We start from the raw sequence: 55,938 nt of genomic DNA on the forward strand, positions 1-55,938 counted from the left end.
GAGGCCGAGGCTTCTTCTTCCCCATGCTCTCCATGATGGACATCCTCCCGGGGCAGAACCCCTGATCTCGAATGTCCGTCAAAGCGGATCAAGCCCAGAGGGCCCGGCTGGCAGGCTGAGGCCAGCAACGTGGGGACCGAGGCAGCCAGCATCACTGTTTACACGAACTGCGTGGACGCCGCCCAGTAACACTGACATGCCGACTCCGACGCGGCGAACCGCGATGAGGTCCTGCGGGCCATCGAGCGCATCCGGTCCTCACCAATTACCTGACAGCCCAACCCACCACCTTCCCTAGCTCCCATCCCGTCCGCCGTCGACCCACACCACGGTGGAGCGGGCGTGGTCCATGGCGTCCAGGTGGAGCGCGCCACTGTACGAACGACCTGGACGCCATGGGCCGCGTCTGCTCGGCTCTGCCTGGGTCGACGGTGGACGGGATGGGAGCACCCCGCGCACGCCACTACGGACCCGCGGCCGGGAACGGCGCCCCCTCCATCCCGGTGCCGGCCGATCCCCCGCCGGAGGCATCGTCTTGACCGTGCCGCGCTATGCGGTGATCGACTCATGGCCACCCGGCCCTATCCGCATGTGGGCGCGCGTCGGCGGCAGCAGCGCCGAGCGGGCCGAAGGCAGGAGCGCGGGCGCAGCCAGAGTCGGGAAGCGCGCCCGGCGGAGCGGAGCGCAGCCGGGGCTTGAACCCGGCAGAGAAAGTCGTAACTCGCAGAAGGGTCCGGGCGCGACGGGTACAGCAAGCGGGAGGCGGCATCAGAGTCCAGGTTGACGGCAGCTCTGACGGCAACGACGGCACACAGCCGCGCATGATCGCTCACCTGAGCGAGCGAGATCCGGTGCCGTCAGCCTCTCACCTGGGGTCTTGCCCGATCCTACGGATCAGAAGGTTGCAGGTTCGAATCCTGCCGAGTGCACACAGAGCGAAGCCCCCTCGGGATCATTCCGAGGGGGCTTTGTCGTGCGTGTGGGGGCCGCGGGTCGTGTGAGTGGCGGCTTCGGCGACCGTGGCGACGAAGATCAAGACGATCGAGCCAGTCTCGGGTCTTGCACCGTGGCGCATACTGGTCGCAATGACAAAGCCAGGTGCACCGAAGCGCTATCTGCCCACCAGTCCCTTCAAGGCCCCGGTCGCCCCGCCTCCGAAGCACTTCGCGGTGGGCGACCAGGTCACACATGACATGTACGGTCTCGGCCGGGTGATCGGCATCGAGGACGGAATCGCGGCGCTCGTCGACTTCGGGTCGGCGCGGCAGCGGATCCTCAGCCCGTACAGCAAGATGAGCAAGCTCTAGGACCCACCGCGCCGCGCGCGGCCGGGACGGGGGCCCTCAGGCTCCCGCACGCCCGGCCCGTCACGCCGTTCACGTCCTGGCGTTCCCGCGTCCGTAGTCCGGGCCGCGGGTGGGCGCGTTGTCAGTGGTGCCCTCTAACGTCGTGGGGGATGGCACGCGTGTGGAGATGTACGGGACTGCGCTGGGGCGAGGGCGCGGTGCCGTCGTTGGGGTGGGCGGGCGGCCGGGGGAGTCCGCTGCCGCGGGGGAAGACGGTGGCCTTCCGGGTCGTGAGTGACCGGCGGACGTGCGTCGGCGCTCGCGGGAACCGGTGTCCGGTGCGGGCGGAGGTGCCCGGGCGGAGTACCGGGGCCCGGTGCGAGGAGTGTGCGCGGCTCGACCGGGCGCATTCCGTGGCCACCGACACGATCGCCGACGACCCGCGGCCGTATCACGTGTACCTCGCGTGGTTCGGGCCCGGCATGGTGAAGGTCGGGATCACCGCTGTCGAGCGGGGGCCGGCGCGGCTGTTGGAGCAGGGGGCCGTCTGCTTCGGATGGCTCGGGCGAGGGCCGCTGATGGCCGCGCGGCGGTCGGAGGAGACGCTGCGGGCCGCGCTCGGGGTGCCCGATCGGATCCCGTACGCCGAGAAGCGGGCCGTGCGGGCCGGTCTGCCCGCGGCCGAGGCGCGCGTGGGGGAGCTGGCGGAACTGCATGCGCGGGCCCAGGAGCTCGCGGGGTGGCCCGAGTCGTTGGAGCGTCTTCCCTTCCGAGCCGTCGACCACTTTCGGGTGTTCGAGCTGGACGGGTTGCCGGCCGCCGACGGTGCGGTGACCCAGCTGGTCGCGGGCGGAGCCGTGGGCGGGGAGATCCTCGCCGTCGCCGGACCCGATCTGCATCTGGCCACCGGGCGGGGCGTCGTCGTCCTCGACACACGACTCATGACCGGGTGGGAGCTGACCGCCCCCGTCGGCGAGGAGCCCCGCGACGTCCTCACCCTGCCCGTACGGGAGTTGAGGAGCCGGGGGGATGCGAGCGTGCAGGACGGGTTGTTCTGAGCCGAGGGCCGGAGGGGCACGCGTCGGGAGCGCAGGGCGTGGGGGCGGGCACATCATGATGGCGCTTGCATAAAAGTGGGGTCAGGGCGGGTGGGCGCATGGTCCGTTCCTGTGGTCGCGGCGCTGTGCGTCTCCGGTGAGGTCCCCCGGGGAACGCCGTGGAAACGATCAGGAACGTGCTGGTCGGCGGGGGTGGTGTCCGAGAAGTCGGGGATCTTCCCAGGGGTTCCCTGAGAGGCGCCTGTGCGTTTCTCAGAAAAATCACAGGTTCCGGAAAGGGTGTTCTCAGGGGGCCCCGACAAGGTGTCCAGCATGACCACGACCTCGCCCCAGGGGCGCACCGAACTGCTGAGGCCGGACGGGAGCCCCGTCCGCGTGCTTGTGGTGGACGACGAGCTGTCGATCACCGAACTGTTGTCCATGGCCCTGCGCTACGAGGGATGGCAGATCCGGAGCGCGGGGGACGGCACGGGTGCCATCCAGACCGCCCGCGACTTCCGGCCCGACGCCGTCGTCCTCGACATGATGCTGCCCGACATGGACGGCCTGGCCGTCCTCGGCCGGCTGCGGCGCGAGCTGCCGGACGTGCCGGTGCTGTTCCTGACCGCCAAGGACGCGGTCGAGGACCGGATCGCCGGGCTCACCGCCGGTGGCGACGACTACGTCACCAAGCCGTTCAGCCTCGAAGAGGTCGTCGCCCGGCTGCGCGGGCTCATCCGCCGCTCCGGCGCCGCCGACCGGCGTTCCGACTCCGTGCTCGTCGTCGGTGACCTCATGCTCGACGAGGACAGCCACGAGGTGTCGCGCGGCGGGGCGAACATCCACCTCACCGCCACCGAGTTCGAACTGCTGCGCTTCCTCATGCGGAACCCGCGGCGCGTGCTCAGCAAGGCGCAGATCCTCGACCGTGTGTGGTCGTACGACTTCGGCGGCCAGGCCAATGTGGTCGAGCTCTACATCTCGTACCTGCGGCGCAAGATCGACGCCGGGCGGGAGCCGATGATCCACACCCGGCGTGGGGCCGGCTATCTGATCAAGCCCGCCTCCTCATGAGCGGGCGGCGGCGGACGCGTACGCAGAGGCGGCCGAGGCCGAGGCCCACGCAGTGGCTGAGGCGAGGACAGCCGCGCACGCTGCGTACGCGGCTCGTCGTCTCCGCGGTGGCGTTGATCGCCGTGGTGTGCGCGGTCATCGGGACGGTGACCACGGTCGCGTTGCGCGAGCACCTCAACAAGCAGTTGAACGCCCAGGTGGAAGAGGTCGCCAAGCGTGCCGCCGGTCCGCCGGACGGGAAGTTCCCCGTGGGCCGCGGGAATGACGACCTCCCGCCGGACGGCCCCTTCGGGTTCGTCACCAAGGGTGGCACGGAGGAGTACACCGTCGTCGCCCAGGTAGGGACGGACGGCGGGGTCACCGCCGCCGTGGTCGCCAAGGCGAAGACGTCCGACAGCGACGTTTTCCAGGGCATGACCACCGTCGCTCTCGGCGCCGAGCAGGAGGCCGCCCTCGGCTCGGTGTCCAAGACCGGTATCTCCACCGTGGACCTCCCCGACCTCGGCGAATACCGGGTGACCTATGTCGAGGGCAGCAAGGGCAACTTCTACGTCGCCCTGCCCACCGAGACCGTCACCAAGACCCTCAGCACCCTCATCGCCGTAGAGCTGAGCGTCACCGGTGCCGGGCTCGTCGCCGCCGGGATCGCCGGGTCCGTGCTGGTCGGGGTCGCCCTGCGGCCCCTGCGGAAGGTGGCCGCCACCGCGACCCGGGTCTCCGAACTGCCCCTGCACACCGGCGAAGTCACCCTCAACGAACGGGTCCCGGCCTCCGAGACCGATCCGCACACCGAGGTCGGACAGGTCGGCGCCGCGCTCAACCGCATGCTCGACCACATCCACGGCGCCCTGCACTCTCGCCAGGAGAGCGAGACGCGCGTACGGCAGTTCGTGGCCGACGCCAGTCATGAGCTGCGGACGCCGCTCGCGTCGATCCGCGGCTACGCCGAGCTGACCCGGCGCGGCCGCGAGGAGATCGGGCCCGACACCCGGCACGCGCTCGGCCGGATCGAGTCCGAGTCCGGGCGGATGACCATGCTCGTCGAGGACCTGCTGCTGCTCGCACGGCTGGACGCGGGACGGCCGCTGCAGTTCGAACAGACCGATCTCATCCCCCTCGTCGTGGACACCGTCAGCGACGCGCGGGTCGCCGGGCGGAGCCACAGCTGGCGGCTCGACCTGCCGGACATGCCCGCCCTCGTGTCGGCGGACGCGGCCCGGCTGCAACAGGTGCTCGTCAACCTGCTCGCCAACGCGCGGACGCACACGCCGCCCGGCACCACCGTCACCGCACGCGTGCAGCGCCGTGGACCGTGGATGTGCGTCGACGTCGAGGACGACGGGCAGGGCATCCCCGAGGAGTTGCTGCCGCACGTGTTCGAGCGGTTCGCGCGAGGGGACTCGTCGCGGTCCAGGGCCTCCGGCTCGACCGGACTCGGGCTCGCCATCGTGCAGGCCGTCGCCGACGCGCACGGCGGTGCGGTGACCGTCGACAGCGTGCCCGGCAGGACCGTGTTCACCGTGCATCTGCCGGCCCTCGGCCGGGACGTGCCGCTGCTCGACGACGCCTCGAACTGGGAGCTCGACGACGCCCGGTACGACGGCGAGCAACACGGCGAGCAACACGGCGAGCACGATGGCGCGTTCGATGCCGCGCTCGATGGCGCGTTCGGCGGGAACGGCCTGGTGACCGGCGCGACACCCGGCAGTCGGACTCACAGGCGCACCACAGTGTGAGCACACGGGCGTAACAGAGCGGCTCGCGAATGTGGTTGTCATGCGAACCGACTCTTCTCCCGGCACTCTGCCGGCGCGGGAGCACCTCCCGGCCGGAAACGCCGGTACGCCTGTCCTGGACGTAGTGATCCCCGTCTACAACGAGGAGAAGGACCTCCAGCCGTGTGTGCTCAGACTCCATGAGCACCTCGCGCGCACGTTCCCGTACGCGTTCCGCATCACGATCGCGGACAACGCGTCGACGGACACCACCCCGCGGGTGGCCGCGCGGCTGGCGGAGGAACTGCCGGAGGTGGCGTCCTACCGGCTGGAGCAGAAGGGCCGCGGGCGGGCGCTGCGGACCGTGTGGTCCGCGTCCGACGCGCCGGTCCTCGCCTACATGGACGTGGACCTGTCGACGGACCTCAACGCCCTGCTCCCGCTCGTCGCCCCGCTGATCTCCGGTCACTCGGACCTCGCGATCGGCTCCCGGCTCGCCCGCTCCTCGCGGGTGGTGCGCGGCACCAAGCGGGAGTTCATCAGCCGCGCGTACAACCTGATCCTGCGCGGCTCGCTCCAGGCCCGGTTCTCGGACGCGCAGTGCGGGTTCAAGGCGATACGCCGGGACGTCGCCCAGGTGCTGCTGCCGCTCGTCGAGGACACCGGGTGGTTCTTCGACACCGAGATGCTGGTGCTCGCCGAGCGGGCCGGGCTCAGGATCCACGAGGTGCCGGTGGACTGGGTGGACGACCCGAACTCGACCGTCCACATCGTGAAGACCGCCACCGACGATCTCAAGGGTGTGTGGCGGGTCGGGAAGGCGTTGGCCACCGGGTCCCTCGCGCTCGACCGGCTCGCACGGCCGTTCGGGGACGATCCCCGTGACCGTGAGATCCAGGACGTGCCGCGCGGTCTCGCCCGCCAGCTCCTCGGTTTCTGCGTCGTGGGCGGCCTCTCCACGCTGTTCTACCTGCTCCTCTACAGCGGCTTCCGGGCCTTCTCCGGGGCGCAGTTCGCCAACGCGCTCGCCCTGCTGGTCTCGGCGGTCGCCAACACCGCCGCCAACCGGCGGCTGACCTTCGGCGTCCGTGGCCGAAGCGGTGTCGTCAAGCATCAGGCGCAGGGCCTGGTGGTGTTCGGCATCGGACTGGCCCTCACCAGCGGCTCGCTCGCCGCCCTGAACGCGGCGACCTCCGACCCCGCGCACTCCACGGAACTGGCGGTCCTCGTCGCGGCCAACCTCGCGGCGACGGTGCTGCGGTTCCTGCTCTTCCGGGCGTGGGTGTTCCCGGACCGGCGCGACGGTTCCTTCGCCGACGCCTCCTTCGCCGACGCCTCCTTCACCGGCGGTTCCAGCACCGAGGGCTCGACCGTCGTCGCCGCACACCACCCCGCCGCGCATCACGGAACACCGCACCACTCCACCCAGCAGCACACCACCCCGCACCGCAGCTCCTCGCCGGTCCACGCGACCGCCGTGACGGTACGTCCGGGACAGCCGGGGCCGTACGGCCACCAGGACCGGTTCCAGCCGACGTACACCACGACCCCGTTCCGCGCTGGTGAGGCCGCGGACCGCACCTGGGGGGAGCCGACCATGCGGATGCGGCCTCTGCGCCCGCACGATCAGGATTCGAGGAACGCACGATGACCACGCACTTCGAGACGAACTCCGAGACGAACTTCGAGACGACGAGCCGACCGGGGAGTCCCGGCCCCGAGGAGGGCCCGCCGCCCGCCCCGACCGCCGTACAGGAACCGGCCGTTCCGGGGGCGCCCGCCGAGCCCCCGGCCCCCGGCGCGGGCGAACCCAGGCCGCCCTTCGCGCGGCGCCTGTGGAGAGGCAGGCCCGAGGACAACCGCTGGGTCCGCCCCGGCCTCCTCCTCGCTCTCCTTGTCATCGGCGGCCTCTACACCTGGAACCTCACGGCCTCCGGCTACGCCAACTCCTTCTACTCGGCGGCCGTACAGGCGGGCAGCCAGTCCTGGAAGGCCTTCTTCTTCGGCTCGCTGGACTCCGGCAACGCCATCACCGTCGACAAGCCACCGGCCTCGCTCTGGCCGATGGCGCTGTCGGTGCGGGTCCTCGGGCTCAACTCCTTCGCGATCCTGTTCCCGCAGGTCCTGATGGCCGTCGCCACCGCCGGGGTGCTGTGGGCGGCCGTACGCCGTCGCTTCGATGCCACGGCCGGCTTCCTCACCATGGCGGTGTTCGCGCTCACGCCCGTCGCCGCGCTGATGTTCCGCTTCAACAACCCGGACGCGGCCCTCGCGCTGCTCATGGCCGTCGCTGTCTACTGCACACAGCGAGCCCTGGAGAAGGCGCAGACGAAGTGGCTGGTCTGGGCGGGTGTCGCCATCGGCCTCGCCTTCCTGGTCAAGACGCTCCAGGCGTTCCTGATCCTGCCGGTTCTCGCCCTCGTGTACGTCGTCTTCGCACCGGCCTCGGTGAAGAAGAGGGTCGGGCAGGTACTGCTCGCCGGGCTCGCGATGATCGTCTCCGGCGGCTGGTGGGTCGCGATCGTGGAGCTGTGGCCCGCGTCGTCCCGTCCGTACATCGGCGGCTCGCAGAACAACTCCTTCCTGGAGCTGACCTTCGGCTACAACGGCCTCGGCCGTCTGAACGGCGAGGAGACCGGCAGCGTCGGCGGCGGCGGAGGCGGCGGCGGTGGCGGCAACTGGGGCGAGACCGGCTGGGACCGGATGTTCAGCTCCTCCATCGGCGGCCAGATCTCCTGGCTGATCCCGGCCGCGCTGATCCTGCTGGCCGCCGCGCTCTGGGCCACGCGGAAGCTGAAGCGCACGGACACCACCCGCGCGGCCTTCCTCCTCTGGGGCGGCTCGCTGCTGATCACCATGGTGATCTTCAGCTTCATGCAGGGGATCTTCCACGAGTACTACACCGTGGCCCTCGCCCCGTACATCGCGCCGCTGATCGGCATGGGCGCGGCGCTGCTCTGGGAGCAGCGGGACAAGTACTGGGCGTCGATCACGCTGGCCGCCGCGACGACCGCCACGGCCGTCTGGGGGTACGTCCTCCTCAACCGCTCCTCCGACTACCTGCCCTGGCTGAAGTGGGTCGTGCTCGTCGGCGGTCTGGTCGCCGCGCTCGGCCTGGTCTTCGTGGCTCGGCTGGGCCGTCGCTTGGCCCTGGCGGTCGTCGGCCTGAGCCTCGTCACGGCGGTGGCGGGCCCGACGGCGTACACCCTCACCACGCTCAACGAGGGGCACACCGGTTCGATCGTGACGGCCGGCCCGTCGACCCGCGGTGGCATGGGCGGCGGCCCCGGCGGTGGCGGCGGCGGTATGGGCGGCGGCCCCGGTGGCGGCATGCCGGGCCAGAACAACCAGCAGAACCAACAGGGCAACGGTCAGAACCAGCAGGGCAACGGTCAGATGGGGCAGCCCCCGACCGGCGGCTTCGGCGGCGGCCAGAACCAGCAGCAGGGTCAGCAAGGCCAGGGTCAGCAGGGCCAGGGCAACGGCACGACCCAGAACGGTGACGGCGGTCGCATGGGTGACGGCGGCGGTGGTGGCGGCATGGGCGGCCTGATCAACGGCACCTCCGTCAGCGACGAGGCCAAGGAACTGCTGGAGAAGAACGCGAGTGACTACACCTGGGCGGCCGCCGCCGTCGGCGCCCAGAACGCGGCGAGCTACCAGCTCTCCACCGGTGAGCCGGTCATGGCGATCGGCGGCTTCAACGGCACCGACCCGTCCCCGACGCTCGCGGAGTTCAAGAAGTACGTGGAGGACGGCAAGATCCACTACTTCATCGCCGGCGGTTCCGGCGGCGGCAGGGGCGGCAGCAGTGACGGCACCTCCTCGCAGATCAGCTCCTGGGTCCAGGAGAACTTCGAGGCGGTGACGGTCGACGGCACGACGTTCTACGACCTGACGCAGGCGAAGTAGGCCAGGCCGCGAGACGAGCGGGGCGGTGGCCCGGGGGCGGACGAACCCCCGGGCCACCGCCCTTTTCCGCGCGCCTTCGCCCCGTTTCGCGCGCCGCCGAGCAGGGCTGCTGTCGCTCGGCGCCGGAGATCGCGGCGTACGGCGGCCGTCGTACGTCGTCGAAAACCGCGTTGTACGCCGTATAGGAACTGTTCTACGGTGTAGAACATGTCGACCCCCACCCCCACCGCCCCGGCGGCCCCCTCCGAGGCCGACCAGGGGCATCCGCAGCGCTGGCTGATCCTCGGTGTCATCTGTCTCGCGCAGCTCACCGTGCTGCTGGACAACACCGTGCTGAACGTGGCGATCCCGTCCCTCACCGAGGAGTTGGGCGCGGCCACCTCGGACATCCAGTGGATGATCAACGCGTACTCGCTGGTGCAGTCGGGCCTGCTGCTCACCGCAGGCAGCGCGGCCGACCGCTACGGCCGCAAGAAGATGCTGATCGCGGGCCTGGTCCTGTTCGGCATCGGCTCACTGGTCGCCGGACTCGCCCAGTCCACGGGGCAGTTGATCGCCGCGCGGGCCGGAATGGGCGTCGGCGGCGCGCTGCTGCTGACCACGACCCTCGCCGTCGCCATGCAGATCTTCACCCCCGCGGAGCAGCCGAAGGCGATCGGCATCTGGGCGGCGGTCAACGCGCTCGGCTTCGCGGCCGGCCCCCTTCTCGGCGGCTTCATGCTCGGCCACTTCTGGTGGGGCGCCATCTTCCTGATCAACCTGCCGGTCGCCGCGCTGGGCGTGGTGGCCGTGATCGCGCTGGTCCCCGAGTCCAAGAATCCCCAGGGGGACCGGCCGGACCTGCTGGGCGCGCTGCTGTCGACCGTCGGCATGACCGCCCTCGTCTACGCGATCATCTCGGGCCCCGAACACGGCTGGGCGTCGGGCCGGGTGCTCGCCACGGCCGCCGTCGCCGCGGTCGTCCTCGCGGCCTTCGCGTACTGGGAGAGCCGTATCCCGTACCCCATGCTCGACCCGCACTTCTTCCGTGACCGCCGCTTCACGGGCGCCGTCGCCGGGGCCGTGCTCATCACCTTCGGCATGGGCGGCGCGCTCTTCCTCCTCACCCAGCATCTGCAGTTCGTGCTCGGCTACGACGCGTTGGAGGCGGGACTGCGGACCGCGCCGCTCGCCCTGGTCGTCGTCGTCCTCAACTTCTCCGGGCTGTCGGCGAAGTGGACGGCGAGGCTCGGGATGCCTGTCTCGATCGCGCTGGGGATGGTGCTGATGTCGGGCGGGCTGGTCTCCATCGCGACGATGGCCTCCGGCGGTTACGCCGGGACCCTGCTCGGGCTGGTCCTGATCGGGGTGGGCTGCGCGATCGCCAACCCCGCGATGGCGCACGCCATCATGAGCGCGATCCCGCCGGCCAAGGCGGGGGTGGGCGCCGGGATCAACGGCACGCTCGCCGAGTTCGGCACCGGGCTGGGCGTGGCCGTGCTGGGGGCCGTGCTCAACGCGCGCTTCGCGGCGCTGATCCCGGTGGCGGCGGCGTCGTTGCCGGCGGCGCTGGCGGGGGCGGACACGGCTGTCGAGCGGGCCGGGGTGATGTCCGCGTTCTCCTCCGGGGTGGAGGCGAGTCTGCTGGTGGGGGCGGTGGCTGTGTTGCTCGGGGGGTTGGTGGCGGCGGGGTTGCTGCGCAGGGCGGAGATGGGGGAGCGGGGGTTGGGCGCCTCATAGCTCGGGGGTGCGGTCGGGTCGGCGGCTGCGGGTGCGTCGTGGTTGTTCGCGCAGTTCCCCGCGCCCCTGAACGGCGCGCTGCGCGCGGCACGTTCAGCGTCGCCGGGAGTGCGCGCCCCTCGCCGCGCATCCGGCTGCGTCGGAAAGGCGAGCCCCTCACCGCACGTCCGGCCCCGTCGGAATCGCGCGCCCTCGCGGCGCACCCAGCGTCGCCGGAAACGCGCGCCCTCGTCGCACAGCCGGTGCCCTCGGAAGTGCGCGGCGTTCGCGGCACTTCCCGGGGGCTTCGCCCGCCTAGCATCGTCAGCATCTGAAAGAAGCGTGTCTCGGAAGGTGCGTCATGGTGAAGGGAGCCGGTCGGTCCGAAGGAGCCGCGCGGGCCAGTGTCTGGCTGGAGGAGAAGGCGCGGGCCGGACGGAGTGGGCAGCCCTCGGGGCTGGACCGGGAGCGGATCACCGTGACGGCCGTGCGGTTGCTGGACGCGGAGGGGCTGGCCAAGTTCTCGATGCGGCGGCTGGCGGCCGAGCTGAACGTGACGGCGATGTCGGTCTACTGGTACGTGGACACCAAGGACGACCTGCTGGAACTCGCCCTCGACCAGGCGTTCGCCGAGATGCGGCTGCCCCCGCCCGACCCGGACCCGGACGAGGACTGGCGGGACCAACTGCGCGCCCTGGCCCGGGAGTACCGGGCGGTCCTGGTCCGGCACCCCTGGGTCTCGCCCCTCGCGGGCACCTTCCTCAACATCGGCCCGCACGCGCTGGACTTCTCCCTCGCCGTGCAGCGCGTGATCGGCCGCACCGCGCTGCCCGCCCGGGGCCAGGCCGGTGCCATCGCGGCGGTCTTCCAGTTCGTGTACGGCTTCGGCACCATCGAGGGCCACTTCGTGCAGCGCTCCGCCGCGGCCGGGATGACCCAGGACGAGTACTTCCGCAGCGCCATGAGCGCGGTGTCCGGCTCCCCTGAACCCCATGAGGTCATCCGGCACTCCACCGACCTGATGGAGGCCCGCGGCGGCGAGACCGTCGAGGAGATGCGCGAACGCGACTTCGGCTACGCCCTGGACACCCTCGTCGCCGGCATCGAGGTGATGGCGACGAGGGGCTGAACCCACGGGTCTGGAAGGCGGCGCAGCCCGGCCGCCCAGACACGGAGGCTCAGCCCGGCCTCAGACAGGTCCGCTCAGCCCTCCTGTACCAGCCGTGCCGGGAAGCCCCCGGTGGCCACCGGGCCCCACTTCACCGGCGTGATCCGGATGATCGACTTGCCCTGCTTGATCATCGCTTCGCGGTACTCGTCCCAGTCCGGGTGCTCGCCCGAGATGTTGCGGAAGTACTCCACCAGGGGCTCGACCGAGTCCGGTGAGTCGATGACCTCGGCCGTGCCGTCGATCTGGACCCAGGGGCCGTCCCAGTCGTCGCTCAGCACGACGAGGCTCACCCGCTCGTCCCGCTTGGCGTTGCGGGTCTTGGCCCGCTCGGGGTACGTGGAGACGACGATCCGCCCGGAGTCGTCTACACCGCAGGTCAGCGGGGAGGCCTGGGGGCCGCCGTCGGACCGCCGGGTGAGCAGGAGCGCCCGATGCCGGGGGCGTACGAAGTCGAGCAGTTCTTCGAGGGATACCGACGTGTTGGTCGCGATGTTCCGTGCCATGCGCTCAGCGTAGGGCCGGGGGCGCCTCATGGCTCGGGGGGTGCGGCCGGTTCGGCGGCTGCGGGTGCGTCGTGGTTGTTCGCGCCCACGCGGCGGAGCCGCATATCGGGTACAGCCCCGCGCCCCTTGCGGGAGCGCTACGCACCCCGTCCCCGCACATCCTGCACAGCCTGTACGTCCAGCTCGACCCTCAGCGTCGTCCCGATCGCCGCGATGCCCGCCTGTACCACCTGGTTGTAGTTCATGGCGAAGTCCTCCCGGCGGAGTTCGGTGGTGGCCCGGAAGGCGGCGCGGGTGCCGCCCCACGGATCCCTGCCGGTGCCCAGGTACGCCAGGTCCAGGTCGACCGGACGTACGACACCGCGCATGCCCAGCTCGCCGTGGACGGTCCAGCGGTCCGGGCCGACGGGCGTGAGGCCGGTCGAGACATAGGTGATCTCGGGGTGCCGTTCGACGTCGAGGAAGTCCGGGGAGCGCAGATGCTGGTCCCGGGTCGGGTTGCCCGTGTCGATCGAGGCGGCCCGGATCACCGCCTCCACCCGGGACTTGGTCCCCTCGTCGGGGGTCGGGGCGATCTCGACGGAGGCCGAGAAGTCGGTGAAACGGCCGTGGACGCTGGAGATGCCCAGGTGCTGGGCCACGGCGGCGACGGAGGAGTGCGCGGGGTCGACGGTCCAGAGCCCGGGCGGAGGAAGTTCCGTACCGCCGAGCCGGGCCAGGGTGACCGTGCCGATCTCCACCCGCCCTCCCCCGCTCTCGGCTTCGCCCGAGCGGGAGGTACCCCCGTCCGTCACGAGGGCGCTGGAGGCCGTCGGCATGTAACCGACCGCCGTGACGATCACCGTGTACGCGCCCGGCGCGAGCGGCGTGGGGTCGTGCACGCGCCCTTCGGCGTCCGCCTCGGCCCGCAGCACCTGCGTACCGGTCATGTCGGTCACCGTCACGACCGCGTGCGACACGGCCCAGCCGTCCCGGGTGCGGACCCGCGCGGTCAGCCCGGCCCGTCCTGCTCGTCCCGTCGTGTCCATGTCCGTCAACTCCTCAGCGTGCGACCAGCCGGTGGAGCGGGGGGAGGCTCCACCGGCCGGTGGTTCAACCGGTCGTCCGGGCGAACTACTCGCCCGGGTGCGCGAGTTCGATGTCGTGGTCGTCGACGCGGGGACCGCTGACCGTCAGGGCCGTGGCCACGGGCGGGTAGCCGGTCGCGATGACCGTGTACTCGCCGCCGTCCAGGTCGGCGAAGGCGTACGCCCCGTCCGCGCCGGTGGTGGCCGTGCCGACCACGTTGCCCGCCGCGTCGACGAGGGTCACGCGGGCGTCGGCCAGCACCCCGCCCGCCGCCCGGACCACTCCCCGCAGCCGGGCCCCGGCCTCCAGGTCGATCTCGATCCGGGTGACGCCGGTGCCGCCGACCTCGACCGGCAGTGCGCGCGGGCGGAACCCGGCGGCGTTCACCGCGACGGTCACCCCGCCGGGCACCAGCTCGCCGAAGCCGAACTCGCCCTGCTCACCGGTGACTCCGCTGGCCAGCACATCGCCGCGCACATCGGTCACCACGACCATGGCGTCCTTCACGCCCTGCCCGGCACCGGCGGCCCGCACCACACCGCTCAGCCCGCTCGTCCCGCTGAGCAGGATGTCGTACGCGACCGGCTCGTCGTGCACGACGACCGTGGACGCCTGCGGCTGGAACCCGTCGGCGGACGCGATCAGGACGTACGATCCGGCGGCGGGCACGTCCACCGCGTAGGCCCCGTCGGCGCCCGCGACCGAACGGCCCAGCTGCCGCCCGACGAGCGAGATCAGGGTCACGGCGGCCCGGGCAACGGGCGCGCCCTCGGCCCCGCGGACCTGTCCCCGTACGGCAATGCCGTTGCCGGCACCGGAACCGCTGCCGACGCCCGACATCGGGGCCGTGGCCGTGGCCGTGACCGATGCCTGGGGCTCGGCGGTGTCGGCGACGTCGGTGGCCTCGGAGACCCCGGAAACCCTGGAGACCCCGGAAACCCTGGAGACCCCGGAGGACGGGCTCGCGTCGTTCGCATTGTTCGCCTGGCTCGCCTGGGCGAGCGCCCCGGTGGTCCGCAGCGGGACCTCCTTGATGAAGAAGGAGAAGACGAGCGCGAGGACGGCGAAGGGGGCGGCGTAGAGGAAGACGTCTCCGATGCCGTGACCGTAGGCGCTCTCGATGACCGTGCGGATCGGCGTGGGCAGCGCGTCCAGGTCGGGGATCTCGCCGTGGCCCGTGGAGGAGCCGGAGACGCCGAGCTTGGCGAGGCCCTCCTCGGCGTAGTGCGTGATCCGGTGGCTCAGCACCGCGCCCAGCGCCGAGACGCCGATCGCACCGCCGAGGGAGCGGAAGAAGGTGACGACCGAGCTGGCGGCGCCGAGGTCGCCGGGGGCGACCTGGTTCTGGGTGCAGAGCACCAGGTTCTGCATCATCATGCCGACGCCCAGCCCGAGCAGCGCCATGAAGATCGCCACGTGCCAGTACTCGGTGTCGTAGCGCAGGGTGCCCAGCAGTCCGAGGCCCGAGGTCACCAGCACACCGCCGGCGAGCAGCCAGGCCTTCCAGCGGCCGGTGCGGGTGATGACCTGCCCGGAGACGGTCGACGAGACGAACAGACCGGCGATCATCGGGATGGTCAGGACGCCGGACATGGTCGGGGACTTGTCGCGGGCCAGCTGGAAGTACTGGCTGAAGAAGATGGTGCCGGCGAACATCGCGACACCGACGAAGAGCGAGGCCAGCGAGGCCAGCGCGATCGTCCGGTTGCGGAAGAGCCGCAGCGGCATGATCGGCTCGCTCGCCTTCGACTCCACCAGCAGGAACACCGCGAGCAGCGCGACCGTGCCGCCGACCATCGCGTACGTCTGCCACGACACCCAGTCGTACTTGTCACCGGCGAAGGTCACCCAGATCAGCAGCAGGCAGACGGCGGCGGTGATGAGGAACGCGCCCGCCCAGTCGACCTTCACCTTCCGCTTGACGACCGGCAGGTGCAGCGTCCGCTGGAGCACGACCAGGGCGATGACCGCGAAGGGCACGCCGACGTAGAAGCACCAGCGCCAGCCCAGCCAGCTGGTGTCGGTGATGACACCGCCGACCAGCGGGCCGCCGACCATGGCGGTCGCGAAGGTGGCGCCGAGGTAGCCGTTGTACCGGCCGCGTTCGCGCGGGGAGATCATCGCCGCGAGGCAGATCTGGGCCAGTGCGGAGAGCCCGCCCATGCCGACGCCCTGGACCGCGCGGAACCCGATCAGCATCCCGGCGTTCTGGGAGAGTCCGGCGGCGGCCGAGCCCAGCACGAAGATCACCAGCGCCAGCTGGATCAGCAGCTTCTTGGAGAACAGGTCGGCGAGCTTGCCCCACAGCGGGGTCGACGCGGTCATCGCCAGCAGCGACGCGGTCACCACCCAGGTGTACGCGCTCTGCCCGCCGCCCAGGTCCTTGATGATGTCCGGCAGCGCGTTCGACACGATCGTCGACGACAGGATCGCCACGAACATGCCGAGCAGCAGGCCTGTCAGCGCTTCCATGATCTGCCGGTGGGTCATCGGGGCGTGGTCGCCACCGCTGTGGGGGGCACCCTTGGCGGGTCCTCCACCGTGCTTGGCGTGAGCCCGCACACCGGCTGGTGTGGTCGTTGCCATGGGGCTTCCTTTTCTTACGGGTCTTTGCGGGTGTACGGGTTGTGGTGATGGTCGCCGGGGGCCCCGGGCGGGGCCGCTACGCGGACGTCCGGGTCGGTAACGCGGGCGCCCCGGTCGGTGGGACGGGCGTCCGGGGCGGTGCGGTGGTGTCGAAGCTCTCCCGCAGCCGGCCCAGGAGCCGGGCCAGTTGTCCGACCTCGTCGTCGGACCAGTCGCTCAGCCGGGCGGCCATCAGCCGACTGGTGCGCCGGTACAGCTCGGTGACCACGGCCTGGCCCTCGGGGGTCAGGCGCAAGATCCGTGAGCGTCTGTCCGCCGGGTCGGGGAGGCGTTCGATCCAGCCCCGCTCGGCGACGTGTGCGACATGTCGGCTGGTCACGGACATGTCGACGGAGAGCAGCTCGGCGAGCTTGCTCATCCGCATCTCGCCGTGCCGGCCGAGCAGCGTCAGGACTCCGGCCGAGCCGCCGGGGCACTCGTGCGGGAGCATTCGTCCGATCTCCCGCTTGACGGCCCCGACGGCACTGAGCTGACGGGCCAGCTCCTCGTAGTGCGCTTGCCCGGCCATGGAGTCCCTCCCGTGTTTGTTGCTTAGGGCAACCATAGGACTGGATGGTTGCTACAGGCAAATGAAATGAGGGTCGATGCGGCCCAAGTCTTGGCAAAGGAGAACGTTCGGGGTGTCCCCGGTGGACAACCCCGCTTGGGTGCGTCCCGCCGGATTCGCTAAGGTCTCGGGCCATGGCTGACAACCAGGGCCCCCAGGGCAACTACGACCCCGCGGGCAGCACGCAGATGTTCCGCGCCTTCGTCGACGAGACGCCGGCGGGGGGTCGGCAGGCCGCCGCGACCGGGTCCTCCGGGCCGCGGGTCGGTGTGATCGTCGGTGTGATCGCGGCGGTGGCGGTGGTGGCCGCGGTGGTGTGGCTCGCGCTGGCGTAGACACGAGCGCGTACGCGTCTGCCGGGTGCCGGGTGCCGGGTGCCGGGTGTCGGGTGCCGTGAGCAGGCGGCTGCGGGTCCGGTGGGGCTTCTCGCGCAGTTCCCCGCGCCCCTGAAAAGCAGGGGCTGCGCCCCGTGCTTTTCATCCCGCAGCCCCGTCGCCTTTCATCCCGCAGGCCGTCACCTTTCAGGCTCGCGGTCTCACGCGGCGGTCACCCTGCAACCCCGCGCGGCCGTCACCTGCCAGGCTCACGCGGTCCTGGTCTGTCAGGCCCGCAGGGGCCTGGTCTTTCAGGGGTGCGGGGAACTGCGCGAGAAGCCCCACCGGACCCGCACCCGACGACGCGCGCGTACCCACACCCCCACCCACTCGGCCCGCACGCACCCCCTCCTGCAACACGCGCACGACCACCGCCGGGCTGCCCGAACTCGGCAACCCGGCGGTGGTACGTGTCAACGTGAGGCCGATGGCCTCAGTCGGAGATCAGGCCCTCCCGGAGCTGCGCCAGCGTCCGGGTGAGGAGGCGGGAGACGTGCATCTGGGAGATGCCGACCTCCTCGCCGATCTGCGACTGCGTCATGTTCGCGAAGAACCGGAGCATGATGATCCGGCGCTCACGCGGCGGCAGCTTCGCCAGCAGCGGCTTCAGCGACTCCCGGTACTCCACGCCCTCCAGCGCCGTGTCCTCGTAGCCGAGGCGGTCCGCGAGGGAGCCCTCACCGCCGTCGTCCTCGGGGGCCGGGGAGTCGAGCGAGGACGCCGTGTAGGCGTTGCCGACGGCGAGGCCGTCGACGACGTCCTCCTCCGACACACCCAGGACCGCGGCGAGTTCGGTGACCGTCGGAGAGCGGTCGAGCTTCTGGGAGAGCTCGTCGCTGGCCTTGGTGAGGGCCAGCCGCAGCTCCTGGAGCCGGCGCGGGACGCGGACCGACCATGAGGTGTCACGGAAGAACCGCTTGATCTCGCCCACGACCGTCGGCATCGCGAACGTCGGGAACTCCACGCCCCGTTCGCAGTCGAAGCGGTCGATCGCCTTGATCAGGCCGATCGTTCCGACCTGGACGATGTCCTCCATCGGCTCGTTGCGCGACCGGAAACGGGCGGCGGCGTAACGGACCAGCGGGAGGTTGAGCTCGATCAGGGTGTCCCGGACATAGGCGCGCTCGGGGCTGTTCTCGTCCAGCGCGGCGAGCCGCAGGAACAGGGAGCGGGACAGGGTGCGGGTGTCGATGTTCGCCGAGGCCGACGAGGCCGGGAACTCAGACGCCGGCGGAGCCTGGGGACCGGGACGGTCCTCAAGCGCCTGAAGGTCCTGAGGGGCCTGGATAGCGTCGGGCGCGGTCTCGCTCTTGTCGAGCGTGAGCACCTTCGAGCTGCCCTGGTCTGCGGACATGCCACCCCCTTTGGGTCGCGGACGGTCGCGGCGGACGCTCCGTCGTAAGGAACGCAGCCTCCACCTGAATACCGGCGGCGAGGCCACGGCAAACGCGCTGGGGGAAGAATGTCACACGTCGGCAACGCGATGTAGTGACATGTCGACATGGAGAGGGTGAATAGGCCCTGGAAACAGGGGTTCTGATGGGATTTCAGCGCTGATGGACCTGAAAGAACCTCAATGAGCGATTCCCTCTCACCGGTGACATCTCGACAGCGCATTCGGTCACGCCCATGGCCTGCACACGCGTACCGCTGGCCGATTCTGTGCGCCCCGCCTGCCATCGTGCGCCCCGCGTGCCCCACGGTCCATCCGGGAAGAGGCGGGGGTCATTGCTTACCGATGGTTACTCATCTGAGGCGTGGGTTCCGCCCCCGACAGGGGCGCGGGGAACTGCGCGAGAAGCTCCACACGCCCGCACCCGCGGAACCACAGGAACCCAGCAGACGAGTGGGCCCCCGGCGGACCGGGCGGACCGGGCGGACCGGGCGGACCGGGCGGACCGGGCGGACCGGGCGGACCGGGCGGACCCGGCGGACCCGGCGGACCGGGCGGACCGGGCGGACCCGGCGGACCGAGCGGAGCGCCTACGCTTCGATCCGGTTGGCCGACCGCAACCGCGCGAAGCTCCGGGCCAGCAGCCGCGACACATGCATCTGGGAGACCCCCAGCTCCGCGCTGATCTGCGACTGCGTGAGGTTGCTGTAGTAGCGGAGCAGCAGGATGCGCTGTTCGCGTTCGGGGAGCTGGACGAGGAGATGGCGTACGAGGTCGCGGTGTTCGACGCCGTCGAGTTCGGGGTCCTCGTAGCCCAGCCGGTCGAGCAGCCCCGGCAGGCCGTCGCCCTCCTGGGCGGCCTCCAGCGAGGTCGCGTGGTACGAGCGTCCCGCCTCGATGCAGGACAGGACCTCCTCCTCGGTGATGCGCAGCCGCTCGGCGATCTCCGCGGTGGAGGGGGTGCGGCCGAAGGCGGTGGTGAGGTCCTCGGTCGCGCTGTTCACCTGGACCCACAACTCGTGCAGCCGGCGCGGGACGTGGACCGTGCGCACGTTGTCGCGGAAGTACCGCTTGATCTCCCCGACGACGGTCGGCATGGCGAAGGTCGGGAACTGCACGCCGCGGTCCGGGTCGAACCGGTCGATGGCGTTGATCAGTCCGATGGTGCCGACCTGGACCACGTCCTCCATCGGCTCGTTGCGGGAGCGGAAGCGGGCGGCCGCGTAGCGCACGAGCGGGAGGTTCGCCTCGATGAGCGCCCCGCGTACGCGGTTGTGCTCCGGGGTGCCCGGCGCCAGATGCTTCAGCTCGCCGAACAGCACCTGGGTGAGGGCCCGGGTGTCGGCGCCGCGACGTTTCTCCGGGGCGGGGGCCGTGGCCTGGCTGGTGACCTGGGCCGGCGCGGCATCGGGAGCGGGGACGTCTTCCTGGGGAGGGGCAGTACTGGCCGACACGGTCAACGCCACCTCTTCATCCATCAACTCAACCGTCAAAAGCGGTCATAGCATCACAAGACATGTGCACTGTGATCAAGCACCGCATATCGCCGTGTTGAGAAAAAAGCCCCGCGCTACGAGAGCGCGGGGCGGAGAAAAGCGATGGGGGGAGGCGAAGACGGGAGGGGTGGGGCGGCTCAGAACTCGTAGTCGGCGATGATCCAGGTCGCGAACTCGCGCCACAGCGCCACGCCCGCCTGGTGGTCCGGGTGCTCGACGTACGTACGCAGCGCGTCCGCGTCGTCGAACGCCGAGTTGATCGCGAAGTCGTAGGCGATGGGGCGGTCGCTGACGTTCCAGCCCAGCTCCCAGAAGCGGATCTCCCCGATCGTGCCGTCGAGCGCGCGGAACGCGTCCACACCCTTCACGACCCGCGGGTCGTCACGCTCGACGCCCTCGTTGAGCTTGAAGAGGACCAGGTGGCGGATCATGGGCGCTCCGGAAACGGTCGTACGAGGTACTGGGCGAGGGGCGTGCCGCTACTGGGCTCCGTCGGCGATCCAGGTGAAGAAGTCGCCGATGGACCGGGCGGCGTTCGAGACACCCTCGAAGCCTATCTGGACGTAGTCGGCGGCCTTGGCCGGGTCCGTGATGATCACGTAGAGCACGAAGACCACGAGCACGTACAGCGCGATCTTCTTCCCCTGCACCGCCACCGCGGCCTCCCCCGCCTCTTGTGCCCTGTGGGCCCCATGGGTCCCTCTTTGTCGGCGGCGAGTGTAACCCGATCATGCGTTCGTAGGAGAGGCTGCGAACCCGTGAACGCAGGAAGGGCCCCGTCTGACGACGGGGCCCTTCTTCAGCGGTAGCGGAGGGATTTGAACCCTCGGTGACTTGCGCCACACTCGCTTTCGAGGTCTGCTCCCACCTGCGGAAACAGTGTTCGAGGGTGTCCAACCCCGTTCATTCCCGTACTCGCGCCCGGCACGTGAACGGCTACGACCGGCATCGGACGGGGGTGAATGAGACGGAAACTGAGACGGAGTGCGGACCGGCTGACCTGTGCGTCTGTACCCGTCAGAGTTAGGGGCGGGAGGCTTCCAGGGCTGCGATCACGGCCGCCGGGTCGCCGTCGTACAACACGTGCGCCTCATCTCCCTGTGGAGGGACGAACCGCTTGCGGTACCGCTGTAGGTCGCTCTCAGAGAAGTAGATCGAGTTGGGATCGTTCGCGTGGAAGTCGTTGCGCTTGCTGATCCTCGCCCACAGCTCGTCATGGCTGGCGGCTAGGTAGACGAGTACAGGAGTCGCGCCGGCGTCGGTGGCAATCGCTCGCCACTTCGCCCGGTCCTCCGGGGTCCAGAAGCCGTGGTCAACGACGACATCGTGCCCGGCCTTGAGTTGCTCCCGCAGGTCGGCAGCCACGTCTTCGAGGACGGGCCGCTCAAGGGTGGGGAAGACGCCACGGGGGAAGTCCACGCCGTAGACGCCGTGCCGGCGGAACATCTCCTCGTCCGGGCACAGTCGTATGAACCCGCGGGCGGTCAGGGTGCGGGAAAGAGTCGTCTTGCCGGAGCCGGGGAGCCCGGCCATAAGGACGCAGAACGGCGGGTGTGGGTGCATCGATCTCGTCGTGGTTCGGGAGATGGCAGCCACCTCCGCTTCGGCTTCGTGCTTGATTGTGCCAGTCCTGCGGGCCGCAGACAGTGCTCCTAGGCGGTCGTCTAGCGCACTTATGAGCGGGTCGCCCACGACCGTCACGGGGAAACCTCCGATTCTGTGCGCCATGTGCGGCCGGGTCCGCCGAGGTCCACGCCGTACTCCACGATGTTGCCCTCACTGTCCACGAACTTGGCTGTCATCACGACCACCGGGTCGGTCGGCAGGTTGCCAGGGTCCAGTTCCAGGAGTCGGGCGTACTCCGGCGTCACCAGGCGCGCGGACGCAGTGTCGATGCGGTGGCTGATCGGGTGACCGGTCGCCTGAGCAATGAGCTGGAGCGACGTTCCCCCTGTCAGGCGCGCGCTCTCTGCTAGCTGGGGGATCAGCTTCCCGTACCGGGCGGGAATCCACGACGTGCTGTGAGCGACGATGCCGTGCCGGTCCCTATATACGCGGCTACGGCGCACCACATCGGATCCGGGCTGAATGTCCAGCGCTTGCGCCACTTCATCCGGCGCAGGCACCACGGCAGCCTGGTGCGAGTCGGACCGCTCGCCTGCCCCCCAGCTCGACCCGGTACGGCGTCCCCGGTCCTGTCGCTGCGCCCCTGACGACATCGGCGCCGGCTGGTCCAGTACTTCGGTACCGATGCCGTGGATGCCACGGACAAGCCCCTCGTTGCGCAGCTTGCGCAGGGCTTTCTCGGCTGTCGCCGTGCTCACCTTCCACTCTTCCGAGAGGTTCTTGATGCTCGGCAAGAGCGTTCCCGGCGGTAGCTGACCGGACGTAATCAGCTCCATGTAGTGGGCAGCAATCCTCGCGTACGGCGCCCGATTATCGGCCTGGCCTGCCATGGTGCCCGCTCCTTGTCGTCACTTCCCTGAGGTTCCCTAGCTTACCGCTTGACACCGCAGGGAACCCTAGGGAACCTTAGGGATGTGCCCGCCGGTCAGATCGGTTGAGCGGCGAGCACCTCGACACACCTGTGTCCGCCGCCCGGAGGGCTCCGTGAAACGGGCTCGAAGGAAGCGCCGGCTCTTTGACAACTGAATGGGGATCACGCCGCCTCTCCTCGGCCAAGTAGGCGGCTACGCGGACTTCCGCGTGAGGTACAGCGCGATTCGACCATTCCGCTGCTGCTGCGGCCGGTTGCCTCCGCTGCACGTCTCGTACGTGCAGCGCTGAGGGGAGCCGGACATTCCGACTTCAACGGCGCGCGGCCCCGGTGCTGGAACACCGGGACCGCTGTTCGGGCCGTTCCTGTACGAGAGGAACCACGACCCTATGAGCACCATCGTCACTGTTCAGGACGCTGTTACCGCGTTCGCCGACTTCATGGAGCCGACGAACGCCGAGCTGGACGCGATCGAGCAGGAGGCCCCGCTGATCCTGGCGGAGGTCGACCTGCTCGACGCGCAGATCATCGCGCTCCACCACGCGCCGAACGAGGTGGACGCCAAGCGGTTGCGCCGGGCTTTCGGCAAGGTGCTGCACGAGCGCCGGGTACTGGCCAACCGCACCGCCACCGACCGCACGGCCGGCGGTGCCGCATGAGCCGGGCCCTGATGTACGCCCTCGTCCTCCCGCTGTTCGCGGCGGAGGTCTTCGCTCAGTTCGTCGCCCACGACCAGCAGTGGACGACCGTGTTCGCCGTGCTCGCCCTGGGCGTGCTCGCGGTCCGCTACCTGCTCGGTCCGCAGACCGACGACGAGACGTGCCCGCCCGACTGCCCCAAGTGCCGCGAGTCGCTGGGGGAGGACCTGTGAGCGCGGAACGCAACCTGAGCGCCGCGCACGCCGAGGTCAAGGCGGAGATCGCGCGGACCGACACGAAGACCGGTCTGCTGCTGGCGTTCATCGGCGCGGTACTGGCCGGTGCCTGGACGGTCGCCAAGGACACCCCGCTCACCCTGCCCGCCTACATCGTGGGCGGGGTCGGCATGGCAGTGCTGGTCGTGGCGGCTGGTCTGCTGCTGCGGTCGGTACGGCCGAACCTCAAGGGCCGTCACGGTTTCCCGCTGTGGGCGACGCTCACCGCCGAGGAGATCACGGCCACGCTCGCCGAGGTCGACCTGAGCGCGGACATCGCCGGCCTGTCCCGGCTGGCGGTCGCGAAGTTCACCGGTCTGCGTCGCGCCATCGACCTCACCTGCGCCGGCGGGGCGTTGCTCGCCCTCGCGGTGCTGGTCGCTGTGGTGGGGGGTGCGGCATGAGGGGCAAGACCGTTCTTCCCGCTGTCGCGATGACGGCGGTGTCCATGGTCCTCACGCTCGCGGTGGTGCTGATGTGGCTGGGCACGGCTGTGCCGTGGCCGGTCGCGCTGGTCGTCGGTCTCGGCATCGACGGGGGATGGCTGGCCACCCTCGCCTATGAGCGCCGTCTCGCCGCGCAGGGCGACCACAGCCGGACCGTCACGGCGGTCGGCTGGTCGTTCGGCCTCATCGCGACCGGCGTCCTCATCGCCCACGCCCTGACCGCCGAACACTCCGTCGGTGCGTGGCTGGCCGTGGCATGGCTGCCGATCGCTGCCAAGGCTTTGTGGCTGGTGCATGGGCTTTGGGAGCGAACCGCGCTCACCCCGTCCGCGCTCGGTGCGATCCGGGGAATCCAGCAAGAGGCACGCGACGAAGCGGCCGTTGCCCGTGCCCGGTTGCGGGCGGAAGCAGCCACCGAGGAGACCCGGCTCACGGCCGTGACGGAAGCAGGCGCCCGCGTCGCACGCGTGCAGTCCAAGACCGCCGCCACCCTCGCCGGGGCGTGGTCGACGCTGGAGACGGCACGCAACGGCGAGGACACCGGCAGGGCGCTGACCAGCGTGACGGCCCGCGTCACACCCGGCGTCACACCCCGGTGGGAACTGCCCGTGTGGGGCCCCACCGAGACCCTGCCCGCGCTGGAGTCCGCCCCCGCGCTCACCGACGCTCAGCTTGACGCGCTGGTCGACGAGATCCGTCACAGCCAGAGTCCGGCCCTGTCCTACCGCGAGATGTCCGCCCGGTTCCGCGCGGCCGGCCACTCCGCTTCCGAGGTCCGTCTGCGGGCGGCGTGGAAGCGGGTCGCCTGATGGCCGCCTGCACCGTCTTTGACTCCACCGCCCGCCACACGTATCCGAGGAAGGGCTGACCTGATGGGCAACTCCGACATCCGCCGTCTGGACCGCGAGATCCAGCGGACGACGAAGAAGCTGGAAGCGGTCCGCCGGGGTGAGTGGTGGCCGCTGACCAGCCGTGAGCGCCTGTCGATGACCCGCGCCATGGCCGGTGGCGCCCGCAGCGTCCACAAGGGCCGCAGCACGGCCGGTGCCGAGGACCGCATGGACTCCATCGGGTCCGCCGTCGAGACGCGGCTGAACGCGGAGCTGACGGCGCTGCACGGGGAGCGTCAGCGGCTGATCACCGAGGCCGCCCGCGCCAAGGCCGCCAAGAAGTCGACGGGGTGGTGGTGAGCATGGCCGCGACCACGCCGCCGGGTGAGTGCCCGCAGTGCTGGCAGCACGCCCACGACCGAAGCGTCCACCGCAAGCTGCGGCCCCGCGAGGACTGCCCGCAGTGCGTGGACCACATGCGCAACGGCTGCCCGAACATCACGCCCAAGAAGAAGTCGAGTTGGTGGTGAGCGTGGACGGCCGTTGTCCCGCCGCTCACCCCGAAGACCCCACCCCGTGCGTCGGCCCGGTCGCGGTGACCGTGCTGGACGCCGTGGGCGGCGGTGCTGATGGGTGCGAGCACCATGGCGCCCGTCTGCTGGCTTCCCTCGACCGGGGCCGCGTCTACGCCCTGCCCACCGCCCCGGCTGGTGCGGCCATTCGCGTGTTCCGGGCCGCCGCCGGCATCCGCCCCTTCTGCTGGGTCGACGGCCCGCGCAACCAGCCGTCCCAGCTCAGCGCGATCGAGAACCGCGCCCGCCACGGCCGCTGACCGTGCGCCCGCCCCGCCCGCCCCGGTCTGCCGGGCGGGCGGGGCCCGCAGCCTTCCCCGTTTCTTCCGCCCCGCCACCGGGGCAGTCAGGAGTGCTCCCGTCATGGGTGACACCGTCGTCCACCTGCACAAGAACACCGACCCCACCCCCGACCCCGGCGCCGATGCGGCCCCGGTGACCACGCTGACCGTGGTCCCCGACCCCACCCCGCCCGCCCCCGTCCCGCTGTGGGTGCGCTCCGGCCGCGCGGAGAAGCGGGTGGCCACCGATGAGCGCACCAAGAACACTGGGCGCGTGGTCGTCCGTCACGGCGCCTATGTCGTGGGCGGGGCCCGGATCGTGGCCCGCCGTACCTGGGACGGCCGTACCGGCTCCCGCTACGAGCGCATGATCCGCACGGCGGAAGCCGCGGGGAACCTGGAAGCGGCCGAGGAGTGGGAGGAGCGCCTGCAGCGCTTCCGCGCCGCCCGCCACCACCGCCGCATGGACCTGCTGCACTCACCCGTGGAGGCCGCCAAGGGCCTCGCCGTCGGCACCGGCACCGGCATCGGCGTCCTGGTCGCGCTCGGGGTGGCGCACGCGATCGTCACCGAGGACATCGCCGACGTCATCACCCCGCTCATGGCCGTGATCGGCCTCATCCACACCCTCATCGTCATCGTCCAGGTCGTGTGGGGACCGGCGGTCACGATCGGCCCGTTCCTCGCCCTGCTCGCCCTGTGGGCCGTCGGCCGCCACCAGCAGGCCGCACCCCAGTGGGCGCTCCCGGCGAACGTCCGGTCGAGCGAGGGTGAGCCGATCACCCCGTCCATCGTCGTCAAGGCACTGCGCGACCTCGGCGTGCCCGCGCTGCGCAACGCCATCAAGGAGATGGGCGATGCCGGCGCGTCCATGCTCGGTCCGATCCGCATCGCCGGATGCGGCGTGGAGGTCGACGTCACCCTGCCGTCGGGGGTGTCGACGATCGAGGTTCAGCAGCGGCGCCGCAAGCTCGCCGAGAACCTGACCCGGCACGAGCACGAAGTGTTCATCACCCTGCCCGAGGCCGCCCGCACGGTGCGGCTGTGGGTGGCGGACTCGGGTGCCCTGGATGAGCCGATCGGCCCGTCGCCGCTGGTCACCGACGAGACGATGACCGCCGACTACGCCAAGGGCAAGGCCCCGTGGGGCCAGGACCTGCGCGGAGACGCCGCCGCGCTCAGCCTGTACCAGCGCCACCTTCTGATCACCGGTCTGTCGAACCAGGGCAAGACCGTGGCCCTGCGGTCGCTCGCCCTGTGGGTCGCCCTCGACAAGTCGGTGCAGTTCCTCATGGGCGACCTCAAGGGCGTGGGTGACTGGGCCATGTTCGACGGGCTTGCCACCACGCTCATCCAGGGCCCCACCGACGAACACGTCATCCAGGTCACCGAGATGGTGGAGGGGGCGGTCGAGGAGATGAACCGCCGTCTCCAGGCCCCGCCCGGAACGGTCTTTCCGGCCCTGATTGTGCTGGTGGACGAGGCACAGGTGGCGTTCATGTGCCCGGTCAAGGACGAGGACAAGCGCCCGTATGGCGGCTCGAAGTCCAACTCCCGCTACTTCATGGCCGTCCGCAAAATCCACAACCAGGGGCGTGCGGTGAACGTGCTGATGTGGCAGGGCACCCAGGACCCCACCGACCAGAACCTCCCCAAGCTGGTCCGCGAGGGCGCCCACACCCGCGCCTCCCTCGCCCTGGGCACCGAGTCCCAGGCCCGCATGGCGCTCGGGGACAAGGCCGTCGACGGCGGCGCCGCCCCCAACCTCCTGCGCCCCGGCCTCGACCAGGGAACCCTGGTCGTCGCGTCCTCCGGCATCGACGTGCCCAAGGGACAGTCGTCCATCACCGTGCGCACGCACTACATCGACGACGACGCGGCCGAAGCCATCACCGACCGCGCCAAAGCCCTCCGGGACGGCGTCACCACCCTGCACGCCATCGACCGGGGCGAGGACCGCGACCCGCTCGCCGACATCGCGAACGTGGTCGGGGACGCCTCCCGCGTCCTGACTCAGGACGTCCTCAAGCGCCTCGCCGCCCTGAACGCGGACGCCTACGGCAAGTGGTCGTTCATCGACCTCAAGCGCGTCCTGGACGGCACCGGAGCGGAGCCGTACAAGTCCGACGGCCGCATGGTCATCGGCCGCGACCGCCTCACCCGCGCCCTCACCAACCGCGACACCGACGGTTCCGCTTCCACCGACTGACAGCAGGGAGCCGACCCCCGACGGGTCAGGGAGACAGGGAGAACTCCCTCAACCCCTCCCTGACCCGCCTCCCTCCACCTGACCTGCACGAATGATCAGTCAGGGAGGCAGGGAGGCACCCCAGGTCAGACCCCTGAAACCCCCTCCACACGCCACCCCACTAGGGGTGTATCCGCCTCCCTGACCAACTGCCGGAAGGGATTCCGCATGTTCCCCGACAACGGCCACCACATGCCCACCGGGCGGGCCGTGGAAGTCCACCACCCCACCCCCATCACCCCCGCCCCGACGACGTCGACGCCCCTCGTGCCCGCCCAGCCGGGCACCGTCCCGACCGTGGCGTCCGTCGTTCTGCCGGACGGGCGGATCGTCACCGGCTACGCCATCGAGCCCGCGAAGCCCGAACCAGTCGCGGCCAAGCCGCCCGTCTCCCGCGCGGCTGTGAACGTCGCCCTCGGGGGCATCGGGTTCCTCGCCGTGTGCGGCGGACTGCTGATCCTCACCACATTCATCACCGCATTGACGGCGCTCATCACCCAGCTCATCACCCTCGCCGCCGTCATCTTCGGCGGATGGATCGCCGTCCAGGTGTTCAGCGCGGGCGGCGACAAGGGCGGCACCACGGTCAACATCCGCAAGGCCGTCATCAAGCGCAACCGCTTCTACCAGTAGCTACGCCAAGGGCGGCCCCCGTCTCACGCCAATGAATCCGGGGCCGCCCTTGTCACCCAGCACCCTTCACAGGACTGGAGACATCCAGCATGACCGAACCGACCGACATCCGGCGAGCACCAGTCGCATCCCGGCCACTCCGGGTCGTGGACGCGTTCTCGACCAAGAGCGCGACCGAAGCAGGCGGCCGCGTGATCCCCGGCGACATCGTTGAACTGTTCCGGGGACCTGGCGGCTGGGCAGAGGGCCTGCGCATGCTCGGCCTGGCCGACATCGGCCTGGAGTGGGACACAGCGGCGTGCAGGACCGCGCACGCCGCCGGCCACGCCACCATTCAGACCGACGTGGCCGCCTACCCGACCGACCCGTTCAAGGACCGCGTCGCCGGGCTCATCGCGTCCCCGCCGTGCCAGGCATGGTCCCGCGCCGGGAAGCGCGGCGGGCTCGCCGATCAGGCGCTCGTGCACCAGGCCGTTCACGACCTCGCCCATGGCCGCGACACCCGCGCCGAACTCCTCGCCCGGTGCAAGGACGAGCGGTCCCTGCTCGCCGCCGAGCCGATGCGCTGGCTGTACGACCTGCGCCCCGAATGGGTGTGCCTGGAGGAAGTCCCCGACGTCCTCCCGCTGTTCCAGCAGATCGGTGCCGTGCTGCGGACCTGGGGCTACAGCATGTGGGTGGGCGTGCTGAACGCCGCCGACTACGGAGTGCCCCAGACCCGCCGCCGCGCCATCCTCATCGCCTCCCGCACCCGCCCGGTCACCGCCCCGCCCCCGACCCACAGCCGGCACGACCACGGAGACGTCCTGTTCGGCGAACGCCTTCAACCATGGGTGTCCATGGCCCAAGCTCTCAACTGGGCGAACGGCCTCACCGTCAACACCCGCGGAGACCGCAAGACCGCCGGCGGCAACGAGTTCCCCGCCGATCGACCGTCCTGGGCACTCACCGAGAAGACCCGCTCATGGGTGCTCCACACCAACCGCAACCAGAAGCCCGACGGCAGCAGGCAGACCGCCGACCCCTACGCCGGGCCCGCCCCCACCTTCACCGTCAAGGCCGGCGGGCAATGGGTGCTGCGGCACAACAGCCAGAAGAACGCCACGGTAAGGCCAACCACCGAGCCCGCCGGGACGCTGTTCTTCGGCCACCACTGCACCAACGTGGCCTGGGAGAACGAGGAAGCGGAATCCGTCCGCATCACCGTCCAGGAAGCCGCCATTCTCCAGTCGTTCCGGCCGGACTACCCGTTCCACGGCACCAAGACCAAGCAGTTCGAGCAGGTCGGCAACGCCGTGCCGCCGCTGCTCGCCGCGCACATCGTCTCCGTGCCCACCGGCATCCCGGTCCACTCGACCTCGAAGGCGGCGGCATGAGTGAGCACCTGATGCGTGCCGCGCTGGAAGCGGCAGAGCGTGGCTGGCACGTCTTCCCGCTGCGTCCCGGCGGCAAGCCGCCCGCCCTGCACGGCGAGAAGTCCTGCACCCGCGCTGGCGAGTGCGCGCGCGGGCACCGGAAGTGGGAGCAGCGCGCGACCACCGACCCGGACCGTATCCGCGCCGCCTGGTCGAGGGCCCCGTTCAACGTCGGCATCGCCACCGGACCGTCCGGCCTGGTCGTCGTCGACCTCGACGTGCCCAAGGACAAGGGCAGTTCGGACGCGCCTGACGGTGCGGCGACCTTCGCAGCGCTCTGCGAGCGCGCCGGTCACCGCGTCCCCGACACCTACCAGACGCGGACCGCGAGCGGTGGGGAGCACCTGTACTTCACCGCCCCCGCCGGGGTGAGGTTGGCCAACACGGCAGGAACCATCGGCGCGTTGGTCGACACCCGCGCGTGGGGCGGCTACGTCGTCGCCGCCGGAAGCACCACCCCCACCGGAGACTACGAACCGCTCAGCGCCCCCGTGACGGCCCCTCTGCCCGTCTGGCTGCTGAGCATCCTGCAACCCGCCCCCAAGCCGCCTCAGGCCCCCTCAGGGCCCGTAACGGCGCAATCACGTCGATATGCGGATGTAGCACTCGCCGCAGAGACACGGAACGTCGCGGGGGCCCAAGTCGGCGGGCGGGAAACGGCGTTGTTCCGTGCGGCGCGCGCCCTAGGACGCTTCGTCGCATGGGGCGACCTCCCCCGGCACACGGTTGAGCAGGCTCTTCAGGAGGCGGGGGAGGCGGCCGGCCTCACCGTCGCCGAGTGCCGCTCCACCCTCCGCAGCGCCCTCAACTGGTCCATCGCCCACAACCAGCACGGACGGAACGCGGCATGAGCGCCCCGGCCCGCCCCCCTCTGAAGAGCATCACCCCCACCACGGCCGCCCCCCGCGCCGCCGAACCGGCCCCGCCGCAGTCGGCTGTGGGCGAGCCGAAAGGCGCCGCCCGTCAGGGCGTCTCCTCTGCTGTTTGTCCTCGCCCGCAGCGCGGTGACGGCCGGTACCCCGTGGCATGGCTGCACATCGTCGCACCGCGCGGCGCCACCCCCACCGCCACCTCGAAGTGCCTGTGCGGGCGGGACCGCAGCGCCGTCGGCCACCGCCGCGTGCTCGCCCTGATCGCCGACCACACCGCCCACCGCGACACCTGCCCGCTCCGCACCCCCCAGGAAGGGAGGACCGCAGCATGACGGACACCATCGACGGCGCGGCCCTGCTCAACGAGGTCGAAGCCTTCCACCGCCGGTTCAACGTCTTCCCCACCGAAGCCGCCTACGTCGCCGTCGCGCTGTGGGACGCGCACGCCCACCTCATCGACTGCTTCGACTCCACCCCGCGTCTGGCGTTCCTGTCCCCCGAGCCGGGGTCGGGCAAGTCCCGTGCGCTGGAAGTCGTCGAAACGCTAGTGCCGCGCCCCATGGTCGCCGTCAACGCGTCCGCCGCCGCCCTCTTCCGGTCCGTCTCCGACCCGAACGGGCGCCCGTCGATCCTCTTCGACGAGATCGACACCGTCTTCGGCCCAAAGGCGGGGGACAACGAGGAGCTGCGCGGATTCCTCAACGCTGGTCACCGCCGCAAGGGCGTTACCTACCGGTGCGTGGGCGACCAGCAAACAGTCACCCCGTTCCCCTCCTACGCCGCCGTCGCGGTCGCCGGACTCGGCTCGCTGCCCGACACGATCCTGACCCGCTCCGTCATCGTCCGCATGCGCCGCCGCGCCCGGAACGAGCACGTCGAACCGTTCCGCGCCGGACTGCACGAGCCGGAGGGCAACAAGCTGCGCGACCGCCTCGCACAGTGGGCCGAACACGCCCGCGGCTTCGTCATGGGGGCGTGGCCGGAGATGCCCGACGGGGTCACCGACCGCCCGGCGGACGTGTGGGAACCTCTGCTCGCCGTCGCCGACGTCGTCGGCGGCGACTGGCCGCGACGTGCGCGGGAAGCCTGCGTGACCCTGGTCAAAGCCTCCCAGGCCAACGACAAGGGCAGTCTCGGCATCCGACTGCTCACCGACCTGCGCGACCACGTCCTCATCGGCATCGACCGCCTTCCCACCGTCGCCATCCTCGACCGGCTCAACGCCCTCGACGACGCCCCGTGGGCCGACCTGGGCGGCCGGCCGCTCGACAACCGGCGCCTGTCCAAGATGCTCAGCGAGTACATGACGGCGGACAACGAACCCATAGCCTCCCGCAACATCCGCACCAGCGGCGGCGTCCTCAAGGGCTTCTACGCCGACGACCTCACCGACGCGTGGGCCCGCTACTGCCCGCCCCCGCCCCGCCCCTGAGAAGCGCTACATCCGCTACAGCCGCTACACCCCAGGTCAAAGCACCTGAACCCGTAGCGGCAAACCCCTGATGTAGCGGCTACGGCCCCGCGCCCGCCCGCATGCCGTAGCCGCTACATCGCCGCCATCCGCTACACCAAACACCCGCGCTGACCTGCGATGTAGCGGATGTAGCGGATGTAGCGGACTCCTGAGAAGGGGGCCAAGCCCCCGCCGTCATGTGACGAAGGAGAGCCACCGCATGGCCACAGCCCAACTCGCCGAAACCATCGACCCCACCCTCGTACTGCTGACCGTCGAAGAGGCCGCCCGCCGCCTCCAGATCGGCCGGACCACATGCTTCGCGCTCGTGCGATCCGGAGAGCTGGAGTCCATCACCGTCGGCCACCTCCGCCGGGTCCCCGCCGATGCCGTTCCGGAGTTCGTCACCCGCCGCCGGAAGCGGCAGCACCACACCGCCACCATCACCGCCGTCCAGGCCGCCTGAGGAGTACGCATGGCAGAAGAGAAGAAGCGCACCCGGCAGCCCAACGGCCGATCCTCCATCTACCTGGGCACCGACGGGAAATGGCACGGACGAGTGACCGTCGGCATCCGCGACGACGGTCGCCCCGACCGGCGCCACGTCGAACGCAAGACCCGCGCCGAAGTGACGGCGGCCGTCCGCGAATTGGAGAAGAAGCGCGAGGCCAAGACTCTGGCCAAGCCGGGGAAGGCGTGGACTGTCACGACGTGGCTGACCCACTGGGTCGAGACGATCGCTCCCCTCGCGGTGAACGAGAACACCATGGTCGGCTACGGCGTGGCCGTCCGGAAGCACCTGATCCCCGCGCTCGGGTCTCACCGGCTGGACAAGCTGAGGCCGGAACACATCGAGCGTTTCTACGGGAACATGATGATCGACGGCCGTAAGGCCGGAACGATCCACCAGATTCACCGCACCTTCCGCACCGCGCTGAACGAAGCGGTACGCCGTGGCCACCTGGGGCGGAACCCCGTCCAACTCGCCAAGGCCCCCCGCGTCCGGGAAGAGGAAGTCGAGCCCTACACCGTTGAAGAGGTTCAGCGGCTCTTGCGGGCCGCCGACGACCGCCGGAACTCCGCACGCTGGGCCGTGGCGCTCGCGCTCGGTCTGCGGCAGGGGGAGGCACTGGGCCTCAAGTGGTCTGACGTAGACCTGGAGCGGGGCGTCATGATGGTCCGGCGTAGTCGCCGCCGGCCGCGCTACGCCCACGGGTGCGGGGACACCTGCGGCCGGAAGGCCGGCTACTGCCCGCAGCGTCAGCGGACGAACCCCGAGACGGCCGACACGAAGTCCCGTGCGGGACGGCGCGCCGTCGGTCTGCCCGCACAGCTCGTTGATCTACTCCGGGTGCATCAGGCCAAGCAGACCGCCGAACGCGCGGCGGCCGGAGAGGACTGGACGGATGAGGGGTGGCTGTTCGCGACACCGACCGGCCGGGGCACTTCACCCCGAACGGATTACGACGACTGGAAGGAACTTCTCAGCCACGCGAAGGTACGAGACGGCCGACTACATGATGCCCGGCACACCGCCGCCATGGTTCTGTTGATCCTGGGAGTGTCCGAGCGCGCCGTCATGGGGCTCATGGGGTGGTCGACCACGGCCATGGCCGCGCGGTATCAGCACATGGTGGACTCTGTCCGGAACGACGTCGCCCGGCAGGTCGACGGACTCATCTGGAAGCCGACCGGAGATGCGCCGGACGACGATGACGATGGGCTGACCGGGGCCCTCGCGCCGGTCCACTGAAACGCTGGGGCCGCCCGACGGGAATTCCAGCGGTGGGCGGCCCCGGCTTCAGTCCGGCGGAGTGTCACTCCCGCAGGTAGCCCAAAATGATCATTCCGAGCGTGAAGGCGATGACAAACGCCCCGCCCCCAGCACCGGAGGCTTCGTAGAACGTGAGGTCGCCCACACGGCTGGCGTAAATGCCCACCATAAGGGCAGCAAGCATGGAAATGAGGGCGATGAGCGTGACCAGGGTCGCCTTCGAAAGGCGAGCCTCGCCGGGGTGTTGCTGTGTACCGTCCACCTGTGGGTCCTGTTCTGTGAAGGGAACGCGCGACCTGATCGATGGCTCGCCGGAACGGCCGTAGGAAGTTGTCCGGCGGGCTCATCGGGTCACCGAAATCCTCCTGGGTTCGAGCCCGACTCACATAACAGAACCGGGGGTTTGTGGGGGATCACACTCCATAGACAGACGGGCAACATCTCTACTAAACGGGACTTATCACCCCCGAAGTCTTCATCGATCAGCCCATAGGCAAGTGCGGACTTCTCTCCTGGGGACGCGCCCGCACTCCTGCATCGAGGAGCGGCGGCGCGTGGAGGCCGCGCTTTAGGGGCCGGTCCTTCCCCAGTGCGGCTCGGGAAGTAAGGCGCGAGGGCTTCAGAACGCGAACGAGCGGCCAACTGAGACGGAAACTGAGACGGAAGATCACGAAAGGGCGGCCCCATCGGGACCGCCCTTTCGTCTACCAGCGGTAGCGGAGGGATTTGAACCCTCGGTGACTTGCGCCACACTCGCTTTCGAGGCGAGCTCCTTCGGCCGCTCGGACACGCTACCGAGGGAGACCTTACAGCAAGGTGCGGCGTGGTTTGAAATCGGAATCGGGCGGGACCGGAGGCCGGTGCGGAGGGGGTGTCAGCGGGTGCGGAAGAAGTCGGTGAGAAGTCGGGCGCAGTCGTCGGCGAGGACACCCTCGACGACCTCGGGGCGGTGGTTGAGCCGACGGTCGCGTACGACGTCCCAGAGCGAGCCGGCGGCTCCGGCCTTCTCGTCGCGCGCGCCGTAGACGACGCGGTCGACCCGGGACTGCACGAGGGCGCCCGCGCACATCGTGCACGGTTCGAGGGTCACGACCAGGGTGCAGCCGGTCAGCCGCCACTCGCCCGCCCGTCTCCCGCCACCACCCTTGCCGGAGGCGCTTCGCGCCGCTGAATCCCTCAAAGCCGCGGCGGCGCGGCGGACGGCGAGCACCTCCGCGTGCGCGGTGGGATCGCCGGTCGCCTCGCGTTCGTTGTGACCGGTGGCCAGTACGGTCGTGCCGTCCGGGGACAGGACGACCGCACCGACCGGGACGTCACCACCCTCGGCGGCCCGCCCGGCCTCGACCAGGGCGAGCCGCATCGCGGCCCGCCAGCGGTCACGTACGGGATCGGCGCCACCCGAGGCGTCGCCGCCGGTCGCGCGGGTGGCACCCGTTGCGCCGGTCGGCCCCGACGGAGCCGTTGGACCTGTTGGACCTGCCGGCCGAGACTGCCCCGACGGACGCGGCGGAGTCAGCGGACCGTCTCCAGGACCTCCGACGCTCCGAGGGCCTCGGCGATCGAGTTGAGGGCGTCGTCGGCGTCGAGGGCGCGCAGCTCCTTCTCGGTCACCCCCAGGTCGTCGAGGATCTCGGTGTCGCCGACCGGGCTGTGCGGGACGGCCTCGGCGCTCGTGTCGTCGTCATCGTCGTCCGGCTCACCGTCCTCCGTGCCGTCCAGGTCGAGGGAGTCCAGGTCGGCGGTGTCGTCGCCCGGATCCCTTCCGAGCAGTTCGTCGGTGAGCAGGATCTCGCCGTAGCTGCTGCGGGCAGCGGCGGCGGCGTCCGAGACGTAGATACGAGGGTCGTCCTCACCATCGATGCGGACGACGCCGAACCACGCGTCCTCCTGCTCGATGAGCACCAGCACCGTGTCGTCGTCGGGCGAGGCTTCACGGGCCAGGTCGGCCAGATCCGACAGGGTTTCCACATCGTCGAGCTCTGTGTCGCTCGCTTCCCACCCGTCTTCGGTGCGCGCGAGCAGTGCGGCGAAGTACACCGTGACTCTCCCACTGGTCATAGGTGTGCCGGTCGGGGGTCCCCCCGGCGGAGGTTGCGGGTGGGGAGGCTTGCGGTCCGAGCCCCACCCACTCGGAATCGTGGCAGAAACAGAGCGCACAGGGGACGTCTTCGGCTCCCTGTGTCCGGCTCTTTTGATCGCCGGTGGGTCCGCCGTTCACCTGCGCACCTGTTGCCGCCACCAGCGGATCGTACGCGGAGTTCCTGGCCGCATATGCACGACCACCCCGTGAACGCCCCACACATACCCCACGAACCCGACACATGGGCCCCCACATGGGCCCCCATGGGCTCCCATACGGGCCCCGTATGGGTCTCCGTGGGTGGCTCCGGGGAGGGCGGACAGTGGTGCGCGGGGCGGATCGCGAGGATCACGGGGGATCACGGAGGGGGGCGGGGGCGTGTCCCCGGGCCCCCCGGGCCCCCGAGGCTCACCAGCGGAACGTGCGCATGCGCATGGCGTGGCGGAGGCGTGCGGCCTTGGCGCGGCGGGGCTGGACGCGGTCGCGCAGCTCCCGTGCCTCCGTCAGCTCCCGCAGGAACTGCGCCCGCCGCCGCCGTCGCGCCGCCTCGCTCTCCGCTCCGGTCTCGCGCGCCCCCTCGGCCGTTCCCTGGCCCTGGGCCGTTCCCGCGAGCGTCCCCTTCACCGTTCCCTCGATCGTTCCCGCCACCTGGTCGCCCCTCTGTGTCGCGCGGTCCGTCGGCTGCTCGGTGTCGCGGGGCGCCCCGGTTCGGCGGCCCGCCTGCCCGGGGGCTCGGGGTGCCCGGGTCGGCCCGCCCCTGGTCCTCGCGGTCCCGTTCGCCGTTCGTACTGGCTTGTCGGTCATGTGCCCCCGCTCGGCCGTCGGCTGCTGATCGGCGGCGTTTCCGGAGTGGGCGAACGTCAGGCATCGGCTCGTTCGGGCGCCGCTCTGTTCATCCCACTTTCCCTCCGATGGGGGGTTTGATGCCATCGGGAGGGGCGGACCGTGCGGGGGCGCTCGCGGCTGTCGCCCCGGTTACTGTTGTGGACATGCGCCTCCATGTCGTCGACCACCCCCTGGTCGCTCACAAGCTCACCACGCTGCGCGACCAGCGCACCGACTCCCCGACCTTCCGTCGTCTCGCCGACGAACTGGTCACCCTGCTCGCCTACGAGGCCACGCGGGACGTGCGCACGGAGCTCGTCGACATCACGACGCCGGTCGCCTCGACCACCGGCGTCAAGCTCTCCCACCCGCGCCCGCTCGTCGTGCCGATCCTGCGGGCCGGTCTCGGCATGCTCGACGGCATGGTCCGGCTGCTGCCGACCGCCGAGGTGGGCTTCCTGGGCATGATCCGCAACGAGGAGACGCTCGAGGCCTCCACGTACGCCACCCGCATGCCGGAGGACCTCTCCGGGCGTCAGGTGTACGTCCTCGACCCCATGCTCGCGACCGGTGGCACCCTCGTCGCCGCGATCCGTGAGCTGATCGCCCGCGGCGCGGACGACGTGACCGCCGTGGTGCTGCTCGCCGCCCCCGAGGGCGTCGAGATCATGGAGCGCGAGCTGGCGGGCACCCCGGTGACGGTCGTGACCGCCGCGGTCGACGAGCGCCTGAACGAGCACGGCTACATCGTGCCGGGCCTGGGGGACGCGGGCGACCGGCTGTACGGCGCCGCCGAGTAGCCGGGGCGGCGGCTCCCACGGAGGCAGCGGTTCCCTACGGGGTGAGCGGCTGTTACGGGGTCAGCGGCTGTTACGGGGTCAGCAGGTCTTCGTCGTGGTGGGCGTCGGCTTGGGGCTGGTCAGGTCGGCCAGCGCCTTGTCGGCGTCCTTCTGCTTGCTGAGGGCCTTGAAGCCGGTGCCGATGATCAGGTCCACCTCGGTGGCCTTCTTGCGACCGTCGGTCTTCAGCTGGGCTCCGGCGAGCTGGGTGTTGAGCACCGGCAGCGCCGTGCCCTCGGCGGCCTTCGCGCCGAGCAGGAGCGCGGCGCCCTTGACCTTCTTGTCGTACTCCTTGGTCGCGTTGCCCACGTTGCCGATGCGGAAGCCGCGCTTCTTCAGCTCGTCGGCGGTCTCCTTGGCGAGGCCCGCGCGCGGCGTGGCGTTGAGAACGTTGACGGTGATCTTGCCGGGTGCGGGGAAGCCCTTCGCCGACGCACCGGTCATGGCGCTGTCGGACTTGCCGGCCGAGCCGCTCGCCTTCGGGGACGGGCTCACCCGGGTCCCGCAGTCCGCCTTGGGGCCGGCCGCGGCGGCCTGGTCCCCGTCGCCGGTGAAGACGTCGATGAGCTGCAGGGTTCCCCAGCCGACGAGGCCGAGGGCGGTCGCGGACGCGGCGACGGCGAGGACGAGCCTGCGACGCCTCTTGGGCCGGCGCAGCCTCGGGTACTTGTCCCCCGTGATCCGGTACTGGCCGCCCATGCCAGGAGGAGTCAGCATGCTCATGGGCGCAGCGTAGTGCCGTTGGACGGCGATGCCTACTAGATGATCATTCACCGCGCTGCAGTCCAACCCGAAAGGGCCAACGCACGCGGCCCGGCGGCCGAGCGGCCGGGGGTGCGCGGGTGGGGGTCGCCTGCGGTGAGGGGTGTGGGGGGGTGTGGGTTCTAGTCCAGTTCGAGGACGCGGGCGTGGAGCACCTGGCGTTGTTGTAGGGCCGCGCGGACCGCGCGGTGGAGGCCGTCCTCCAGGTACAGATCGCCCTGCCACTTCACCACGTGCGCGAAGAGGTCGCCGTAGAAGGTGGAGTCCTCGGCGAGGAGGGTCTCCAGGTCCAACTGCCCCTTGGTCGTCACGAGCTGATCGAGGCGGACCGGGCGCGGCGCGACGTCCGCCCACTGCCGGGTGCTTTCCCGGCCGTGGTCGGGGTACGGCCGGCCGTTTCCGATGCGCTTGAAGATCACACGGAAAGCCTACCGGTCGAGACGTTCCGGGCGCAGCCATGGCGACGGAGTGCGACCCCGGAAAAGGCGCCGCGAAGTGGGTCAAAAGGGTCATTCTGGTGGGGGTTCGGTGGGGATCGTGGGTGCTCGTCGGGGTTCTTTCGGGGGCGCGAAGAGGCCGCCGCGACTTCTCCGGGGCTTCGCCGGGATGTCGTGCGGCCTTCGGTCGGGCGGTGGGGTGCGGAGGGGGCGGAGCGGGTGAACGCCCTGAAGCTCAGCGGGTCCAGGGCGCTTCACCGTGAGTGGGTGTCGATCGGGTGTGTCGGTCGGGTGTGTCGACCAGCTGTGGTTATCAGCTGTGGTTCGGGTCCCGTCGCGGACGCTCGTCGCGGTCCGGGGTGTGGGGGTGTTCGGACGCCCGTTCGGATTCGGGCTTGGGGGTGCTGCGTACGGCCTCTGCCTGGAGGAGCGCGCGAAGGACCGTGTAGGGGTCTGCGGGCATGGGGGTTCTCCTGTCCTGTGCTGATGGTGGTCGATGGGGCGCGTGAGCTGGGGCTCTCTCAGCAGCGCAGGACCACGGAGCGCAGGGCGTGCAGGGCGGACGGGGGCCGGGGCCAGGGTGGGGCGGGGAGGCAGGGGCGGCCGTGCCGGGGCGCCGGTGTGGGGACGGGGGACACGGGCGAGGGGGAGCGCGGTGGGGCCGACGGGCGAGGGGTGTGCCGGGCCTGGGGGCGGGGGGCGTTCCCGAGGAGGTCGCACTCGGTCGTGGGGAGTTCGCTCGACGCCGTGGGTGGGAGGGAGGCGGCGGCGTGGGTGGCGGCGTGCGCCGTGGGGACCAGGAGCGCGACGGTCAGCGCGAGCACCCTCAGCCAGGTTCTGCGCCGGGCGTACCGCCTTGCTCGGACACGGGGGGTGTCCGTGGGGCGGGAGCGGGCGACGGGGTGCACGGGGGATGTTTTCCCGGGACGCGGGTGCGCGTGTCGGGTGGTGCGCGAGATCCGCTCAACCGGCGTACGCGATGCGCCCGAAGGGAGGCTCCGAGGGGAGGCTCCGAGGGGAAGGCCCCGAGGGGAAGGCCCCCGAGGGGAAGGCTCCGAAGGGAGGCCCCCGGCCCGGGGTGGGGCCGGGGGCCCGGGGGCTTGGGGGCCCTTCTGCGTGGCGCGCGGTGTTACTTGCCGGAGGTCTTCGCGGCCTTCGCGGCTTTCGCGGCGGCTTTCATCTCCTGTTTGTGGGCGCGGACCTTCGCCAGGGACTCGGGTCCCTTGATGTCGGCGACGGAGCGGAAGGAGTCGGGGTCGCCGTAGGAGCCGGCGGCTTCGCGCCAGCCGGTGGGCCGGACGCCGAGCTGCTTGCCGAGGAGGGCCAGGAAGATCTGGGCCTTCTGGTGGCCGAAGCCGGGGAGGGATTCGAGGCGGGAGAGGAGTTCCTCGCCGGTCGTCACGTCCTGCCAGACGGCGCTCGCGTCCCCGTCGTAGTGCTCGACGAGGTACTGGCACAGCTGCTGGATCCGCTTCGCCATGGAGCCCGGATAACGGTGGACCGCCGGTTTGGTGGAGAGCACCGCGACGAAGGACTCCGGGTCGGCCGCCGCGATCTCATGGGCGTCCAGGTCGGTCGCGTCGAGGCGTTGGGCGATGGTCCACGGGCCCTTGAACGCCCACTCCATCGGTACTTGCTGGTCCAGCAGCATGCCGACCAGTGCGGCGAGGGGGCTCCGGCCGAGGAGGCCGTCCGCCTCTGGGTCCTGGGCGAGGTGCAGGGTGACGTTCATGCCCCGATGATCACCCGTCGACCGGCCGGCCGCAGCCCGGTGCCGTCACGGGCGCCAGTAGCCCAGGGCGTGTACGCGGTGCTTGGACAGGCCCAGTTCCTTGCGGAAGTACGCCGCCAGGGATCGCGTCGTCGCCGTGTCGCAGGCGATCCAGACGTACGGGGCGGGGGTGCCGGCGAGGAGGGCGGGGGCGTCGGTCTTCACCTGGGTGATCAGGCGTGCGCCGGCGTCCTGGCGGGGGACCGGGCGGAAGTCGTGGTGGGAGGGGTCGAGACGGAGAGGGAGTCCGCCCGCGCCGGGGACGGAAAGGAGGAGGGCGGGGGCCGCCTCTCGGTCCCTGTCCCCGGCGGCGATTGTCGTGCCGCCGGGGACAGGAGTGTCGGCTCCGCGCCCGACCTCGACCGTGGACGCGGCTGTGTCCGGCGACCCGGTCTCGACCCCAGCCGCCGTACCGGCCTCCGCTCCCGCCGCCGCTTTCGCCCCCGCCGCCTCTTCCGGCTTCGCCTCCGACGCCTCTTCTGACTCGGACTCCGCCGGTGTCTCGAACCAGATCGTCGTCGGGGTGGAGGGGAGGGCGGTGAGGAGGGAGTTGATGGCGGGGAGGGAGGCCGGGTCGCCGATGGCGAGGATGTGGGAGGGGGTGGGGTCGGGGTCGGTGAAGCCGGTGCCGTGGACCGTGGCCTCGATGGTGTCCCCCGGCTTCGCGGCACGGGCCCAGTCGCTGGCGTGGCCCTCGTGCAGAGCGAACTCCAGGCTGAAGGTGCCGACGGCCGGGTCGGGGTCGACCAGTGTGTACGCCCGCTGGTGCGGTTTGCCGGCGGCCTCGAACCAGAGGCGGACCCACATCGTCGGGTGGACGCCCGTCACCGCGAGCATGCCGCCGTCGGTGAGGTGGACCCGGCGGTAGTGCTCGGTGACTTGTTCCGCACCGGTGACCGTGAAGACGAAGTCCTTGCCGCGGAGCAGTTTGAGGACCGCCCCCTCCCAACCGTGCCCCTGCCCCATGGCTTCTGCACCCTTCACGTACGCTTTGATCACAGATTGCTTAGGTGAGGCTAACCTAAATCACAGGCGGGACATAGAGATGCGGGACAGTGACGGTGTGCGGGGACGGGCTCGGGGGAGCGATTCGAGCCATGCGGAGTATGGGATTTTCCGTGACGCCTGGGGCATTCCGCACCTGCGCGCCGCCGACGCCCGTGCCCTCGCCCACGCCCAGGGCCGGGTGACCGCCCTCGACCGGGCCTGGCAGCTGGAGGTCGAACGCCACCGCGTCCAGGGCACCTCGGCCGCCTTCCTCGGCGAGGACTCCCTCGGCTGGGACCGGTTCGCGAGACGGGCTCGTCTGGAGGACACGGCGCGAAGAGGCTTCGCCCGGCTGGAGAACACGGACCCGGAGAGCGCCGACTGGGTCCGCGCGTACGTGGAGGGCGTGAACGACGGACTCGTCGCGGGAGGTCGGCGCGCGCCGGAGTTCGGTCGCGTCGGGCTCGCGCCCGGGCGCTGGGAGGCCTGGCACCCCCTCGGGGTCTGGCTCGCCACGCACATCCTGTTCGCCGGGTTCCCCGCCAAGCTCTGGCGCGAGGAGGCCGTACGGCATCTCGGCGCCGACGCGGTCGGGCTCTTCGCCACCGACGGGCCCGCCACCTCCGGCAGCAATGGCTGGCTCGTCGACGGGTCCCGGACGACCACCGGACAGGCCGTCATCGCCGGTGACCCGCACCGGTTCATCGAGGAGCCCGGGGTCTATCAGCAGATCCACCTCTCCTGCCCCGAGTTCGACGTCGTCGGCCTGGCCGTCCCCGGCCTGCCCGGCATCGCCCACTTCGGTCACACCGGCGACGTGGCCTGGGCCATCACCAACGCCATGGCCGACTACCAGGACCTGTACCGGGAGCGGCTGCGGTACAGGGCCGGCGATGGGGAGGGGAACGGGGATGGGCACGGGGGCGGGGACGGGGGTGTCGTCGAGGCGCTCGATCCCGATGGGGTGTGGCGGGCCGTGCACAGGCATGTGGAGGTCATCGAGGTCGCGGGCGGGGAGCCCGTCGAGGTCGAGGTGATCGAGACCGCTCGGGGACCGGTCGTCATCGGAGGCCTCGACTCCGCCGCCCCGGCCGACGACCTCGCATCGGTCGGCCCCCTCAGCCTCCGGTATCCGCCCCGGGTCACCGAGGACCTCGGGATCGGGGCGCTGCTGCCGCTCCTCCGGGCCCGTGAAGTCGCCGACGTGGACCGGGCGTTCGACCGGTGGGCCGAGCCGGTGAACGTCGTACAGGCCGCGGACACGCGGGGCGGGGTGCTGCACCGTGTGGCGGGCCGGGTTCCGGTGCGGAGCCGGGACAACCGCGCGCGGGTCGTCGCGGCCTGGGAGCCGGGGCACGAGTGGGAGGGGTGGCACGAGACGCCGTACGGCTCGTTCGAGGACGGTGTCGCGGTGATGGCCAACCAGCGTGGTCCGGCGACCCCGTTGGGCGTCGAGTTCGCCCCGCCGCACCGAGCGGAACGGATCCGCGCCCTGCTGGACGAGAAGCGGGTGTGGTCCGCGGCGGACATGCCCACGATCCACATGGACACCCATCTGGCCTCCGCCGAGCCCCTGTTGAGGACGGTGGCCGCTGTCGCGATGCGGGGACCGGCGGGGGGATCGGCGGGGGGATCGAAGCTCCTCACACCGGCCGCGGCCGCGCTCTGCGAGCGGCTGTCGCGCTGGGATCGGCGGATGGAGGCCGACAGCGTCGACGCGGCGGAGTACGCGGCGCTGCGGGGGGCCGTCGTACGGCGGCTCGCCGCGGAGCCCGCATTCGCGGCGCTCGCGGTGCCGCCGGCGTATCCCGAGGTCTTTCGGCCGTGGCTGTCGCTCACCGTACGGATCGGGTTCGCGCTCGAACATCTGCTCAGGGCCGAGGAGTTGTACGGGATCGACCGGGTCGCCGTGGTGCGGGAGGCACTGGAGGAGGTCGCCGGCGGCGAGTCGGGACGCTGGGGCGACAGCCACCGGCTCGTGCCGTGGCGCGCGCTCCCGGACGTCGGCACGGACGTCGGCACGGACGTCGATACCGGCGTCGGCACGGACGAGGGGCCCGGTGACGGCACCCACGGCCGCCCGCACCTCGCCCCCGAGCCGGGGCTCGCCGGTGATCACGACTGTGTGCTCTGCACCTCCGCCGTTCCCGGCATCACCGACCTCAGCGCCCGTGGGCCCGCCGCCCGGTACGTCTGGGATCTCGCCCGGCGCGAGGACAGCCTCTGGGTGGTGCCGTTCGGGGCGTCCGGCGTCGGCGGGTCCGCCCACCACCGCGACCAGCTGCCCCTGTGGCTCAGGGGCGATCTCGTACCGGTCGTCACCGACTGGGACCGGTTCACCAAGGACGACGACACCGACCGCGGCAGCAGCGAGGAGAAGCGCCATGACCGTTGAGGAGAAGAAGACGTCGCAGGGGCAGCGGGATCCGCAGGAGCACCACGGCTCTCAGGAGCACCACGCCCCTCGGGGGACGCGGGGGTCCGCCGTGCCGTACGCCGATCGCGCGGCCGTGCATGAGCAGGTGGTGGACGGGTTCGGGGCCGTGCGGATCCTGCCGTTGGACGCCGGGGCCGATGCCGCGGTGGTGCACGGCTGGGTGCGGGAACCGAGGGCCGCGTTCTGGGGCATGAACGGGCTCACGCAGGAGCAGGTGCGGGAGGTCTACGAGGGCATGGACGCCTTCGACACGCACCACGCCTATCTCGCGGTGCGCGACGGCGAGCCCGTGGGGCTGCTGCAGACGTACGAGCCGGAGGCCGACCGGGTCGGCGAGTGCTACGACGTCGAGCCGGGGGACATCGGCGTCCACGTCCTGCTGGCGCCCGCCGGGGACGGGGGAGCGCGGCCGGGGTGGTCGTCCTCGGTGCTGGCGGCCTTCACTGCGTACGTGTTCGCCGGGCTGGGCCGGCGGCGGGTCGTCGTCGATCCGGACGAGCGGAACGAGAAGGCGATCGCGCGGTTCACCCGCCAGGGGTTCGAGGCCGGGCCGGTCGTCGTGCTGCCGGAGATCGATCTGCCGGAGGTGTATCTGCCGGAGAAGCGGGCCCGGTTGGCGTTCCTGCGGCGGGAGACCATGTTCGGCAAGTAGACCGTGTTCGGCCAGTAGACCGTGTTCGGTCAGTAGTTCGGGTGGTGGGCGTAGCCTCGGGCGGATGACTCCCGAAGACCTCATAGCGCACTACGAGTTGGAGCCCATACCGCGCGAGGGCGGACGTTTCCGTCAGACGTGGGCCGGGCCCGAGCGGGGCGACGGGCGGCCCGAGGGGACCGCGATCGTCGCCCTGCTCACCACCGAGCCCGGCGACTACTCCGCCCTGCACCGGCTGCCCGGCGACGAGATCTGGCACTTCCACCTCGGCGATCCGCTCCGGATGCTGCTGCTCCTACCGGACGGTTCCTCGCGGACCGTCGTCCTCGGGCCGGACGTGCTCGACGGGCAGCACGTGCAGTACGTCGTGCCCGCGGGGACCTGGATGGGGGCGCGGGTTCCGGGCGGTCGTACCGGCGAGGGCGGTGGTGGCGGGGGCTGGACCTTGTTCGGGTGCACGATGGCGCCGGGGTTCACCTTCGAGGGGTACGAGCACGGGGACGCGGCGGAGCTGGCCCGGCTGTACCCGGAGCGGGCCGCCGAGATACGGGAGCTGGGGCGGGCGTAGGGGCGGGGCCGACAGACAGGGGGCGGATCGCGTTGAACGCGGCGTTCGTGGTGTGCGTACCTGTTCGAGGAGTCCGAGAGCCGGCGACCGTGGATCCGGAGCACTACGTGGACCGAGGCAGGTACAGCGACCCAGTCGACGGCAGGACCGGGGGCTGGGACGAAGGCAGAGTTCGAACCCGTGATCGGGGCGAGGCGCGCGGCCGGGACAGGGGCGCGCGGCGACACCCGGGAACCGGCGGGTGGGGGCGCGCGGTCCGGCGTCTGGTGCTGCTGGGTGTCGTGCTGCTCCTGAGTCTCCTCGGCGGGACGGGGACCGCGTCCGCGCACGCCGCGCTCAAGGGCAGCGATCCCGCCGACGGAAGCGTCCTCGACACCGCTCCCCGGGACGTCACCCTCCGCTTCACCGAGTCGGTGAGCCTCCTGGAGGACTCCATCCGCGTCGTCGACCCCGAGAACCGGGCGGTCGACACGGGCAGGCCCGGGCGCGCGGGCGGCCGGGCCGACACGGCTCGGGTCACCCTCCCCACCGGCCTCGGCGACGGCACGTACACGATCGCCTGGCGGGTGGTCTCCGCCGACAGCCACCCCATCTCGGGTGCCCTGATCTTCTCCGTCGGCGAGCCCTCCGCGACCGCCGCGGTCCTCCCGGCCGACCTCACCGAGGACCCCCTCACCGCCTCCCTCTACGACATCACCCGCTACTTCGCGTACGGCGCCCTCGCCCTGCTCATCGGCGTGACCTTCTTCCTGACGGTCGTGCTCGGCGGGCCCAGCGAGGTGCTGCGCAAGCTGCTGCTGGCCGGCTGGCTGGCCCTGCTGCTGGCCTCGGCGGTCCTGCTGCTGCTCCGAGGACCGTACGAGCGGGGCAGCGGGATCGGGGCCGCCCTCGACCTCTCCGTCCTGCGCGACACGCTGGTCAGCCGGCCGGGGCTCGCGCTGCTGGCCCGGCTGGGGCTGCTCGCGCTCGCCGCCGTGCTCCTCGTACGCGTGCGCCGTCAGGGGGAGCGGCAGGAGTGGGGGAAGGGCGCGCTCGTCTGCGGTGCGCTGCTCTCCCTCGGTCTCGCCGGGACGTGGGCGGCCGCCGAGCACGCCTCGGCCGGTATCCAGGTGCCGGTCGCGATGACGTCGTCCGTGCTGCACCTGCTCGCCATGGCGGTCTGGCTGGGCGGGCTGACGGCGCTGCTGACCGTCCTGTACCGGGCGCCGCGGACCCTGACGGCCACCGTGGTCGACCGGTTCTCGCGGCTCGCGTTCGCCTCGGTCGTCGTCCTCGTCGTCACCGGCGTCTACCAGTCCTGGCGCGGCCTAGGCTCCTGGTCCGCCTTCACGTCCACGGCGTACGGGGAGGTCCTCGTCGCCAAGCTGGTGGCGGTGCTGCTTCTGCTGGCGGCGGCGGCGTTCTCGCGGCGCTGGACGGGACGGCTGGGGGCGGCCGAGCGTGCCGGGGCCGGGGCTGGGGCCGGCCCCGGTGAGTCGACCGCCGAGTCGCGGGGGTCGGTGGGGGCGGCCGTACCGGCGGCGGTGACCGTCTCGGCGGCGGTGGCGGTGCCGGCGCGGGTGCCCGAGCGAGTGGGAGCCGCCGAGGCCGACGTCTCCTCCTCCGACTCCGCCAACTCCTCTAGCTCTTCCGGTGCCGCCGATTCCTCCGGCGCCTCAAGCTCCTCCGGGCCCACCGACGGCTCCGGGCCCACCGGCGCCTCCGCCGCACCGGATGACGAGGACGACGCCCCCGGCGACATGCCGCGCCAAGCGCTGCGGCGTTCCGTGCTCGCGGAGTTCACCGTCGCGGTCGTCGTGCTGGTGATCACCACCGTGCTGACGGGGACCCTGCCGGGCCGGGCGGCGGCGGAGATCGCCGAGGAGAGCGCGGGCCAGGCGGCGGGCGGGGTCACGGCCTCCTCGTCGGTGGTCCCCTTCGACGTCGGCACCCCGAACGGTCACGGCAAGGTCCAGATCGACCTCGGTCCTGGGCGGGTGGGCAAGAACTCCGTGCAGGCCGTGGTCTTCGGCCCCGACGACGGCATCGCCACCGTCCCGGAACTGCGCCTCACGTTCACCCTGAAGTCCCAGAGGATCGGCCCGATCGACGCGAAGCTCACCGATCGCGGCGGCTACTGGGCCACCGACACCCTCCAGCTCCCCCTGCCCGGCAAGTGGACGATGAAGCTCACGGTCCGCACGACGGACATCGACCAGGTCACGGTGGAGAAGTCGGTACGGGTGAGCTAGGGCCTGTCCGGCCCGCCGGGGTCAGCTCGTGTCGAGAACTCGCCGCATCGTCTCCGCCGCCCTCACGGCCGCGTCGGCGCAGCAGTTGTTGAAGAGGACGTGCAGCTCGTCGACCTGGTCGGCGGCATTCCGTAACCGCGGTGCCCACGCGGCGAGTTCGGGCTCGGAGTAGGCGTACCGGAAGCGGTCCTCCTTGCTGCCGGTGCCCCAGGCGGGGCTGCGGCCGTGGAACCGTACGACGGCGAGCTCCGGTGAGGTGACGGGGGCGAGGGGCGGCAGGGAGGACTCCAGGCCCTGGGCCATGTCGACCCCGACGGCGACGAAGCCGAGCCGGGCCAGTAACGCCGCCGTACGGTCGGCCTGTTCGCCCCGCCACCACGCCGGGTGCCGGAACTCGACCGAGACGGGCCAGCCGGCCGTACGGGCCGCACACTCCTCCAGCACCTTCTCGGCCCCGCGCCCCACCGCTCCGTCCGTCCCGTCCATCCCCTCCGCCCGCCCTCCCGGTGCGAACCACGGAGGGAACTGGAACAGGACCGCGCCCAGTCGGCCCGCCGTCCGCAACGGCTCGACGGCGTGGGCGAACCGCTCCCAGACCCGGTCCAGCACGGCGGCGGGGGTCCCACGGCGCAGGGCCCCCGGGCCGAAGGACTCGCGCAGATCGGCGGGGAGGGCCGCCGGGCGGGTCGGGTGGCCGGTGAGGAGGGAGAACGCCTTGACGTCGAAGCGGAATCCGGGGGGTGTCCGCTCGGCCCACAGCAGGCTGTTGCGGCGGCTGGGCAGGGCGTAGTAGCCGGAGTCCACCTCGACGACGGGGAACCGGTCGGCGTAGTAACGGAGTCGGGGCTCGGCGTCGCGGTGGCCGCGTGGATACCAGCCGCTGGCCAGCAGCGCGCGGTCGGTCCAGGAGCAGGTTCCGACGAGTAGATCACCCATGGGGTGCCGGTTACCCGGAATCGGCCAGGCCCTACGCGTCCCGGTCGTGCAGCGGCGTGCCGCAGAGGGACGTGGACCGGGTGCCGTCCACGCCGACCGGCGGGTCCCCGGCGACCATCACCCGGTGCATGATGCGCGGGAAGTCCAGGTGGGCCGTGTCGTTGGGGGCGAGATGGACGGTGGCGCGGTTGTCCCAGAGGGCCACCGACCCCGGCTCCCAGCGGAAGCGGACCGTGTACTCGGGGCGGGTGATCTGCTCGACGAACATCTCGAGGAGGAGCCGGCTCTCGGCCCGGGTGACGTCGACGATGTTCTCGACGTAGTACGGGTTGACGTACAGGATCCGCTCGCCGGTCTCGGGGTGGACGCGGACGACCGGGTGGACGGACGCGACCTGGTGGTCCTGGAGATGGCGGAGATAGGGGTCGGGGCCGGAACGCGCGAGGTACCCGACGCCGAGCCGGTGCTCGGCGCGCAGCCCGTCAGCGAACCGGCGCACCGGATCGGACAGGCCCGCGTAGGCGGCCCCGAGATCGGCCCAGGTGGTGTCGCCGCCGTACGGGGGCACGCGCTCGGCGCGGAGCAGGGTCAGGGCGGGCGGGTCGATGCGCGCGGTGTGGTCGGCGTGCCAGCCCCGGAGGGTGGAGTGGCGGCGGCGCTCCAGCCACTCGGCCTGGTCCATGCCGTGCTTGCGGCCCAGTTCCTGACGGTCGGCGGTCGTCTCGATCTCGGGGTGCCCGACGGGCGAGACCGAGCCCCGCGACCGCAGCCGGATCGGCTCCCCGAAGCGGCGCGCGAACGCGATCTGCCCGGCGTGGTCCAGCCGCTGGCCCCGGAAGAACACGACCTTCCAGCGGAGCAGCGCCGCCCGGACGGCGGCGACCGTCCTGTCGTCGAGCGGGGCGGCGAGATCGACGCCGTGGATGTCGGCGCCGATGTACCCGGAGGCCGGCCGTACGTCCAGGCCGCCCGCGGGCCCCGTCGATGACCTGTTCGTGTCGATGCTCACGTGGCCCGGTCTTCCCACGGCACCGCCCGCGCATGCGGAGCGGCCGGGACGTGTCCTGATCCGCCTCTCCGCCATCGGAGTTCGCCCGGTGTCGTAGCGCCCTCCGCCCCGCCCCGTGCTGCGAAACTGCCAACGCACTGTACGCGGCAGGAAGTTGACGTCATGACGGACAAGCTCACCGTAAGTGTCCTGGGTACCGGCATCATGGGGGCCGCGATGGCCCGCAACCTCGTCCGCGCCGGTCACGCCGTACGGGTGTGGAACCGCACCCGGGAGAAGGCCGAGCCGCTCGCCGCCGACGGGGCGCGGGTCGCCGGCAGCCCGGCCGAGGCCGTACGGGGCGCCGACGTGGTGCTCACGGTGCTGTACGACGGGGCGGCGGCCCGGGACGTCATGCGTGAGGCGGTGCCCGCGCTGAGCCCCGGCACGGCCTGGGTCCAGTCCACCACCGCGGGCCTGGAGGACGTCGCCGACCTGGCCGCGCTGGCCGACGCGCACGGACTGGTCTTCTACGACGCCCCGGTCCTCGGCACCCGGCAGCCCGCCGAGGCGGGGCAGCTGACGGTGCTGGCGGCGGGGCCGGTCGAGGGGCGGGGGACGGTGACACCCGTCTTCGACGCCGTCGGCGTCCGTACGGTGTGGACCGGCGAGGACGGCGCGGCGGGCACCGCGACCCGGCTCAAGCTGGTGGCCAACAGCTGGGTGCTGGCCGCGACCAACGCGGCCGGGGAGGTCCTGGCGCTGTCCAAGGTCCTCGGCGTCGACCCGCGGTCCTTCTTCGAGATCATCGAGGGCGGCCCGCTCGACATGGGCTATCTGCGCGCCAAGTCCGCGCTCGTCCTGGAGGGCCGGCTCTCCCCGGCGTCCTTCGCGGTCTCCACCGCCGCCAAGGACGCCCGGCTGATCGTCGAGGCCGGGCAGCGGTACGGCGTACGCCTCGACGTGGCCTCCGCCGGCGCCGACCGCCTGGCCCGCGCCGCCGCCCAGGGCCACGCCGACGAGGACATGGCCGCCGCGTACTTCGCGAGCTTCGAGGAGGGAACGGGCGGGTGAGGGCCGTGGGTGACTGAGGGGGGTGGGCGCCCCTGCCACCCCGCCGCCCCTCAGGCCCGATCGGCCGCGTTCTGCTCGTCCAGCGCCTCGTGGGCTCCCTGCGAAGGCGCCGGTGAGGCGTCTCCCCCAGCCGGGCCGGGCGGCGTCGGCCCGCGCAGTCGGCCGGTCAGCCACATCGCCACCGGCTCCGTCCACCGCGCGGACAGCGGGCCGACGATCACCAGGATGAGGACGTACGCCGTGGCCAGCGGGCCGAGGGAGGGTTCGATGCCGGCGGTGACGGCGAGCCCGGCGATGACGATGGAGAACTCGCCGCGGGCGACGAGCGTGCCCCCCGCCCGCCAGCGCCCCTTGGCGGAGATACCGGCCCGGCGCGCGGCCCAGTACCCGGTGGCGACCTTCGTCAGCGCGGTGACGAGGGCCAGGGCGAGGGCGGGCAGCAGCACCGGCGGGATGCTGGCGGGGTCGGTGTGCAGCCCGAAGAAGACGAAGAAAACGGCGGCGAACAGGTCCCGGAGCGGCGCCAGCAGACTGTGCGCCCCCTCGGCCACCTCACCCGACAGCGCGATGCCGACGAGGAACGCGCCCACCGCCGCCGACACCTGCAACTGCTGCGCGAGCCCGGCGACGAGGAGCGTCAGGCCGAGGACGACGAGCAGCAGCTTCTCCGGGTCGTCGCTGGAGACGAACCGCGAGATGTGCCGCCCGTAGCGCACGGCCACCAGCAGGACGACCCCGGCGGTGCCGAGCGCGATGGCCAGCGTGGCGCTGCCCGCAGCGAGACCCGCCCCGGCCAGGAGCGCGGTGAGGATCGGCAGGTAGACGGCCATGGAGAGGTCTTCGAGGACCAGGATGCTGAGGATGACCGGGGTCTCGCGGTTGCCGAGCCGTCCGAGGTCGCCGAGGACCTTGGCGATGACGCCGGAGGACGAGATCCAGGTGACGCCGGCGAGGACGACGGCGGCGACGGGCCCCCAGCCGAGGAGGAGGGCCATGGCGGCGCCGGGCAGGGCGTTGAGGGCGGCGTCGACGAGTCCGGCCGGGTACTGGGTCTTGAGGTTGGAGACGAGGTCGCTGGCGGTGTATTCCAGGCCGAGCATGAGCAGCAGCAGGATCACGCCGATCTCGGCGCCGATCGCGACGAACTCCTCGCTCGTCCCGAGCGGCAGCAACCCGCCCTCCCCGAAGGCGAGTCCGGCCAGCAGATACAGCGGGATGGGCGACAGCCGGAACCGTCCGGCGAACCGCCCCAGCAGCCCGAGTCCGAGGATGATCGCGCCGAACTCGACCAGGAAGACGGCGGAGGAGTGCCCCGAGGAGGACGACTGGGCGAAGAAGAGGTGTGCGGCGGGCTGACCGGTGACATGGGCGGCGAAGTGCGTCACCGGCTCACGTCCGCCCGAGTATCGCGGCGGCCGTGTCCACACCCTCCCGGGTGCCGATCACGATGAGCGTGTCACCGCCGGCCAGCCGGAAGTCCGGCGTCGGCGACGGAATCGCCTCGGCCCGCCGCAGTACGGCCACGATGGAGGCGCCCGTCTCGGTCCGCATCCGGGTGTCGCCCAGGACCCGCCCGTTCCAGTGGGACGTCGACGCCAGCTCGATCCGCTCCGCGACGAGCCCCAACTCCGTGGTGGACAACAGGTTCGGGCTGTGGTGGTCCGGCGCCAGCGAGTCGACGAGGGCGGTCGCCTCACCCGGGGTGAGCCGGACCGACAGCGCGCACGCGTCCGGATCGTCCTGTCGGTACGCGCTCAACGTCCGCGCACCGTCCCGATGAGCGACCACCGAGATCCGTCGCTGCTCCCTGGTCGTGAGGTCGTAGCGGACCCCGATACCGGGCAACGGCGTACTGCTGAGGCGCGGAGCACCCACGGCTGGCCTCCTGTCTGATTCGGATATGTCATCGGACAACCGTCGGTGCCACCCTAACGAGACCCCGAAAACCGGCCTCCGGCCGCCGGGTCGGCCACCCGATGGAACAATCCCCCTTCACCCCGGGACCGGCCCACCCACCCCGGTCGCGGGCTGACCGAAAGGAACGACCATGATCCCCTCGGGTGTCCCCACACCCCGCACAGCGGGCACCCCGACGGCACACGGCATACCCCTGCCTCCCGGGCCGGCGCGGCCCGTCCGGCGAGGCCCCCACACCCCCGGAGCGCGCCCGTGATCCAGTGGGTGTCCCTGGGGAGCGGCCCGCGCCCCGTCCCCCAGCCCGTGGCCACCCCCCTGGTGTGGGCGACGGCCTTCGGGGGCGCGATGGCGTTGGTGGCCGTCCTGAACGCACTGGTGGGCACGGACCGCCCGGGCCTCGCCCTGGTGGCCCTGTCCCTGCTCTCCGCACTGCTCGGGGTCTACGCCCGCTTCATCGCGGCCCCCGGCACGGCCGCCCTGTGCTGGCTGTTCCTCAACGGCTTCGCCATCCCACCCGCGGGCGTCCTGACGTGGGCCAACCCGCGCGACACCTTCTGGCTGGTCTGCCTGCTCACCGCCGCCCTCACCGGCACGACCCTGGCCCGCCTCCTCCAGGCCCGCGCCGCCTACCGCCGCCTCACCACGGCCCCCGCCCCGCCCACCCCCGAGCCACCGGACCGGCCCCTCACCCACTGACCACGACGACCCCCGCACCCACCCCGCGCGCACCCCGCCTCCTCGTACCCTGTCCCCGTGTCGCCGTCCTCCCGTCTGCATCGCGTCGCCGTCCTGGTGCTCGTGGGCGCGAAGCCGCTCGACGTCGGCATCCCGGCCCAGGTGTTCACGACGCGCGCGAGCATGCCGTACGAGGTGCGCGTGTGCGGGGCGACCCCGGGCCTCGTGACCGGCGGCGACGGCCTGTCGTACTCCGTCGCCCACGGCCTCGACGCGCTCGCGTGGGCCGACATCGTCTTCATCCCCGGCTACCGGTTCCCGGACCGCGACGACCCGCCGCGGGCCGTCGTCGACGCGCTGATCGAGGCCCACGCCCGGGGCACGCGGCTCGCCGCCATCTCGACGGGCGCCTTCGCGCTCGCCGCGACGGGCCTGCTCGACGGCAGACGCGCCACGACGCACTGGCACTACGCACGGGCGCTCGCGGCGAAGCACCCGCTCGTCCGGGTCGACGAGAACGTGCTGTTCGTCGACGAGGGCAGCGTGCTGACGTCGGCGGGCGCCGCCTCCGGCATCGACCTGTGCCTGCACATCCTGCGCGGCGACCTCGGCGTGGCCGCGTCGAACCACGCGGCCCGGCGCCTGGTCGCGGCCCCCTACCGCAGCGGCGGCCAGGCCCAGTACGTGCCGCGCAGCGTGCCGGAGCCGCTCGGCGAGCGCTTCGCCGCCACCCGCGAATGGGCGCTGCACCGGCTCGGCGAGCCGCTCACCCTGGAGATCCTCGCCGGGCACGCGGCGGTCTCGCCGCGCACGTTCTCGCGGCGCTTCGCCGAGGACACGGGGTACACGCCGATGCAGTGGGTGATGCGCGCCCGGATCGACGTGGCCCGTGAGCTGCTGGAGCGTTCGCAGCGCGGCGTCGAGCAGATCGCCGCCGACGTCGGTCTGGGCACCGGCGCGAATCTGAGGATGCACTTCCAGCGCATCCTCGGCACCACGCCCAGCGAGTACCGGCGCACCTTCACGCGGGGCGAGTAGCCCGCCGTCACACGGAGGGAGCGGCCCGCCGCGCCCGTGGCGCGATCCTTGTGAACCGTGGCGATCCCGCCGCTGTCCCGGCCGTGCGCAGGACGCGACGCTGGTGGTGAACCGAAGGGACAGGACACCACTCATGACTCGCATCGCGATCAACGGATTCGGCCGCATCGGACGCAATGTGCTGCGCGCACTGCTCGAACGCGACAGCGACCTCGGCGGCGGCCTCGACATCGTCGCCGTCAACGACCTCACGGAGCCCGCCACCCTCGCCCGGCTGCTCGCCTACGACAGCACCGCCGGCCGTCTCGGCCGTCCGGTGACCGTCGACGGGAACACCCTCGTCGTCGACGGCCGCCGGATCACGGTGCTGGCCGAGCGGGAGCCCGCGCAGCTGCCGTGGGCCGAACTCGGCGTCGACATCGTCCTGGAGGCCACCGGCCGCTTCACCTCGGCGAAGGCCGCGCGGGCCCACCTCGACGCGGGGGCGAGGAAGGTGCTCGTGAGCGCGCCGTCGGACGGCGCCGACGTCACCCTCGCGTACGGGGTCAACACCGACGCGTACGACCCGGACGTCCACACGATCGTCTCGAACGCCTCCTGCACGACCAACGCGCTCGCGCCGCTGGCCGCGGTGCTCGACGAGCTCGCCGGCATAGAACACGGCTTCATGACGACGGTGCACGCGTACACGCAGGAGCAGAACCTCCAGGACGGCCCGCACCGTGACGCCCGCCGGGCCCGCGCCGCCGCCGTCAACATCGTGCCGACCACGACGGGCGCCGCGAAGGCGATCGGTCTGGTCCTGCCGAACCTGGACGGCAAGCTGTCCGGCGACTCGATCCGGGTGCCCGTCCCGGTCGGCTCGATCGTCGAACTCAACACGACCGTCGCCCGCGACGTGACCCGCGACGAGGTGCTGGCGGCGTACCGCGCGGCGGCGGAGGGCCCGCTCGCCGGCGTCCTCGAATACTCGGAGGACCCGCTCGTCTCCGCCGACATCGTGGGCAACCCGGCCTCGTCGATCTTCGACTCGGCCCTCACCCGCGTCGAGGGCCGCCACATCAAGGTGGTCGCCTGGTACGACAACGAGTGGGGCTTCTCGAACCGGGTGATCGACACCCTCACCCTCCTGGCCGCCTCCTGACCCGCGAACAGGAAGGGCCCCACCGGGAACGGTGGGGCCCTTCTTCGTGAGCGGCGGCGTCTCAGCGCCGGCACTCACGCGCCGTGACCGCGCGGTCGTGCTTGTAGAACTTGAACACCGGCTGCCCGTTGCGGAGCACGTCGGAGGTGCCGTCGTAGTAGTAGTTCCGGTCCACGATGTCCCGCTGGGTGCCGTAGATGCCCCACTTGTCGTGGCCGTTCTTCTTGGTGCCGTCGTACCAGTTGTACTCGTCGATCCAGAAGTGCGGGTTGACGCGGACCACGCGCTTGATGGGCGCCGCGGTGAGCCACCCGGTCCGCCCGGGCGGGACGTCGAGGCTGACGGAACGGCCCCAGCCGACGGTCTTGGCGTAGGACCACGAGTACGAGAACTCGGCACCGAGTCCGACCCCGAACATCTTGCTGATGTTGGGGCTGACGCTGAGGCTGCCGTTCACCGTCTTCGTGGTGGTCGTCGTCGTGCTGTAGGACTGGTCGACCCGCTCGGTGGCGTTGCCGCCCTTCGAGCAGTTGGCCACCTCGTCGGAGTACGCGGTCTGCTTCCCCTCGTACGTCCAGGAGGACGACGCGGGGTAGAAGCAGTGGCCCTTGATCTCGCGCCAGCCCGGCTTCATGGCATAGCGGTTCCCCGCCTTGCTGCCGCCGATGTACTGCCAGACCGGGCTCTTCCCCACGCTTCCGTGGTCTCTGTCGAGCAGCTGCT

At 71.4% G+C, this 55,938-nt stretch carries 58 protein-coding genes and 1 tRNA gene (1 of these 59 only partly in view); 33 read left to right on the top strand and 26 right to left on the bottom strand.

Translation table 11 applies throughout. From position 1 onward, the window contains the following. The first annotated feature begins 1,085 nt into the window (after positions 1-1,085). The 8 genes from HW837_RS43900 to HW837_RS43935 all read left to right on the top strand — a co-directional run bounded on the left by HW837_RS43900 (position 1,086) and on the right by HW837_RS43935 (position 11,851). Positions 1,086-1,307, top strand: a complete 222-nt coding sequence (locus HW837_RS43900; RefSeq protein ID WP_033526723.1) for a hypothetical protein — start codon at positions 1,086-1,088, stop codon at positions 1,305-1,307. 149 nt (positions 1,308-1,456) lie between these two features. Continuing rightward, positions 1,457-2,344 (top strand): DUF2797 domain-containing protein, encoded by an 888-nt coding sequence (locus tag HW837_RS43905; protein WP_193381303.1) that lies wholly within the window; start codon positions 1,457-1,459, stop codon positions 2,342-2,344. A 312-nt stretch (positions 2,345-2,656) separates the two neighbouring features. Then, positions 2,657-3,397, top strand: a complete 741-nt coding sequence (locus HW837_RS43910) for a response regulator transcription factor (RefSeq protein WP_045558411.1) — start codon at positions 2,657-2,659, stop codon at positions 3,395-3,397. Continuing rightward, positions 3,394-5,133, top strand: a complete 1,740-nt coding sequence (locus HW837_RS43915; RefSeq protein WP_196790178.1) for a sensor histidine kinase — start codon at positions 3,394-3,396, stop codon at positions 5,131-5,133. The genes HW837_RS43910 and HW837_RS43915 overlap by 4 nt, the downstream gene beginning before the upstream one ends. Positions 5,134-5,173: 40 nt before the next feature. Then, positions 5,174-6,763 carry a bifunctional glycosyltransferase family 2/GtrA family protein gene (locus HW837_RS43920; protein ID WP_045558410.1) on the top strand — a complete coding sequence of 530 codons (1,590 nt, stop codon included), beginning with the start codon at positions 5,174-5,176 and terminating at the stop codon, positions 6,761-6,763. Beyond that, positions 6,760-9,024, top strand: coding sequence for an ArnT family glycosyltransferase (locus HW837_RS43925; protein ID WP_193381304.1), 2,265 nt, complete (start codon positions 6,760-6,762; stop codon positions 9,022-9,024). Before HW837_RS43920 ends, HW837_RS43925 begins: the two co-directional genes overlap by 4 nt. 207 nt (positions 9,025-9,231) lie before the next feature. After that, the gene (locus HW837_RS43930) at positions 9,232-10,743 is read left to right on the top strand and encodes an MFS transporter (protein ID WP_045558408.1); all 1,512 of its coding nucleotides are present in this window, start codon (positions 9,232-9,234) and stop codon (positions 10,741-10,743) included. A gap of 340 nt (positions 10,744-11,083) precedes the next feature. Next, positions 11,084-11,851: a TetR/AcrR family transcriptional regulator gene (locus tag HW837_RS43935; RefSeq protein ID WP_045558407.1), complete on the top strand. Its 768-nt coding sequence runs from the start codon at positions 11,084-11,086 to the stop codon at positions 11,849-11,851. A 74-nt stretch (positions 11,852-11,925) separates the two neighbouring features. On the opposite strand, the gene HW837_RS43940 is transcribed toward HW837_RS43935, so the two are convergent. The 4 genes from HW837_RS43940 to HW837_RS43955 form a co-directional block, all read right to left on the bottom strand. Next, complete coding sequence (locus tag HW837_RS43940; RefSeq protein ID WP_045558406.1) at positions 11,926-12,396, bottom strand: PPOX class F420-dependent oxidoreductase; 471 nt, start codon at positions 12,394-12,396, stop codon at positions 11,926-11,928. A gap of 137 nt (positions 12,397-12,533) precedes the next feature. After that, entirely contained in the window at positions 12,534-13,424 is an 891-nt protein-coding gene (locus HW837_RS43945) for a YceI family protein (protein WP_045558405.1), read from the bottom strand. A gap of 85 nt (positions 13,425-13,509) precedes the next feature. Next, entirely contained in the window at positions 13,510-15,954 is a 2,445-nt protein-coding gene (locus HW837_RS43950; protein ID WP_473774456.1) for an MFS transporter, read from the bottom strand. Between the two features lie 172 nt (positions 15,955-16,126). Further along, entirely contained in the window at positions 16,127-16,618 is a 492-nt protein-coding gene (locus HW837_RS43955; protein ID WP_045558404.1) for a MarR family winged helix-turn-helix transcriptional regulator, read from the bottom strand. 173 nt (positions 16,619-16,791) lie between these two features. On the opposite strand from HW837_RS43955, the gene HW837_RS43960 reads away from it, so the two are divergent. Continuing rightward, a complete protein-coding gene (locus HW837_RS43960) occupies positions 16,792-16,992 on the top strand; it encodes a hypothetical protein (RefSeq protein ID WP_033526713.1) in 201 nt (66 codons plus the stop codon). A 472-nt stretch (positions 16,993-17,464) separates the two neighbouring features. Here the strand turns inward: HW837_RS43960 and HW837_RS43965 are convergent, their stop codons facing one another. From HW837_RS43965 to HW837_RS43995, 6 genes are all read right to left on the bottom strand, one after another. After that, the gene (locus HW837_RS43965; RefSeq protein WP_045562517.1) at positions 17,465-18,385 is read right to left on the bottom strand and encodes an RNA polymerase sigma factor SigF; all 921 of its coding nucleotides are present in this window, start codon (positions 18,383-18,385) and stop codon (positions 17,465-17,467) included. A 629-nt stretch (positions 18,386-19,014) separates the two neighbouring features. Then, positions 19,015-19,902, bottom strand: a complete 888-nt coding sequence (locus HW837_RS43975) for an RNA polymerase sigma factor SigF (RefSeq protein ID WP_045562518.1) — start codon at positions 19,900-19,902, stop codon at positions 19,015-19,017. Positions 19,903-20,057: 155 nt separating this feature from the next. Next, entirely contained in the window at positions 20,058-20,351 is a 294-nt protein-coding gene (locus HW837_RS43980; RefSeq protein WP_045562519.1) for a Dabb family protein, read from the bottom strand. A gap of 48 nt (positions 20,352-20,399) precedes the next feature. Then, complete coding sequence (locus HW837_RS43985) at positions 20,400-20,576, bottom strand: hypothetical protein (RefSeq protein ID WP_045562520.1); 177 nt, start codon at positions 20,574-20,576, stop codon at positions 20,400-20,402. 367 nt (positions 20,577-20,943) lie between these two features. Then, positions 20,944-21,621, bottom strand: coding sequence for a P-loop nucleotide/nucleoside kinase family protein (locus HW837_RS43990; RefSeq protein ID WP_313895634.1), 678 nt, complete (start codon positions 21,619-21,621; stop codon positions 20,944-20,946). After that, positions 21,618-22,376 (bottom strand): GntR family transcriptional regulator, encoded by a 759-nt coding sequence (locus tag HW837_RS43995; RefSeq protein WP_193381307.1) that lies wholly within the window; start codon positions 22,374-22,376, stop codon positions 21,618-21,620. Before HW837_RS43995 ends, HW837_RS43990 begins: the two co-directional genes overlap by 4 nt. Before the next feature lie 430 nt (positions 22,377-22,806). Here HW837_RS43995 and HW837_RS44000 point away from each other — a divergent pair, with 430 nt between their 5' ends. The 15 genes from HW837_RS44000 to HW837_RS44070 all read left to right on the top strand — a co-directional run bounded on the left by HW837_RS44000 (position 22,807) and on the right by HW837_RS44070 (position 33,833). Beyond that, positions 22,807-23,076, top strand: coding sequence for a DUF6284 family protein (locus HW837_RS44000; protein ID WP_193381308.1), 270 nt, complete (start codon positions 22,807-22,809; stop codon positions 23,074-23,076). Next, entirely contained in the window at positions 23,073-23,288 is a 216-nt protein-coding gene (locus HW837_RS44005; protein WP_193381309.1) for a hypothetical protein, read from the top strand. The genes HW837_RS44000 and HW837_RS44005 overlap by 4 nt, the downstream gene beginning before the upstream one ends. Beyond that, positions 23,285-23,734, top strand: a complete 450-nt coding sequence (locus HW837_RS44010) for a Pycsar system effector family protein (protein WP_193381310.1) — start codon at positions 23,285-23,287, stop codon at positions 23,732-23,734. The genes HW837_RS44005 and HW837_RS44010 overlap by 4 nt, the downstream gene beginning before the upstream one ends. Next, positions 23,731-24,585, top strand: a complete 855-nt coding sequence (locus HW837_RS44015) for a protein spdB (protein WP_193381311.1) — start codon at positions 23,731-23,733, stop codon at positions 24,583-24,585. Before HW837_RS44010 ends, HW837_RS44015 begins: the two co-directional genes overlap by 4 nt. Positions 24,586-24,648: 63 nt before the next feature. Beyond that, positions 24,649-24,966 carry a hypothetical protein gene (locus tag HW837_RS44020; RefSeq protein ID WP_193381312.1) on the top strand — a complete coding sequence of 106 codons (318 nt, stop codon included), beginning with the start codon at positions 24,649-24,651 and terminating at the stop codon, positions 24,964-24,966. A gap of 2 nt (positions 24,967-24,968) precedes the next feature. Beyond that, positions 24,969-25,136, top strand: coding sequence for a pRL2-8 (locus tag HW837_RS44025; protein WP_193381313.1), 168 nt, complete (start codon positions 24,969-24,971; stop codon positions 25,134-25,136). Beyond that, positions 25,130-25,438: a hypothetical protein gene (locus HW837_RS44030; RefSeq protein WP_237270658.1), complete on the top strand. Its 309-nt coding sequence runs from the start codon at positions 25,130-25,132 to the stop codon at positions 25,436-25,438. Before HW837_RS44025 ends, HW837_RS44030 begins: the two co-directional genes overlap by 7 nt. A 103-nt stretch (positions 25,439-25,541) precedes the next feature. Beyond that, entirely contained in the window at positions 25,542-27,668 is a 2,127-nt protein-coding gene (locus tag HW837_RS44035) for an FtsK/SpoIIIE domain-containing protein (RefSeq protein ID WP_193381314.1), read from the top strand. 207 nt (positions 27,669-27,875) lie between these two features. After that, positions 27,876-28,340 (top strand): hypothetical protein, encoded by a 465-nt coding sequence (locus HW837_RS44040; RefSeq protein ID WP_193381315.1) that lies wholly within the window; start codon positions 27,876-27,878, stop codon positions 28,338-28,340. A 254-nt stretch (positions 28,341-28,594) separates the two neighbouring features. Further along, entirely contained in the window at positions 28,595-29,716 is a 1,122-nt protein-coding gene (locus tag HW837_RS44045) for a DNA cytosine methyltransferase (RefSeq protein WP_237270663.1), read from the top strand. Then, positions 29,713-30,606: a bifunctional DNA primase/polymerase gene (locus HW837_RS44050; protein ID WP_193381317.1), complete on the top strand. Its 894-nt coding sequence runs from the start codon at positions 29,713-29,715 to the stop codon at positions 30,604-30,606. The genes HW837_RS44045 and HW837_RS44050 overlap by 4 nt, the downstream gene beginning before the upstream one ends. Further along, on the top strand, positions 30,603-30,959 hold the full coding sequence (locus HW837_RS48225) for a hypothetical protein (RefSeq protein WP_196790180.1): 357 nt from the start codon (positions 30,603-30,605) through the stop codon (positions 30,957-30,959). The genes HW837_RS44050 and HW837_RS48225 overlap by 4 nt, the downstream gene beginning before the upstream one ends. Then, positions 30,956-32,059 carry a DUF3631 domain-containing protein gene (locus tag HW837_RS44060; protein WP_193381318.1) on the top strand — a complete coding sequence of 368 codons (1,104 nt, stop codon included), beginning with the start codon at positions 30,956-30,958 and terminating at the stop codon, positions 32,057-32,059. Before HW837_RS48225 ends, HW837_RS44060 begins: the two co-directional genes overlap by 4 nt. Before the next feature lie 241 nt (positions 32,060-32,300). After that, a complete protein-coding gene (locus tag HW837_RS44065; protein WP_193381319.1) occupies positions 32,301-32,546 on the top strand; it encodes a helix-turn-helix domain-containing protein in 246 nt (81 codons plus the stop codon). A 9-nt stretch (positions 32,547-32,555) separates the two neighbouring features. Then, complete coding sequence (locus HW837_RS44070) at positions 32,556-33,833, top strand: tyrosine-type recombinase/integrase (RefSeq protein WP_193381320.1); 1,278 nt, start codon at positions 32,556-32,558, stop codon at positions 33,831-33,833. Positions 33,834-33,897: 64 nt separating this feature from the next. Here HW837_RS44070 and HW837_RS44075 read toward each other — a convergent pair whose 3' ends face one another. The 5 genes from HW837_RS44075 to HW837_RS44095 form a co-directional block, all read right to left on the bottom strand. After that, positions 33,898-34,116: a hypothetical protein gene (locus HW837_RS44075; RefSeq protein WP_193381321.1), complete on the bottom strand. Its 219-nt coding sequence runs from the start codon at positions 34,114-34,116 to the stop codon at positions 33,898-33,900. Between the two features lie 449 nt (positions 34,117-34,565). Beyond that, positions 34,566-34,650, bottom strand: a tRNA-Ser gene (locus tag HW837_RS44080). A gap of 78 nt (positions 34,651-34,728) precedes the next feature. Next, positions 34,729-35,214: a nucleoside deaminase gene (locus tag HW837_RS44085; protein WP_045562521.1), complete on the bottom strand. Its 486-nt coding sequence runs from the start codon at positions 35,212-35,214 to the stop codon at positions 34,729-34,731. A 152-nt stretch (positions 35,215-35,366) separates the two neighbouring features. After that, on the bottom strand, positions 35,367-35,891 hold the full coding sequence (locus HW837_RS44090) for a tRNA adenosine deaminase-associated protein (protein WP_045562522.1): 525 nt from the start codon (positions 35,889-35,891) through the stop codon (positions 35,367-35,369). A 451-nt stretch (positions 35,892-36,342) separates the two neighbouring features. Beyond that, positions 36,343-36,570 carry a hypothetical protein gene (locus HW837_RS44095; RefSeq protein WP_371271586.1) on the bottom strand — a complete coding sequence of 76 codons (228 nt, stop codon included), beginning with the start codon at positions 36,568-36,570 and terminating at the stop codon, positions 36,343-36,345. A 353-nt stretch (positions 36,571-36,923) separates the two neighbouring features. Between HW837_RS44095 and upp the strand changes: the two genes are divergently transcribed. After that, positions 36,924-37,559 carry a uracil phosphoribosyltransferase gene (gene upp / locus HW837_RS44100; RefSeq protein WP_045562584.1) on the top strand — a complete coding sequence of 212 codons (636 nt, stop codon included), beginning with the start codon at positions 36,924-36,926 and terminating at the stop codon, positions 37,557-37,559. Between the two features lie 78 nt (positions 37,560-37,637). Here upp and HW837_RS44105 read toward each other — a convergent pair whose 3' ends face one another. The 6 genes from HW837_RS44105 to HW837_RS44130 form a co-directional block, all read right to left on the bottom strand. Beyond that, positions 37,638-38,297: a LytR C-terminal domain-containing protein gene (locus HW837_RS44105; protein WP_045562524.1), complete on the bottom strand. Its 660-nt coding sequence runs from the start codon at positions 38,295-38,297 to the stop codon at positions 37,638-37,640. A gap of 185 nt (positions 38,298-38,482) precedes the next feature. Continuing rightward, entirely contained in the window at positions 38,483-38,779 is a 297-nt protein-coding gene (locus HW837_RS44110; RefSeq protein WP_003999914.1) for a type II toxin-antitoxin system VapB family antitoxin, read from the bottom strand. Positions 38,780-39,110: 331 nt separating this feature from the next. After that, positions 39,111-39,260 carry a hypothetical protein gene (locus HW837_RS44115; RefSeq protein WP_159040976.1) on the bottom strand — a complete coding sequence of 50 codons (150 nt, stop codon included), beginning with the start codon at positions 39,258-39,260 and terminating at the stop codon, positions 39,111-39,113. Positions 39,261-39,318: 58 nt separating this feature from the next. Continuing rightward, positions 39,319-39,705, bottom strand: coding sequence for a hypothetical protein (locus HW837_RS44120; protein WP_193382848.1), 387 nt, complete (start codon positions 39,703-39,705; stop codon positions 39,319-39,321). A gap of 221 nt (positions 39,706-39,926) precedes the next feature. Continuing rightward, positions 39,927-40,529, bottom strand: coding sequence for an HhH-GPD-type base excision DNA repair protein (locus HW837_RS44125; protein WP_060884085.1), 603 nt, complete (start codon positions 40,527-40,529; stop codon positions 39,927-39,929). 45 nt (positions 40,530-40,574) lie between these two features. After that, positions 40,575-41,534 (bottom strand): siderophore-interacting protein, encoded by a 960-nt coding sequence (locus HW837_RS44130; RefSeq protein ID WP_193381322.1) that lies wholly within the window; start codon positions 41,532-41,534, stop codon positions 40,575-40,577. A 79-nt stretch (positions 41,535-41,613) separates the two neighbouring features. Between HW837_RS44130 and HW837_RS44135 the strand changes: the two genes are divergently transcribed. The 4 genes from HW837_RS44135 (at position 41,614) to HW837_RS44150 (ending at position 47,443) form a co-directional block, all read left to right on the top strand. Beyond that, a complete protein-coding gene (locus HW837_RS44135) occupies positions 41,614-43,950 on the top strand; it encodes a penicillin acylase family protein (protein WP_193381323.1) in 2,337 nt (778 codons plus the stop codon). Further along, positions 43,940-44,644: a GNAT family N-acetyltransferase gene (locus HW837_RS44140; protein WP_078853903.1), complete on the top strand. Its 705-nt coding sequence runs from the start codon at positions 43,940-43,942 to the stop codon at positions 44,642-44,644. The genes HW837_RS44135 and HW837_RS44140 overlap by 11 nt, the downstream gene beginning before the upstream one ends. Positions 44,645-44,708: 64 nt before the next feature. After that, the gene (locus HW837_RS44145) at positions 44,709-45,212 is read left to right on the top strand and encodes a cupin domain-containing protein (RefSeq protein ID WP_093791078.1); all 504 of its coding nucleotides are present in this window, start codon (positions 44,709-44,711) and stop codon (positions 45,210-45,212) included. 281 nt (positions 45,213-45,493) lie between these two features. Then, the gene (locus HW837_RS44150) at positions 45,494-47,443 is read left to right on the top strand and encodes a copper resistance CopC/CopD family protein (RefSeq protein WP_313895636.1); all 1,950 of its coding nucleotides are present in this window, start codon (positions 45,494-45,496) and stop codon (positions 47,441-47,443) included. Between the two features lie 21 nt (positions 47,444-47,464). On the opposite strand, the gene HW837_RS44155 is transcribed toward HW837_RS44150, so the two are convergent. Both HW837_RS44155 and HW837_RS44160 read right to left on the bottom strand, forming a co-directional pair. Further along, positions 47,465-48,379 (bottom strand): DUF72 domain-containing protein, encoded by a 915-nt coding sequence (locus HW837_RS44155; protein ID WP_045562531.1) that lies wholly within the window; start codon positions 48,377-48,379, stop codon positions 47,465-47,467. A gap of 31 nt (positions 48,380-48,410) precedes the next feature. Continuing rightward, the gene (locus HW837_RS44160) at positions 48,411-49,388 is read right to left on the bottom strand and encodes a TauD/TfdA dioxygenase family protein (RefSeq protein ID WP_045562532.1); all 978 of its coding nucleotides are present in this window, start codon (positions 49,386-49,388) and stop codon (positions 48,411-48,413) included. A gap of 162 nt (positions 49,389-49,550) precedes the next feature. Here HW837_RS44160 and HW837_RS44165 point away from each other — a divergent pair, with 162 nt between their 5' ends. Beyond that, a complete protein-coding gene (locus tag HW837_RS44165; protein ID WP_045562533.1) occupies positions 49,551-50,441 on the top strand; it encodes an NAD(P)-dependent oxidoreductase in 891 nt (296 codons plus the stop codon). A 50-nt stretch (positions 50,442-50,491) separates the two neighbouring features. Here the strand turns inward: HW837_RS44165 and HW837_RS44170 are convergent, their stop codons facing one another. Together HW837_RS44170 and HW837_RS44175 are read right to left on the bottom strand one after the other, a co-directional pair. Then, positions 50,492-51,733 (bottom strand): cation:proton antiporter, encoded by a 1,242-nt coding sequence (locus HW837_RS44170; protein WP_045562586.1) that lies wholly within the window; start codon positions 51,731-51,733, stop codon positions 50,492-50,494. Between the two features lie 97 nt (positions 51,734-51,830). Next, positions 51,831-52,316, bottom strand: a complete 486-nt coding sequence (locus HW837_RS44175; RefSeq protein ID WP_060885942.1) for a cation:proton antiporter regulatory subunit — start codon at positions 52,314-52,316, stop codon at positions 51,831-51,833. A gap of 294 nt (positions 52,317-52,610) precedes the next feature. Between HW837_RS44175 and HW837_RS44180 the strand changes: the two genes are divergently transcribed. From HW837_RS44180 to gap, 3 genes are all read left to right on the top strand, one after another. After that, positions 52,611-53,054: a hypothetical protein gene (locus tag HW837_RS44180; RefSeq protein WP_045562535.1), complete on the top strand. Its 444-nt coding sequence runs from the start codon at positions 52,611-52,613 to the stop codon at positions 53,052-53,054. Between the two features lie 57 nt (positions 53,055-53,111). Then, entirely contained in the window at positions 53,112-54,071 is a 960-nt protein-coding gene (locus HW837_RS44185; RefSeq protein WP_045562536.1) for a GlxA family transcriptional regulator, read from the top strand. A gap of 133 nt (positions 54,072-54,204) precedes the next feature. Further along, on the top strand, positions 54,205-55,215 hold the full coding sequence (gene gap / locus HW837_RS44190; protein ID WP_045562537.1) for a type I glyceraldehyde-3-phosphate dehydrogenase: 1,011 nt from the start codon (positions 54,205-54,207) through the stop codon (positions 55,213-55,215). 61 nt (positions 55,216-55,276) lie between these two features. Here the strand turns inward: gap and HW837_RS44195 are convergent, their stop codons facing one another. Beyond that, a protein-coding gene (locus tag HW837_RS44195) for a hypothetical protein (protein ID WP_093791073.1) crosses the window boundary here: on the bottom strand, positions 55,277-55,938 show its 3' portion. 196 nt of this gene lie beyond the right edge of the window; the window shows 662 of its 858 coding nt (coding positions 197-858); the start codon falls outside the window, past its right edge; the stop codon is at positions 55,277-55,279.

This window comes from Streptomyces caniscabiei, from assembly GCF_014930365.1.
GTDB lineage: Bacteria > Actinomycetota > Actinomycetes > Streptomycetales > Streptomycetaceae > Streptomyces > Streptomyces caniscabiei.

Bases quoted from the DNA above. Each gene is read 5' to 3' on its own strand.
- HW837_RS43900 (WP_033526723.1), top strand. From the start codon at position 1,086: ATGACAAAGCCAGGTGCACCGAAGCGCTATCTGCCCACCAGTCCCTTC.
- HW837_RS43905 (WP_193381303.1), top strand. From the start codon at position 1,457: ATGGCACGCGTGTGGAGATGTACGGGACTGCGCTGGGGCGAGGGCGCG.
- HW837_RS43910 (WP_045558411.1), top strand. From the start codon at position 2,657: ATGACCACGACCTCGCCCCAGGGGCGCACCGAACTGCTGAGGCCGGAC.
- HW837_RS43915 (WP_196790178.1), top strand. From the start codon at position 3,394: ATGAGCGGGCGGCGGCGGACGCGTACGCAGAGGCGGCCGAGGCCGAGG.
- HW837_RS43920 (WP_045558410.1), top strand. From the start codon at position 5,174: ATGCGAACCGACTCTTCTCCCGGCACTCTGCCGGCGCGGGAGCACCTC.
- HW837_RS43925 (WP_193381304.1), top strand. From the start codon at position 6,760: ATGACCACGCACTTCGAGACGAACTCCGAGACGAACTTCGAGACGACG.
- HW837_RS43930 (WP_045558408.1), top strand. From the start codon at position 9,232: ATGTCGACCCCCACCCCCACCGCCCCGGCGGCCCCCTCCGAGGCCGAC.
- HW837_RS43935 (WP_045558407.1), top strand. From the start codon at position 11,084: ATGGTGAAGGGAGCCGGTCGGTCCGAAGGAGCCGCGCGGGCCAGTGTC.
- HW837_RS43940 (WP_045558406.1), bottom strand. From the start codon at position 12,396: ATGGCACGGAACATCGCGACCAACACGTCGGTATCCCTCGAAGAACTG.
- HW837_RS43945 (WP_045558405.1), bottom strand. From the start codon at position 13,424: ATGGACACGACGGGACGAGCAGGACGGGCCGGGCTGACCGCGCGGGTC.
- HW837_RS43950 (WP_473774456.1), bottom strand. From the start codon at position 15,954: ATGACCCACCGGCAGATCATGGAAGCGCTGACAGGCCTGCTGCTCGGC.
- HW837_RS43955 (WP_045558404.1), bottom strand. From the start codon at position 16,618: ATGGCCGGGCAAGCGCACTACGAGGAGCTGGCCCGTCAGCTCAGTGCC.
- HW837_RS43960 (WP_033526713.1), top strand. From the start codon at position 16,792: ATGGCTGACAACCAGGGCCCCCAGGGCAACTACGACCCCGCGGGCAGC.
- HW837_RS43965 (WP_045562517.1), bottom strand. From the start codon at position 18,385: ATGTCCGCAGACCAGGGCAGCTCGAAGGTGCTCACGCTCGACAAGAGC.
- HW837_RS43975 (WP_045562518.1), bottom strand. From the start codon at position 19,902: ATGGATGAAGAGGTGGCGTTGACCGTGTCGGCCAGTACTGCCCCTCCC.
- HW837_RS43980 (WP_045562519.1), bottom strand. From the start codon at position 20,351: ATGATCCGCCACCTGGTCCTCTTCAAGCTCAACGAGGGCGTCGAGCGT.
- HW837_RS43995 (WP_193381307.1), bottom strand. From the start codon at position 22,376: ATGGCAGGCCAGGCCGATAATCGGGCGCCGTACGCGAGGATTGCTGCC.
- HW837_RS44000 (WP_193381308.1), top strand. From the start codon at position 22,807: ATGAGCACCATCGTCACTGTTCAGGACGCTGTTACCGCGTTCGCCGAC.
- HW837_RS44005 (WP_193381309.1), top strand. From the start codon at position 23,073: ATGAGCCGGGCCCTGATGTACGCCCTCGTCCTCCCGCTGTTCGCGGCG.
- HW837_RS44015 (WP_193381311.1), top strand. From the start codon at position 23,731: ATGAGGGGCAAGACCGTTCTTCCCGCTGTCGCGATGACGGCGGTGTCC.
- HW837_RS44020 (WP_193381312.1), top strand. From the start codon at position 24,649: ATGGGCAACTCCGACATCCGCCGTCTGGACCGCGAGATCCAGCGGACG.
- HW837_RS44025 (WP_193381313.1), top strand. From the start codon at position 24,969: ATGGCCGCGACCACGCCGCCGGGTGAGTGCCCGCAGTGCTGGCAGCAC.
- HW837_RS44035 (WP_193381314.1), top strand. From the start codon at position 25,542: ATGGGTGACACCGTCGTCCACCTGCACAAGAACACCGACCCCACCCCC.
- HW837_RS44040 (WP_193381315.1), top strand. From the start codon at position 27,876: ATGTTCCCCGACAACGGCCACCACATGCCCACCGGGCGGGCCGTGGAA.
- HW837_RS44045 (WP_237270663.1), top strand. From the start codon at position 28,595: ATGCTCGGCCTGGCCGACATCGGCCTGGAGTGGGACACAGCGGCGTGC.
- HW837_RS44050 (WP_193381317.1), top strand. From the start codon at position 29,713: ATGAGTGAGCACCTGATGCGTGCCGCGCTGGAAGCGGCAGAGCGTGGC.
- HW837_RS48225 (WP_196790180.1), top strand. From the start codon at position 30,603: ATGAGCGCCCCGGCCCGCCCCCCTCTGAAGAGCATCACCCCCACCACG.
- HW837_RS44060 (WP_193381318.1), top strand. From the start codon at position 30,956: ATGACGGACACCATCGACGGCGCGGCCCTGCTCAACGAGGTCGAAGCC.
- HW837_RS44065 (WP_193381319.1), top strand. From the start codon at position 32,301: ATGGCCACAGCCCAACTCGCCGAAACCATCGACCCCACCCTCGTACTG.
- HW837_RS44070 (WP_193381320.1), top strand. From the start codon at position 32,556: ATGGCAGAAGAGAAGAAGCGCACCCGGCAGCCCAACGGCCGATCCTCC.
- HW837_RS44085 (WP_045562521.1), bottom strand. From the start codon at position 35,214: ATGCGGCTCGCCCTGGTCGAGGCCGGGCGGGCCGCCGAGGGTGGTGAC.
- upp (WP_045562584.1), top strand. From the start codon at position 36,924: ATGCGCCTCCATGTCGTCGACCACCCCCTGGTCGCTCACAAGCTCACC.
- HW837_RS44105 (WP_045562524.1), bottom strand. From the start codon at position 38,297: ATGGGCGGCCAGTACCGGATCACGGGGGACAAGTACCCGAGGCTGCGC.
- HW837_RS44115 (WP_159040976.1), bottom strand. From the start codon at position 39,260: ATGCCCGCAGACCCCTACACGGTCCTTCGCGCGCTCCTCCAGGCAGAG.
- HW837_RS44125 (WP_060884085.1), bottom strand. From the start codon at position 40,529: ATGAACGTCACCCTGCACCTCGCCCAGGACCCAGAGGCGGACGGCCTC.
- HW837_RS44130 (WP_193381322.1), bottom strand. From the start codon at position 41,534: ATGGGGCAGGGGCACGGTTGGGAGGGGGCGGTCCTCAAACTGCTCCGC.
- HW837_RS44135 (WP_193381323.1), top strand. From the start codon at position 41,614: ATGCGGGACAGTGACGGTGTGCGGGGACGGGCTCGGGGGAGCGATTCG.
- HW837_RS44140 (WP_078853903.1), top strand. From the start codon at position 43,940: ATGACCGTTGAGGAGAAGAAGACGTCGCAGGGGCAGCGGGATCCGCAG.
- HW837_RS44145 (WP_093791078.1), top strand. From the start codon at position 44,709: ATGACTCCCGAAGACCTCATAGCGCACTACGAGTTGGAGCCCATACCG.
- HW837_RS44155 (WP_045562531.1), bottom strand. From the start codon at position 48,379: ATGGGTGATCTACTCGTCGGAACCTGCTCCTGGACCGACCGCGCGCTG.
- HW837_RS44165 (WP_045562533.1), top strand. From the start codon at position 49,551: ATGACGGACAAGCTCACCGTAAGTGTCCTGGGTACCGGCATCATGGGG.
- gap (WP_045562537.1), top strand. From the start codon at position 54,205: ATGACTCGCATCGCGATCAACGGATTCGGCCGCATCGGACGCAATGTG.